At 72.9% G+C, this 57,671-nt stretch carries 45 protein-coding genes (2 of these 45 cut by a window edge); 20 read left to right on the top strand and 25 right to left on the bottom strand.

The genetic code is table 11. From position 1 onward, the window contains the following. Positions 1-232 carry the end of an ATP-binding protein gene (locus A6A25_RS16195; protein WP_073890673.1) on the top strand. The gene continues 908 nt to the left of window position 1, outside the view, so only the last 232 of its 1,140 coding nucleotides appear in the window; its start codon lies beyond the left edge, outside the window; it ends in the stop codon at positions 230-232. Positions 233-293: 61 nt separating this feature from the next. Here A6A25_RS16195 and A6A25_RS16200 read toward each other — a convergent pair whose 3' ends face one another. The 4 genes from A6A25_RS16200 to A6A25_RS16215 all read right to left on the bottom strand — a co-directional run bounded on the left by A6A25_RS16200 (position 294) and on the right by A6A25_RS16215 (position 15,054). Beyond that, a complete protein-coding gene (locus tag A6A25_RS16200) occupies positions 294-710 on the bottom strand; it encodes a DUF6326 family protein (RefSeq protein WP_241828742.1) in 417 nt (138 codons plus the stop codon). A gap of 432 nt (positions 711-1,142) precedes the next feature. Then, on the bottom strand, positions 1,143-2,123 hold the full coding sequence (locus A6A25_RS16205) for a 3-oxoacyl-ACP synthase (protein ID WP_073890676.1): 981 nt from the start codon (positions 2,121-2,123) through the stop codon (positions 1,143-1,145). Then, the gene (locus A6A25_RS16210; protein WP_241828743.1) at positions 2,120-7,501 is read right to left on the bottom strand and encodes a condensation domain-containing protein; all 5,382 of its coding nucleotides are present in this window, start codon (positions 7,499-7,501) and stop codon (positions 2,120-2,122) included. Before A6A25_RS16210 ends, A6A25_RS16205 begins: the two co-directional genes overlap by 4 nt. Further along, the gene (locus A6A25_RS16215; RefSeq protein WP_241828744.1) at positions 7,498-15,054 is read right to left on the bottom strand and encodes a non-ribosomal peptide synthetase; all 7,557 of its coding nucleotides are present in this window, start codon (positions 15,052-15,054) and stop codon (positions 7,498-7,500) included. The genes A6A25_RS16210 and A6A25_RS16215 overlap by 4 nt, the downstream gene beginning before the upstream one ends. A gap of 251 nt (positions 15,055-15,305) precedes the next feature. Here A6A25_RS16215 and A6A25_RS16220 point away from each other — a divergent pair, with 251 nt between their 5' ends. Genes A6A25_RS16220 through A6A25_RS16235 form a run of 4 tightly spaced genes read left to right on the top strand, consistent with a single transcriptional unit; the run spans position 15,306 to position 18,528 of the window. Continuing rightward, entirely contained in the window at positions 15,306-15,581 is a 276-nt protein-coding gene (locus tag A6A25_RS16220) for an acyl carrier protein (protein ID WP_241828745.1), read from the top strand. Positions 15,582-15,584: 3 nt separating this feature from the next. Further along, positions 15,585-16,661 (top strand): acyl-CoA dehydrogenase family protein, encoded by a 1,077-nt coding sequence (locus A6A25_RS16225; protein WP_073890679.1) that lies wholly within the window; start codon positions 15,585-15,587, stop codon positions 16,659-16,661. Beyond that, the gene (locus A6A25_RS16230) at positions 16,658-17,689 is read left to right on the top strand and encodes an HAD-IIIC family phosphatase (RefSeq protein ID WP_073890682.1); all 1,032 of its coding nucleotides are present in this window, start codon (positions 16,658-16,660) and stop codon (positions 17,687-17,689) included. The genes A6A25_RS16225 and A6A25_RS16230 overlap by 4 nt, the downstream gene beginning before the upstream one ends. Next, positions 17,686-18,528, top strand: coding sequence for a 3-hydroxyacyl-CoA dehydrogenase family protein (locus A6A25_RS16235; protein ID WP_073890685.1), 843 nt, complete (start codon positions 17,686-17,688; stop codon positions 18,526-18,528). The genes A6A25_RS16230 and A6A25_RS16235 overlap by 4 nt, the downstream gene beginning before the upstream one ends. 119 nt (positions 18,529-18,647) lie before the next feature. Here the strand turns inward: A6A25_RS16235 and A6A25_RS16240 are convergent, their stop codons facing one another. From A6A25_RS16240 to A6A25_RS16280, 9 genes are all read right to left on the bottom strand, one after another. Beyond that, positions 18,648-19,643, bottom strand: coding sequence for an aldo/keto reductase (locus tag A6A25_RS16240; protein WP_073890688.1), 996 nt, complete (start codon positions 19,641-19,643; stop codon positions 18,648-18,650). Positions 19,644-19,680: 37 nt separating this feature from the next. Then, on the bottom strand, positions 19,681-20,670 hold the full coding sequence (locus A6A25_RS16245; RefSeq protein ID WP_073890691.1) for a lysylphosphatidylglycerol synthase domain-containing protein: 990 nt from the start codon (positions 20,668-20,670) through the stop codon (positions 19,681-19,683). Beyond that, positions 20,667-21,671: a glycosyltransferase gene (locus A6A25_RS16250; protein ID WP_073890694.1), complete on the bottom strand. Its 1,005-nt coding sequence runs from the start codon at positions 21,669-21,671 to the stop codon at positions 20,667-20,669. The genes A6A25_RS16245 and A6A25_RS16250 overlap by 4 nt, the downstream gene beginning before the upstream one ends. 12 nt (positions 21,672-21,683) lie before the next feature. Beyond that, entirely contained in the window at positions 21,684-22,661 is a 978-nt protein-coding gene (locus A6A25_RS16255) for a UbiA prenyltransferase family protein (RefSeq protein WP_083668389.1), read from the bottom strand. After that, positions 22,658-23,794: a glycosyltransferase family 4 protein gene (locus A6A25_RS16260; RefSeq protein WP_073890697.1), complete on the bottom strand. Its 1,137-nt coding sequence runs from the start codon at positions 23,792-23,794 to the stop codon at positions 22,658-22,660. Before A6A25_RS16260 ends, A6A25_RS16255 begins: the two co-directional genes overlap by 4 nt. A 73-nt stretch (positions 23,795-23,867) precedes the next feature. Then, on the bottom strand, positions 23,868-25,094 hold the full coding sequence (locus tag A6A25_RS16265) for an endonuclease/exonuclease/phosphatase family protein (RefSeq protein WP_073890700.1): 1,227 nt from the start codon (positions 25,092-25,094) through the stop codon (positions 23,868-23,870). 60 nt (positions 25,095-25,154) lie between these two features. Continuing rightward, positions 25,155-26,237, bottom strand: coding sequence for an NAD-dependent epimerase/dehydratase family protein (locus A6A25_RS16270; RefSeq protein ID WP_198932726.1), 1,083 nt, complete (start codon positions 26,235-26,237; stop codon positions 25,155-25,157). Next, the gene (locus A6A25_RS16275) at positions 26,234-27,664 is read right to left on the bottom strand and encodes an aspartate aminotransferase family protein (protein ID WP_073890703.1); all 1,431 of its coding nucleotides are present in this window, start codon (positions 27,662-27,664) and stop codon (positions 26,234-26,236) included. Before A6A25_RS16275 ends, A6A25_RS16270 begins: the two co-directional genes overlap by 4 nt. A 268-nt stretch (positions 27,665-27,932) precedes the next feature. After that, entirely contained in the window at positions 27,933-28,973 is a 1,041-nt protein-coding gene (locus tag A6A25_RS16280; protein WP_083668390.1) for a hypothetical protein, read from the bottom strand. Between the two features lie 166 nt (positions 28,974-29,139). Here A6A25_RS16280 and A6A25_RS16285 point away from each other — a divergent pair, with 166 nt between their 5' ends. Further along, a complete protein-coding gene (locus A6A25_RS16285) occupies positions 29,140-29,322 on the top strand; it encodes a hypothetical protein (protein WP_073890706.1) in 183 nt (60 codons plus the stop codon). 261 nt (positions 29,323-29,583) lie between these two features. Here the strand turns inward: A6A25_RS16285 and A6A25_RS16290 are convergent, their stop codons facing one another. Further along, the gene (locus tag A6A25_RS16290; RefSeq protein WP_198932727.1) at positions 29,584-30,633 is read right to left on the bottom strand and encodes an aspartate-semialdehyde dehydrogenase; all 1,050 of its coding nucleotides are present in this window, start codon (positions 30,631-30,633) and stop codon (positions 29,584-29,586) included. A 339-nt stretch (positions 30,634-30,972) separates the two neighbouring features. Here A6A25_RS16290 and A6A25_RS16295 point away from each other — a divergent pair, with 339 nt between their 5' ends. Together A6A25_RS16295 and A6A25_RS16300 are read left to right on the top strand one after the other, a co-directional pair. Then, positions 30,973-31,233, top strand: a complete 261-nt coding sequence (locus A6A25_RS16295; RefSeq protein ID WP_073890712.1) for a hypothetical protein — start codon at positions 30,973-30,975, stop codon at positions 31,231-31,233. 123 nt (positions 31,234-31,356) lie between these two features. Further along, a complete protein-coding gene (locus A6A25_RS16300) occupies positions 31,357-32,193 on the top strand; it encodes an arylamine N-acetyltransferase family protein (protein WP_073890715.1) in 837 nt (278 codons plus the stop codon). Between the two features lie 63 nt (positions 32,194-32,256). On the opposite strand, the gene A6A25_RS44045 is transcribed toward A6A25_RS16300, so the two are convergent. Both A6A25_RS44045 and A6A25_RS43035 read right to left on the bottom strand, forming a co-directional pair. After that, positions 32,257-32,412: a hypothetical protein gene (locus tag A6A25_RS44045; RefSeq protein WP_158073745.1), complete on the bottom strand. Its 156-nt coding sequence runs from the start codon at positions 32,410-32,412 to the stop codon at positions 32,257-32,259. 264 nt (positions 32,413-32,676) lie between these two features. Next, positions 32,677-33,345: a YbaB/EbfC family nucleoid-associated protein gene (locus A6A25_RS43035; protein ID WP_073890718.1), complete on the bottom strand. Its 669-nt coding sequence runs from the start codon at positions 33,343-33,345 to the stop codon at positions 32,677-32,679. A 400-nt stretch (positions 33,346-33,745) separates the two neighbouring features. On the opposite strand from A6A25_RS43035, the gene A6A25_RS16310 reads away from it, so the two are divergent. Continuing rightward, positions 33,746-34,810, top strand: a complete 1,065-nt coding sequence (locus A6A25_RS16310) for a hypothetical protein (RefSeq protein ID WP_073890721.1) — start codon at positions 33,746-33,748, stop codon at positions 34,808-34,810. 47 nt (positions 34,811-34,857) lie between these two features. After that, entirely contained in the window at positions 34,858-35,130 is a 273-nt protein-coding gene (locus tag A6A25_RS43040; RefSeq protein WP_143193198.1) for a hypothetical protein, read from the top strand. Between the two features lie 18 nt (positions 35,131-35,148). On the opposite strand, the gene A6A25_RS16315 is transcribed toward A6A25_RS43040, so the two are convergent. Then, complete coding sequence (locus tag A6A25_RS16315) at positions 35,149-35,958, bottom strand: hypothetical protein (protein ID WP_073890724.1); 810 nt, start codon at positions 35,956-35,958, stop codon at positions 35,149-35,151. Positions 35,959-36,106: 148 nt separating this feature from the next. On the opposite strand from A6A25_RS16315, the gene A6A25_RS16320 reads away from it, so the two are divergent. Then, entirely contained in the window at positions 36,107-37,132 is a 1,026-nt protein-coding gene (locus A6A25_RS16320) for a glycoside hydrolase family 43 protein (RefSeq protein ID WP_073890727.1), read from the top strand. A 309-nt stretch (positions 37,133-37,441) separates the two neighbouring features. On the opposite strand, the gene A6A25_RS16325 is transcribed toward A6A25_RS16320, so the two are convergent. Then, entirely contained in the window at positions 37,442-38,992 is a 1,551-nt protein-coding gene (locus A6A25_RS16325) for a S8 family peptidase (RefSeq protein WP_073890730.1), read from the bottom strand. Positions 38,993-39,385: 393 nt separating this feature from the next. On the opposite strand from A6A25_RS16325, the gene A6A25_RS16330 reads away from it, so the two are divergent. Next, a complete protein-coding gene (locus A6A25_RS16330; RefSeq protein ID WP_073890733.1) occupies positions 39,386-42,106 on the top strand; it encodes a hypothetical protein in 2,721 nt (906 codons plus the stop codon). A 602-nt stretch (positions 42,107-42,708) separates the two neighbouring features. Here the strand turns inward: A6A25_RS16330 and A6A25_RS16335 are convergent. Continuing rightward, positions 42,709-43,977, bottom strand: coding sequence for a S1 family peptidase (locus A6A25_RS16335; RefSeq protein WP_143193199.1), 1,269 nt, complete (start codon positions 43,975-43,977; stop codon positions 42,709-42,711). A 78-nt stretch (positions 43,978-44,055) separates the two neighbouring features. Further along, on the bottom strand, positions 44,056-44,808 hold the full coding sequence (locus tag A6A25_RS16340) for a hypothetical protein (protein ID WP_073890740.1): 753 nt from the start codon (positions 44,806-44,808) through the stop codon (positions 44,056-44,058). Between the two features lie 124 nt (positions 44,809-44,932). On the opposite strand from A6A25_RS16340, the gene A6A25_RS16345 reads away from it, so the two are divergent. Further along, a complete protein-coding gene (locus A6A25_RS16345; protein WP_083668393.1) occupies positions 44,933-48,139 on the top strand; it encodes a BTAD domain-containing putative transcriptional regulator in 3,207 nt (1,068 codons plus the stop codon). A 55-nt stretch (positions 48,140-48,194) separates the two neighbouring features. On the opposite strand, the gene A6A25_RS16350 is transcribed toward A6A25_RS16345, so the two are convergent. Continuing rightward, positions 48,195-49,025, bottom strand: a complete 831-nt coding sequence (locus A6A25_RS16350; RefSeq protein WP_143193200.1) for a hypothetical protein — start codon at positions 49,023-49,025, stop codon at positions 48,195-48,197. Between the two features lie 245 nt (positions 49,026-49,270). Here A6A25_RS16350 and A6A25_RS46325 point away from each other — a divergent pair, with 245 nt between their 5' ends. The 6 genes from A6A25_RS46325 (at position 49,271) to A6A25_RS16375 (ending at position 53,822) form a co-directional block, all read left to right on the top strand. Next, positions 49,271-49,399 carry a hypothetical protein gene (locus A6A25_RS46325; protein WP_274534317.1) on the top strand — a complete coding sequence of 43 codons (129 nt, stop codon included), beginning with the start codon at positions 49,271-49,273 and terminating at the stop codon, positions 49,397-49,399. A gap of 46 nt (positions 49,400-49,445) precedes the next feature. Beyond that, on the top strand, positions 49,446-49,970 hold the full coding sequence (locus A6A25_RS16355; RefSeq protein ID WP_073890746.1) for a hypothetical protein: 525 nt from the start codon (positions 49,446-49,448) through the stop codon (positions 49,968-49,970). 367 nt (positions 49,971-50,337) lie between these two features. Then, positions 50,338-50,988, top strand: coding sequence for an ABC transporter permease (locus A6A25_RS16360; protein WP_073890926.1), 651 nt, complete (start codon positions 50,338-50,340; stop codon positions 50,986-50,988). Continuing rightward, the gene (locus tag A6A25_RS16365) at positions 50,978-52,090 is read left to right on the top strand and encodes an ABC transporter ATP-binding protein (RefSeq protein WP_073890748.1); all 1,113 of its coding nucleotides are present in this window, start codon (positions 50,978-50,980) and stop codon (positions 52,088-52,090) included. The genes A6A25_RS16360 and A6A25_RS16365 overlap by 11 nt, the downstream gene beginning before the upstream one ends. Beyond that, entirely contained in the window at positions 52,087-52,842 is a 756-nt protein-coding gene (locus A6A25_RS16370) for an ABC transporter permease (RefSeq protein WP_073890751.1), read from the top strand. Before A6A25_RS16365 ends, A6A25_RS16370 begins: the two co-directional genes overlap by 4 nt. Next, positions 52,839-53,822, top strand: a complete 984-nt coding sequence (locus A6A25_RS16375; protein WP_073890760.1) for a glycine betaine ABC transporter substrate-binding protein — start codon at positions 52,839-52,841, stop codon at positions 53,820-53,822. Before A6A25_RS16370 ends, A6A25_RS16375 begins: the two co-directional genes overlap by 4 nt. A 225-nt stretch (positions 53,823-54,047) precedes the next feature. On the opposite strand, the gene ehuA is transcribed toward A6A25_RS16375, so the two are convergent. From ehuA to ehuB, 4 genes are read right to left on the bottom strand one after another with little or no spacing between them, the layout of a single operon-like run. Further along, a complete protein-coding gene (ehuA, locus tag A6A25_RS16380; RefSeq protein WP_198932732.1) occupies positions 54,048-54,812 on the bottom strand; it encodes an ectoine/hydroxyectoine ABC transporter ATP-binding protein EhuA in 765 nt (254 codons plus the stop codon). An 8-nt stretch (positions 54,813-54,820) separates the two neighbouring features. Then, on the bottom strand, positions 54,821-55,480 hold the full coding sequence (ehuD, locus tag A6A25_RS16385) for an ectoine/hydroxyectoine ABC transporter permease subunit EhuD (protein WP_073890765.1): 660 nt from the start codon (positions 55,478-55,480) through the stop codon (positions 54,821-54,823). Continuing rightward, positions 55,477-56,175, bottom strand: a complete 699-nt coding sequence (gene ehuC / locus A6A25_RS16390; RefSeq protein ID WP_073890773.1) for an ectoine/hydroxyectoine ABC transporter permease subunit EhuC — start codon at positions 56,173-56,175, stop codon at positions 55,477-55,479. Before ehuC ends, ehuD begins: the two co-directional genes overlap by 4 nt. Before the next feature lie 15 nt (positions 56,176-56,190). Next, on the bottom strand, positions 56,191-57,075 hold the full coding sequence (gene ehuB, locus A6A25_RS16395) for an ectoine/hydroxyectoine ABC transporter substrate-binding protein EhuB (protein ID WP_241828746.1): 885 nt from the start codon (positions 57,073-57,075) through the stop codon (positions 56,191-56,193). A 270-nt stretch (positions 57,076-57,345) separates the two neighbouring features. On the opposite strand from ehuB, the gene ectA reads away from it, so the two are divergent. Continuing rightward, positions 57,346-57,671, top strand: the 5' portion of a protein-coding gene (gene ectA / locus A6A25_RS16400; RefSeq protein WP_073890775.1) for a diaminobutyrate acetyltransferase. The gene runs 211 nt beyond the window's last position; 326 of the gene's 537 nt are visible here — the first part of the coding sequence; it begins with the start codon at positions 57,346-57,348; its stop codon lies beyond the right edge, outside the window.

The following is a 57,671-nucleotide window of genomic DNA, read 5'->3' on the forward strand; positions in this document are numbered from 1 at the left end:
GGTGCTCACCCCCGCCCCGGACGGCATGACCGTCAAGCCCTTCGTGCCTACGACGACACGCGGACCGTCGGTGTTCACCGACGCGTACCGGGTGGTCGTCGCGGTGCCCGCCGATCGCGGGGCTGCCGCGGCGGCCTGGTTGCGGACCCTGGACGGCCTGCTGGTCGACCACGGGGCCGCGGTCGACCAACTCGACCGGGGACTGCGTGCCCTGCCCCGCGACCGTCGGTGAAGTCTCCGACCCGAGCACCCGACATGCTTGGGTTCACCCTTGCTACTGGGCGCGAGCGGTTTCACGGTCGGGGCTGGTGGCCGTGGTCGCCGTGGTCGCCGACGGTGCGGGGCCAGGTCCAGGCGTACCGCAGGATGAGGGCGAGGATGATCGCTTCCAGCGCGATGCCAAGGCCGTAGTAGTACGTCCAGGACTCGCCCACCGCGTTGAATGCGGCGAAGGGGACCTGTACCGAGGCCACGATGAGGTTCGTGATGCGGTTCGCCCGCGCGGGCAGCGTCATCGACAGCACGACCATGAGGATCGGGATCGCCATGAGCGCGAGGAAGACGGTCAACAACGCCTGGCTGATGTCGAACTCCCAGACGACGCCGACCAGGATGCCATCGACGACGCCGGGCTTGAAGAAGGCGAGAATGTCCACGTAGGCGTACAGGAACATGAAGCTCGTCCACGCTGCGGCGAGCTTGGCTCTCACCGGGATCCGCTGGTCATCCAGTGTGGCGGCGGGTTGACGCGTTCTCATCACGGGCTCCGTCATTGTGGTGAGGATCGGTAGGTCCACGATCGCTGAGCCCGACGGCGGACACCTCGGCGTCGAGGCCGGACCCGCCTCGGCCGTCGGGAGGAGCGGCGTCTCGTTCTTTCGACCGATCCCCAACGCCTCGGCGGGTGCCGGCGGACCGCGGCATGGCCGGCTGGACAGGTCCGACGAACCGAACCGGTGACACGACCGAGATCTCGGCGGTGCCGCGCGACTGGGGGACCGCTCCGGGTGCGTCGCCCTCGTGCTCAGCGTCGCCGCCCCACCCGGTGAACGACCACTCGTGGACGTTCTGGTGGGACTGACGTCCCGCGGTTCCCGACCATCTGCGGTGGGCCGGCCGCCGACCGACACGATCACCGGTCGTCACAGCAGGTGCGTGCCGGTGTCCGTGCCGCCGACCTCCACCAGGACCGCGCTCCACGCCGCCGTCGGGCTGGTGTCCAGCAGCACCACCCGGCTGCCGGGTGGCACGTCGGCGGTGTGCAGGTTGTGGAACGTGTCGTTCGGCCCCAGGTGGCCGTAGCGGGCGAGGTTGGCGCCGCACGACGGTGCCAACGGGTGGTCGAGGATGTCGGCGTAGTTGCGGTGCGAGGGCACGGACAGGTTCTGCGCCACGTAGCACGTCACGTCGCCGGGTCTCAGCGAGTTGCGCTCCAGGAGGCGGGCGGTGAGGTCGCGCAGGCGGTTGCGGGTCTCCACCGCGAGGCGGAACGAGTAGGTGGCCGGGTCGGCGCACTCCTCCCGCCACTCGCTGAACGGGCGGTCGCGGTAGGGGACGCGGAAGAGGTCCGCGTAGTCACCGTTGGTCTCCAGGAGCACGTCGCGGACGCGGGTGTCACCGGTCCTGGTCAGCACCAGCGCCCCGCCGCTGTCGCCGTTGATCGTCACGGGGTGGCGGTAGCGGCGCGAGGTGGCGGGTTTGCTGCCGTGCGCCACGAGCACGGTCCGCACCTCGGGGTCGCGCAGCAGGCCCGCGGCGGTGAGCAGGGCCGGGGTGAGCGACGTGCAGCCGAGCCCACCGACGGAGAACGCCATCGCGCGCCGCGCGCCGAGGGCGGCCTGCAGGCGGGTGGCGTCGGAGCTGATCAGCGTTTCGGGCGCCCGGGGCTCCACGGTGATCACCACGTCGACCTCGGCCTCGGACACCGATGCGGACGCCAGCGCACGGCGGGCGGCCACGACGGCCAGGTCCGTCGCACTGGACGACTCGGCCACCGCCACGCTCTCGATGCCCAGCGCCGGCCACACCGCCCGTTCGGCGTCCGCCAGGTCCGCCCACTCCGGCAACTCCGCGACCGGCACGGGCTCGCCCAGGCACCAGCCCGAGCCCGCGAGCGCGATCACGCCAGCTCGCCGTAGGCGGTGGCGATCGCCTCGGCCAGTTCCTCCACTTCGGACTGTCCGAAATCGACCAGGCTGTTGACGGCCAGCCGCATCTGCCCGTCCCGCTCGGCCAACGCGATGATCAACGGGAACCACGAGGTCATGGCGCGCTTGAGGTTCACCGACAGGTCCCATCGCGTCCGCAGCAGGCCGATACCCGAGTCGAAGGCCGCCAGATCGCCCGGCACGTGCGCCAGGAGCACGCGCGGCTCGGGCAGGGCGCGCAGTCGACCGACCTCCGGCCCGTGCGGCGACAGGTGCCGCAGCACGCCGTAGCCCACGCCGTCGTGCGGTGCGGACCGGGCACGGTCGACCGCCGTGGCCAACGTGTCCCGCGCGCTCGCGGCCACGGGCAGTGCCACCGGGTGCAGGCTGGTGAACCACCCGATCGACGGTCCCCGCCCGGCGTGCCGGTACACGTTCGGCGTCGCCTCACCCTCCACCATCAGGTAGGCGCCCTCCGCGTCACGCCAGCGGGCCAGGCCGGTGGCGGCCGCGCACAACGCCACCTCCCGCCCGGACGCGTCCGGTGTGGACACCGGCGGCAGCGAGCGCTGCGCCAGGCCGACCCCACCCGGCCCGGTCAGCGTGCCGTACGACGCGCCCTCGCGCAGGACCGCCGTCCAGTACCCCAACTCTCCCGAGACCTCGTCGGACGCCGCCATGTCGTGCAGCCGCCACGCCCACTCCCGCCACCCGGCCGCCGCCGGGCGGGGCGTCGCGGCACGTCCGGCCGCCGCGTCGGCGAGCAGCGCGTCGAGGTCGTCCATCAGCACGACCGTGGACATGTTGTCGAACACGAAGTGGTGCACCAGGAGCACCAGCAGGCCGCCGCGCCGGTGGCCGCGCTCGTAGTAGCGGGCGCGGGCGAGCGGCCCGCGTTCCAGGTCGAGCTCGTCCTTCAACGCCCGGCAGTCGGCCTCGACCACCTCGCGCTCGTCGCCCGGTGGGAGGAAGACGACGTCGAACGGCACCTCGGCGTCCGGCCGGCACTCCGCCCGCGTCCCGACGGCGTTGCGCCGGAACCGGTAGCGCAGTGGTTCGTGCCGCACGACCAGGTGTCGCACGGCGGTGCGGACGACGTCGGCGGTGATGTCGGCGGAAGTCAGTTCCAGCACGTGCACCTCCACGAAGTCGCCACGCCGGTCGGGCAGGTGCTCCAGGAAGCTGCGCATGATCGGGGTCAGCGGGATCGGCCGCTCGTCGACCCGCTCGACGTCGGGCGCCGGCTCGACCACCGGGGCGTCGGCCCGGCCCGCCGCGGTGGGTGCGGCGGCGGGAGTGCCGTCGACCACGGCCGCCGCCGCCAACCCGCCCAAGGTCTGGTGCTGCAACAACTGCTGCGGCGTGATGTGCACGCCCGCCTTGGCCGCCCGCGCCGCCACCCGCACGCCCAGCACGGAGTCGCCGCCCAGCGCGAAGAAGTTGTCGTCCGCCGAGACGTCGGTCACGCCGAGCAGGTCGGCGCAGATCGCGCCGAGCACCTCCACGGCCTTGGTCGGAGCACTGCTCGTCACACGCACCTCCACATCACCGTGCCCGGTTCCCCCGGCCAGGTCGTCCAGCCGCACGTCCGGGTCCGCCACGACCCGCGCGACCACGGCGGGCAGCCACGACGCCAGCCGATCGGCGGTCCGGCGGTCGTACAGCGCGGTGGCGAACTCCACGTAGCCGCTCATGGCGCCGGTGCCCTGGTCCACGACGCCGAAGGTCAGGTCGAACTTCGCGGTGCCGGGCGCGATGCCGGCGATGGCGCCGTCCAGGTAGCGCGAGCACGGCAGGCCGGCCAGTTCGGCGGTCGCCTGCGGCACGTTCTGGTAGGTGTAGACGACGTCGAACAGCGGGTGCCGCGCCGGGTCGCGTCGGCCGAGCACGTCGGCGACGATCTTCTCCAGCGGCACCTCCTCGTGGTCGAGCACGTCCGCCACGGTGCGGGCGCAACGCTGCACGAGGTCGCTGAACCGCATGTCGCCGCGCACGGGCGTGCGGAACGGCAGGACGTTGTTGAAGTAGCCGATCAGGTCGTGGGAGGCCGGGTCGACCCGGCCGGACGTGGCCACGCCCACCACCACGTCGGTGAGCCGTCCCCAGCGGTGCAGCAGGGCGTCGACCACGGCCAGCATGGTGACGAACGTGGTGACCCCCAGCCGCCTGCTCAGCGCCCGCACCGCGCCGGCGTCCCGCTCACCGACCTCGAACTCCACCATGTCGCCCGCGAACGAGCGCGTGGCGGGCCGCGGCCGGTCCAGCGGCAGTTCGGGCGACCGCAGCCCGGCCAGCTCCGACCGCCAGAACCGCAGGTCGGCTTCCAGCGCGCCGTCGGCGAACCGGCGGCGCTGCTGCTCGGCGAAATCGGCGTACTGCGCGGTCAGCACGGGCAGGTCGGGCTCCCGTCCGTACTGCGCGGCCAGGTACAGCTCGGTGAAGTCGCGGAAGAACACCGTGGGAGACCAGCCGTCGAAGACGATGTGGTGGTAGCTCCACATCAGCACGTGGTCCTCTTCGGCCAGGCGCACCAGCGTGGTGCGCACCAGGGGCCCGGTGGCGAGGTCGAACGGCCGCTGGGCCTCCTCGTCCACCAGCCGCCGTGCCTCGCGGTGGCGTTCGGCTTCGGGCAGCCCGCTCAGGTCGATCTCCACGACCTCGGGTTCCTCCTCGCGCACGTACGCCCGCGGCACGCCGTCGTCGTCGGCCGCGATGCGGGTGCGCAGCACTTCGTGCCTGGCCGGCAGGCCGCGCACGGCCGCGACGACCGCGTCGCGGTCCAGCGGGCCGGTCAGCCGCAGGTCGTGTGGGATGTTGTAGAGCGCGGTGCCGGGCTCCAGGTGGTCGAGGTACCACAGCTGCTCCTGGCCGAACGACACCGGCAGCGCACCACCGCGCGGCACCAGCGCCATCGACGCGGGGCCGGCCCCGCCCGTCCGGCCCGCGTCACGCAGTTCGGCCACCCTGGCGGCGAACCCGCGCACGGTCGGGTATGCGTAGAGGTCGGCGAAGGTGAGCCGGATGTCGAAGTCCCGCTCCAGCGTGCGCAGCACGCTGATCCCCGCGAGGGACGTGCCGCCGAGGGCGAAGTAGTCCGAGTCCGGGGTGAGCCCTTCCGCGCCCAGCACGTCCTGCCACACCCGGGCCACCCGGTCCTCGGGGGCGGCGTCGGTGGTCGGGCGCACGGGTTCGGCCGCCGGCCGGGTGACCTGGACCGGGCCGAGGGGACGGCACCAGCAGCGCACCGGCTCGAACGGGTAGGTCGGCGCCTCGATGCGCGGGATGGCGGCGTCGGCGTAGTGCGCGTCCCAGTCGATCCGCGCGCCGAGCCGGTACAGGGCACCGAGCTGGCGCAGCACGCCCCGCCGCCCCGGCACGGAGAACAGCTCAACGCACGGCAGGTCCGGGCGCAGCCCGCGGATCTCGCGGACGAGCACGCCGTTGCCGCCCAGGTCCACCAGCACCGCTTGATCGGCGGCGAACCGCTCGACCACCTGCCCGAGCCGGGCGCGGTCCAGGTCGGCGGTCAGCCCCAGCTCCGCGGCGGCGGTGACGGCGTCCGGCACGGACAGCTTACCCCGGGCCACCAGCACCGCGAGGTTGCCCGCGCCGGAGCCGACCAGGTGCGCGTCCCGCACGCCGAGCGCCCGGGCCAGGTCGAGCAACGCGGTCTGCGCCACCACCAGCCGGGCCGCGGGCGCCTCGGGCAGCGTCACGTCGGCCAGCGCGGGGAACGACGTCGCCAGCCGCGCCCACGTGGCGTCGTCGGGCGCGGCGTCACCGGGCAGCAGCACCACGACCGGCCGGTCGTCGGGCGCGGCGGCGTCCGGCGGCACGGCCGATCGCAGCGCCTTGACCAGCTCCTCCTCGCTCTCCACCGCGAACGCGCCGCGGAACGGGTGGTCGTCGCGGCCCCGGTTCATCGCATGCGCCACGGTCCGCAGGCCGTGCCCCGTGCGTTCGACGAAGTCGGCGAGCCGGTCGCAGTAGGTCTGGAACGCGGCCGCGGATTTCGCCGACACGGTCACCAGCTCCGCGCCGGACCCCGGCTCCGGCACCGCCCGCGCGGGCGGCTGCTCCAGCACCGCGTGCACGTTCGTGCCGGTCATGCCCAGCGCGGTCACACCGGCCCGCCGCGGCACGCCGTCGCGTTCGGGCCACTGCCGGTGCCCGGGGTTGACGTGCACCGGTCCGGACAGGTCGAGCATCGGGTTGGGCGAGGTGAAGTTGGCGGTCGGGTACAGCTCGCCGCGCCCCACCGACAGCAGCGCCTTGAGCAGCCCGACCATGCCCGCGGCGCCGTCGAGGTGGCCGACGTTGCCCTTGACCGAGCCGATCGCGGCGCCCGGCGCGGGCACACCGGCCTCGGTGAACGCCTCGCGCAGCGCGTCCACCTCGATCACGTCGCCCAGGGGCGTGGCCGAGCCGTGGCACTCGACGTAGGCGATGGTGGCCGGGTCGACGTCGGCGTCACGCCAGGCCTGGTGCAGCACCTCGGTCTGCGCGGCCCGGCTGGGCGCACTGAGCCCGACCGCCCGCCTGCCGTTGTGGTTGACCGCGATGCCCTTGACCACGGCCCGGATCGGGTCGCCCGCCGCGACGGCGGCCCGCAGCCTGCGCAGCAGCACGACCGCCCCGCCCTCGCCCGCCAGGGCGCCGGTGGACTTCTCGTCGAACGGCCGGCACCGGCCGTCGGTGGACTCCACGCCCCGGACCGGGTTGTGGCTCTGCTCGGCGAGCAGCACCGGCCGCAGGCTCACACCGCCTGCCAGTGCCAGCTCCGCGGTGCCGTGGCGCAGCGCGTCGACCGCGCCGGCCAACGCGGTGAGGCTGCTGCTGCACGCCGTGTCGACCACGTACGCCGGTCCGATGAGGTCCAGGTGGTAGGAGACGCGCGCGGCGGTGGACGCCGACAGCGCGCCGAGCGTCTGGTGCGGGTCATCGCCCTGGTAGAGGGATTCGTACTCGGACTGCGAGTGCCCGAGCACGACGGCGGTGCGCGACCCGCGCAGCGAACCCGGCGCCAGGCAGGCGTTCTCGATCGCCTCGTGCGCGAGCTGGAGCAGCACCCGCTGGTGCGGGTCCATCATCTCGGCCTCGCGGCGGGAGATGCCGAAGAACCGGTGGTCGAACAGGTCGATCCGGTCCAGGTAGGCCATGGGCACGTACTCGGTGCCCGCGGTGCCGCCGGTGTGCCGCACGCGGGTCGGCGACGGCTGCCCGACCAGGTCGGCGCCCTCGGCCAGCAGCCGGTGCAGGTCGTCCAGCCCGGCCGGGCTGTCGAGGCCGGGCAGCAGGGCCGCGACCCCGATGATGGCGATGTCCTCGTCCCGCACGGCTGCCTCCGTCGTCACAGCTGGTAGTCCCTGGGGTGGGGGTCCTCGACCGCGGCGCCGCCGAGCGCCGCGGCCAACGCGCCCACCGTCGGGTGGTCGAACAGGGCCCGGGGTGCCACGACCCGCCCGAACACCGGCCGGAGCCGGGCGGCGACCCGGATGGCGAGCAGGGAATCGCCGCCGAGCGCGAAGAAGTCGTCACCGCGGCCGACGCGGTCCGCCCCGAGCACGTCGGCCCAGGCCCGGGCGACCGCGCGCTCGTCCGGCGTCGCCGGCGGCACGAACCGCGCCGCACCGGCGGGGAGCCTGTCCTGGTGCGCGGCGGGCGGTGTGGCGCGGTCGGACAGGACCAGGGAGGCGGCGTTGCCCGCCAGGTCCGCCAGCAGGCCCGTGAACTCGTCGAGCAGGGCGGCGGCGGTGGCCGCGTCGAACAGGTCCGGGTCGTAGCCCAACTGGGCGGTCAGCGGTTCGGCGTCGTGCACGACGAGGTGCAGCGGGTAGTTCGTGTTCTCCACCGCTTGGACGTCGACCGCCGCGATGTCGTGGTCCAGCGGGTAGTTCTCGACCACCACCACGCTGTCGAACAGCGCTGTCCCGGCCGGCAGCCCGGCCCACCTCCGCACGTCGGTCAGCGCGGCGTGGTCGGCCGGTCGGCCCTCGGCCTGCAACCGGGCCAGCCAGCCGGGCACGTCGTCGGTCTCCACCCGCACCCGCACCGGCACGGTGTTGACCAGCATCCCGACCACGGTGTCCGCACCGGGCAGGTCCGGGGTCCGCCCGGAGACCACCAGGCCGAAGCACACGTCACGCGTGCCGCCGTGCCGGGCCAGCAGCAGCGCCCACGCGCCCTGCACCACCGTGCCGAGCGTGAGCCGGTTGCGCCGCGCGAACCCCCGCACGCCGGCGGGCAGCTCGGCCACGTGGACGGCAGAGGAGCACGACAGGTGCGCGCGGTCCGGCGGCCGGTCGTAGGGCAACGCGGTCGGCCCGCGGAACCCCTCGAACAGCGCCCGCCAGCGCTCCTTCCCCGGGTCCCGGCGCAGCACCCGCGCCACGTGGTCGCGGAACGGCCGTCGCGACCGTGGCCCGCCAAGCACCTCCGACAGCACCAGGAACGCGCTCCAGCCGTCCAGCAGCAGGTGGTGGAACGTCCACAGCAGACGGATCTCGCGGTCGCCGGTGCGGACGAGGGCCAGGCGGGTCAACGTGTCCGCCGCCAGGTCGAACCCGGCCGCCCGGTCCTCGGCCAGCAGCCGCCGCCACCGCTCGTCGTCGGCCGCGCCGCGCCAGTCGTGGTGGGTGATCGGCACGTCGACCGACCGCCGCACCACCTGCACCGGCTCGTGCACCCCCACCCACACCACGGACGTGCGCAGCGCCGGGTTCGCGTCGACCACCCGCCGCCACGCCCGGGCCAAGCCGTCCGGGTCGGCGTCGGTGAGGGTCAGGTGCAGCTGCTCCACGTAGGCGTCGGGCCGGGAGAGGCTGTGGAACAGCATCCCGCTCTGCGCGGGCGTGAGCGGGTAGACGTCCTCGATCGACCGCCCGTCACCGGCGATCAGGTCCAGCTCGTCGGGCGCCAGCCGGGCCAGCGGGAAGTCCGACGGCGTGACGCCGCCCGCACCCGGTCCGGCGCAGTGCGCGGCGATCTCCCGCAACGCGGCCAGCACGTCCTCGGCGATCCGCTCGACCTCCGGCGTCGGGTGGGCGTCCGGCGCGTGCAGCCACTCGACCTCCAGCTCACCACCGGCCGTGACGGAGGCCGTGACGTCCAGGCGTGGCGTGGTCGTCGGCGGCTTGGCCAACCGGATGCCGCCCCGCACGCGGGCGAACGCGGCGTCGTAGCGCCCGAGGTAGTTGACCCGCGCCAGCGGCCGGTGGTCGGCCGGGTGCGTGGTCGTCAGCCACCGCAGGACACCGTGGCTCAGCGCGTGCCGGTGCGCGGTGCGCAGTCGCTCCTTCACCGCCTTGACCACCGTGCCCCAGTCCGAGTCGGGCAGCTCGGCGGTGAACGGGAACAGGGTGGTGAACCAACCGACCGTGCGGGACAGGTCGACCCCGTCGAACAGGTCCTCCCGCCCGTGGCCCTCCAGCTCCAGCGGCACCCGCGCCTGCCCGCTCCACCGGGCCAGCACCCGGCCCACCGCGGCGACCAGCACGTCCTCGGCGCCGGCGCGGTAGGCGGTGGACGCGTCGCGCAGCAACGCGGCCGTCTCCTCCGCGGACAGCCGCACGGTGACGGCGTGCTCGGGCAGCTCGGCCTCGGCCCGCCGCGCCGTCGCGGCGACCGCGCGTTCCCAGTACTCCAGGTGGTCGGTGAACTTCTCGGCCCCGGCGTGCAACCGCCGCGCCCACTCCCGGAACGACGTGGTCCGCGGCCCGAGGTCGACGGGGCGGCCGGCGGCGGCCTGGTCGTAGCCGGTGGCCAGGTCTTCCAGCAGGATCCGCCACGACACCCCGTCCACGACGAGGTGGTGCGCCAGCAGCACCAACCGCGACGCGTCGGGCGACAGGACGGCCCGGAACAGCGGTCCGGTGGCCAGCGGGGCCCGCCACTCGTCCGGCGGGAGCGGCCCGGTGGTGAAGACCTCGCCGCACTCGGCCGGCACGTGCTGCCGCCACTGCCCGTCGACCCGCTCGAACCGGGCGCGCAGCAGGTCGTGCCGGACCGGCAGCGCTTCGACCGCGGTCCGCAGCGCGGCCACGTCCACGTCGGGGTCCAGCTCCACCTCGACCCACTGCGCGAAGTGCTCCGGAGTGGGCGAGGTCGCCAGGAACCAGTGCTGGACCGGGGTCAACGGCACCGGGCCGGTCGCGGGCTCCCGTTCGGCGGACAGGGGCCGGGCGGCTGTGGCGTGTGCCGCGACCCCGCTGAGCGTCTGGTGCAGGAACACGTCCCGGGGCGTCACCGACACCCCGAGCTCACGGGCCCGCGACACCACCTGGATGCTGAGGATGGAGTCGCCGCCGAGGGCGAAGAAGTTGTCGTCCGCGCCGACCCGTTCCACGCCCAGCACTTCCGCCCAGACGCGCGCCAGCACCTCCTCGTGCGGCCCGCTCGGCGGCACGTGGGCGCGTCCGGTCCGGGCGCGCGGCGGCGGCAGGGCCTTGCGGTCGACCTTGCCGTTGACCATGAGCGGCAGCGCGGTGAGCGGCACGATCACGGCGGGCACCAGATGGGCGGGCACCCGGTCGGCCAGGAACCGGCGCAGCTCGTCGGCGCCGGGGCCCCCGACGACGTAGGCGACGAGCTGCTTGTGGCCGGGCACGTGCTCGTGCGGCACGACGACCACCTCGGTCACGCCGGGGTGGCGGCGCAGCGCCGCTTCCACCTCGCCCGGTTCCACCCGGAACCCGCGGATCTTGACCTGGTCGTCGGTGCGGCCCAGGAACTCCAGCAGCCCGTCGGCGGTCCAGCGCACCAGGTCGCCGGTGCGGTAGAGCCGGTCCCCGTGCCCGAACGGGTCGGCGACGAACCGGCGCGCGGTCAGCCCGGGGTGGCCGAGGTAGCCGCGAGCCAGGCCGGTGCCGCCGATGTGCAGCTCACCGGGCACGCCGACCGGCACCGGGTCCAGGTTCTCGTCCAGCACGTAGCACCGCGTGCCCGTGACCGGCCGCCCGATCGGCAGGGACGCGGCGCCGAGGTCGACCGGGCGCACCGCGTGCGCCGCCGCGAACGTGGTGCCCTCGGTGGGGCCGTAGCCGTCCACGATCCGCAGGCCCGGCACGTGCCGCAGCACCGCGGCGCAGTGGCCCGGCGAGATCACGTCACCACCGCTGCCCAGGTGGCGCAGCCCGGCGAACGCGGTCGGGTCGGCGGCGGCGACCTCGTGGAACAGGCCTGCGGTCAACCACAGCACGGTGACGCCGTGCGCGGCGGTGAACGCGCGCAGGTCGTCCGGCGACAGCAGCGTCCCGGAGGACACCACCAGCCGGGCGCCGGACAGCAGCGTCGCCCAGATCTCGAACGTGGAGGCGTCGAACGACAGCGTGGAGCACTGCGCCACCACGTCGTGCGGGCCGATCGGGAACGGGTCGCCCTCGGCGAGCCGGGCCACCGAGCGGTGCTCGACCAGCACGCCCTTGGGACGACCGGTGGATCCGGAGGTGAACATCACGTACGCGGCGTTGCGCGGCCGGACCACGACCGGCGGCGCGTGGTCGGGCTGCCGGTCGTCCGGCGCCGGGTCCACGACGTCGATCCCGGCGGGCAGCCGTTCCCGCGCGTCGGCGGGCGCGAGCACCAGGCGTGCGCCGGAGTCGGCGATCATGTCGGCGAGCCGACCGGCCGGGTAGCCGGGGTCCAGCGGCACGAACGCGGCGCCGGCCTTGAGGATGCCCAGCAGCGCGACGGTGGCGGGCAGGCCGCGCGACGCGCACAGGCCGACGCGGTCTTCCGGCCGCACGCCCCGGGCCAGCAGGCCGTGGGCGAGCCGGTTGGCCGCCGCGTCCAGCTCCCGGTAGGTCAGCGAGGTGCCGTCGCAGGTCACCGCGACGGCGTCGGGGCGTCGGGCGACGTGGTCGGCGAACCGGCCGGTGATCGTGCGATCCGGGCTCGGCGCACCGGAGGTCCAGTCGTGCAGGACTTGCCGCCGTTCGCCGGGGGTGAGCAGGCGCAGCCGGGACAGTGGTCGGTGCGGGTCGGCGGTGAGGTCGTCGAGCAGCACCAGAAAGCGGTCGACCAGCCGGGTGATGGTGGTGTCGTCGAACAGGTCGGTGCTGTACTCCACGACCAGGTGCAGGCCGTGGTCGTCGCGGGTGAACTCCAAGGTCAGGTCGAACACGGCGGCTTGGCGCGGCGGGTCGAACTCCACCACGTGCAGGCCGGCCAGCTCGGGCGGCGCGGCCGGCGCGTTCTGCAGCGCCACCACCACGTTCACCAGCGGTGAGCGGCCGGCGTCACGTTCGGGTTGCAGCAGTTCGACCAGGCGGTGGAACGGGACCTCGTCGTGGTCGAGCGCGTCGCGGACGGTGTCGTTCACGCGCCGCAGGAAGTCCACGAAGGACAGTTCGGGGTCGACGTGCGACCGGATCACCACGGTGTTGACGAAGAACCCGACCAGACCGGCCAGGTCGGGGTGGTCGCGGCCGGAGGTCACCGTGCCGACGGCGATGTCGCGCTGACCGCTCACCCGCGCCAGGAACGCCTGCGTGCCCGCCATGAGCGCGGTGAACAGCGTCGCGCCGTGGGCGCGGCCCAGCTCGACCAGGCCCGCGGCGACGTCGGGCGGCACCGTGCGGCGGTGGGTCGAGCCGGCCGCGGTGCGCACCGCCGGACGCGGCCGGTCCGCGGGCAGGTCCAGCACCGCCATCCCGGCCAGCCGCCGTTCCCAGTGCACGAGGTGCGCGTCCAGCACGGCCCCGGTGAGGCCGGCACGTTGCCGGCGCGCGAAGTCGGTGTAGCGCAGGGGCAGCGGCGCGAGGTCGGCTTCCTGCCCGCGCACGGCGGCCGAGTAGCACAGGCCCAGCTCGTGCGCGAGCACGCCCATCGACCAGCCGTCGGTGACGATGTGGTGCAGGCACAGCACGAGCAGGTGCTCGCCGTCCTCGTCCGCCGCCAGCACGGCCGCGCGCAGCAGCGGTCCGGTCCGCAGGTCGAACGGCCGGGCCACGAAGTCGGCCAGCCCGGCCTGTGCCCCCGTCTCCACCTGCACCTCGTAGGGCGGTCCCACCACCTGGGTGCCGCGGCCGTCGACGGTGTGGAAGGTGGTGCGCAACTGCTCGTGCCGGGCGACGAGCCGGGTCAGGGCGGCGCCCAAGGCGTCCAGGTCCGGCTCACCGCGCAGCCGGAACCCCGCCGTGGTGGTGTACTCGGTGCCGCCGGGCGCGAACTCGTCCAGGAACCACAGGCGTTCCTGGGCGTACGACAGGGGCGCCGAGGTCTCCGGCGACGTGGTCCCGCCACCTGGTCGGTGGTGGTCGTCGGACGACAGCGCCGCGGCCAGCGCCTCGACCGTCCGCAACGCGAACACCTGGCGCGCGGGCAGGTTCCGGTCCAGCGCGGCGACGACCCGCATCGCCAGGATCGAGTCACCGCCCAGCGCCACGAAGTCGTCGTGCGCGCCGACCCGCTCGACGCCGAGCACGTCGCGCCACACAGCGGCGACCCGTTCCTCGGCGGGGGTCCGCGGTGGCGTCACGGGGCCGGTGGACCGGGCCCGGGGCAGGTTGCGCCGGTCGAGCTTGCCGTTGGCGGTCAGCGGGAGCGCGGCGAGCGGCACCACCAGCGACGGCACCGCCTGGGCGGGCAGGAGGCGGGCGACGTACGACCGCAACGCGTCCGGCGTCCCGTCGGCCACGACGTAGGCGACGAGCCGGTCGTCCCGCAGGACCACGGCCGCGGCGGACACGTCGGGCCGCCGCAGCAGCGTCGCCTCGACCTCGCCCGGGTCGACCCGGGCGCCGCGCACCTTCACGTGCCCGCCGACGCGGCCCAGGTGGTCGAGCAGGCCGTCCGGCCGGCGGCGCACCAGGTCGCCGGTGCGGTACATGCGGCTGCCGGGCGGGCCGTGCGGGTCGGCGACGAACGACGCGGCGGTCAGGCCCGGCCGGTCGAGGTAGCCGCGGGCCACGCCGGGACCGGCCAGGTACAGCTCGCCCTCGTCGGCCGGCCGCAGGTCGGCGTCCAGCACGTGCGCGCGGGCGCCCGCGATCGGGCGGCCCAGCACCGCGTGGTCGACCTCGGTCACCGGGCACAGCAGGCTCTCCACCGCGACCTCGGTGGTGCCGTAGGCGTTGTGCGCGGCGACACCCGCCGCGACCAGGCTCGCGCACAGGTCAGGGTCGACCGGTTCTCCCCCCGTGACCACGACCCGCGGTCGGTGCTCGCCGTCGAGCAGGCCGGCGCGCAGGAGTTCGCGCAGCCGTGACGGCGTCTCGTCCAGCACGTCGATCCCGGCGGCCACCACGTGGTCGACCAGCGCCCCCGGGTCGGCGAGCGTGTCCTCGGCGATCACGTGCAGCTCGTGCCCGGCCAGCATCCACAGCAGCGGCAGCCACATCGCGTCGAAGCCGAGCCCCGCGGTGTGGGCGACCTTGAGCCGTGACGCCGAGGCGAACAGGCCGCGGCGGTGGTGGTCGTGCAGCGCGATCAGACCGCGGTGGGTGGCGAGTACGCCGTTCGGGCGACCGGTGGAGCCGGACGTGTGCAGGACGTAGGCGAGGTGGTCGGGCGTGAGCCGGGGCGGGGGCGTGCTGCTCGGCGGGTGGTCGTCGTCGATGAGGGCGGTCGGGATGTCGGGCAGCCGGTGCGCGAGCCGCCCTCGGGTGAGCACGAGTGCCGGTCGGGCGTCGGCGACCAGTTCGGCCAGGCGCGCGTCGGGCAGGTCGACGGCCAGCGGCACGACCGCGCCGCCGGCCCGCAGGACCGCGAGCAGCGCCACCACCGCGTCCACGCCGCGTTCGAGGAGCAGTCCGACCGGCTCCTCCACCCGCACACCACGGGCGAGCAGTCCGCCGGCCACCAGGTCGACCCTGGCGGCCAGTTGCCGGAAGGTCAGCCGCTGCCCGCCGCACACCACCGCGATCAGGTCCGGCTCGACGGCGGCACGGGCCGCGAAGAGGTCTGGCACGCTTCCCACCGACAAGTGATCGACATCCATGCGCAATTCCGCCAGTCGACTCCGGATATCGTCATCGAACGCAACAACGGGAGCACCGACGTTTCCAGCGCTATCCGACAGGGGCAACCGCCGATCGGTGGAATACCATTCGGTAAGCCGAACCACGCCTCGGAGCGGGTCGTATCCCGAATGTCGAAACGGTGGTCGCCACGGCTGCCGGACCGTGTTACGTTGCCTTGGACTTCACCGGAGGAGGTCATGTGGCCAGCGACTTCGGCGTGGACGACGACCTCGGCCCGATCGTCGAGCGGATACGTGCGTTCTTCGTCTCGGCACTGCCGGAAAGTCAGTTGGAACCAGATCAAGACTATTTCGCGCTCGGTCTGGTGAACTCACTGCTCGCCCTCGAACTGGTGACCTACGTGGAAAAGAGCTTCGCCATCCAGGTGGACGTCGAAGATCTCGACCTGGACCACTTCCGGACCATGAACCGAATAGCCGCGTTCGTCCGCGGCAAACTCGCGGCGGCCCGGTGATCCGTGGACCACGTGGCTTTCGCCGAGTCGGTGCGCGCGGACGCGGCCGAGTGGGACCGGGCGGGCGGTGTGCCCGCCGAGGTCGTGCGGGCGGTGGCGGAGGCCGGGTTCCTGGCCGCCGACGTGCCCGTGCGGTACGGGGGCCAGGGCTGGTCGCCGACCGAGGTGGGACGGCTGTGCGCGGACTTCGGTGGCGTGTGCAGCGCGCTGCGCGGCCTGGTCACCGTGCAGGGCATGGTGGCCGCCGCGGTGCTGCGCTGGGGTGACGCCGGGCAACGCGACCGCTGGCTGCCCGCGTTGACCTCCGGTGAGGTGCTGGCCGGGTTCGCGGCCACCGAGGCGAGCGCGGGCAGCGACCTGGCCGCGGTGAGCACGGTGCTCGACGCCGGCCGGGTGCGCGGGCAGAAGCTGTGGGTGACCTTCGGTGCGGTGGCGGACGTGCTCTTGGTGCTGGCCACGCAAAACGGCCGGCCGGTGGTGGTGCTCGTGGACGCCCGGCAGCCGGGGGTGTCGGCGCAACCGGTGACCGGGCAGTTGGGGATGCGCGCGGCGCGTATCGCGCACGTGCGCTTCGACGACGTGCCGGTGGCGGAAGTGCTGGCGCCACCCGGTTTCGGCCTGTCGCACGTGGTCGGCACGGCGCTGGACCACGGGCGGTTCACCGTGGCATGGGGATGCGCGGGCCTGGCCCGTGCCTGCCTGGACCTCACGGTCGCCCACGTCGCGGCCAGGACGCAGGGCGGCACGGCGCTGTCCACGCACCAGTCCGTGCGCGCGGTGCTGGGTCGGTGCCTGGTGGAGACGCGGGCCGCCTGGCAGCTCTGCGCGCACGCCACGGCGCTGCGCGAGAGCGGCGCCGCGGAGGCGTTGGTGGAGACCGTGCTGGCCAAGTACGGCGCGGCACGGGCCGCTTCGGTGGTCGCCGAGCACGCCGTGCGGCTGCACGGCGCGGCGGGGATCGCGCCGGACAGCGCGGTGGGCCGGTTCCACCGGGACGCGGCGGTCATGCGGATCATCGAAGGCGCCGACGAGGTGGCCGAGCAGCACCTGGGCGGCTATGCGTTGCGGGGTGGGTCGTGACGGTGGTGAAGGTCCTGGTCTGGGACTTGGACGACACGTTGTGGGACGGCGTGGTGCTCGAAGGCGACCGTCCCGTGCCACGACCGGAGGCGGTGGCGGCGCTCAAGGCGTTGGACGAGCGGGGAATCCTGCACGCGGTGGCCAGCCGCGGTGACCGCGACGTGGCGTTGGCGCACCTCGCCGAGCACGGCCTGGACCGGATGTTCTGCGCGCTGGAGGTCGGCTGGGGTCCGAAGTCCGAGGCGGTGCGGCGGATCGCGCACGGGCTCAACCTCGGGCTGGACACCATCGCGTTCACCGACAACGACGCGGTGGAACGGGCGGAGGTCGCCGCGGCGCTGCCGCAGGTGCGCTGCTACCCGGCCGAGCAGGTGGGCGCGTTGGCGTCGCTGCCGGAGTTCCACCCTGGCACGGTGACGGCCGAGTCACGTCGGCGGCGCGAGTCCTACCTGACCGAACGGGACCGCGCGGAGGCGGAGCAGCGGTTCGACGGGTCGGCGGCGGAGTTCTTGGCCTCGCTCGACCTGGAGCTGACCGTCGTGCCCGCCACCGACGCCGACCTCGATCGCGCGCGGGAGCTGACCGTGCGCACGCACCAGCTCAACACCACGGGGATCACCTACGACGTGGACGAGCTGCGGGCGTTGTGCGCCTCACCGGAGCACGAAGTGCTCGTCGCACGGCTGCGGGACCGGTTCGGCGACTACGGCACGATCGGGCTCGCGGTCGTGGCGCACGTCGGGGGCGACTCGGTGCTGGAACTGCTGCTCATGTCGTGCCGGGTGATGTCGCGCGGTGTGGGTTCGGTGCTGCTGGGCGACATCGTGCGCGACGCGGTGGAGCGGGGACGGCGGCCGGTGGCGCGCTTCCTGCGCACGCCGGTCAACCAGGTGATGCTGGTGACGCTGCGGTTCGCCGGGTTCGAGGTGGTGGAGCGGGACGGCGACCGGATGCTGCTGGCGCGGACGTCGCCCGAGCCGTTGCCCGTTCCCGCGCACGTGCGGCTGGTCGACGGGAGGCGGCGGTGAAGGTCGGTGTGGTGGGCGCCGGGGTGATGGGCACCGGTGTGGCGCAGTGCTTCGCCGCGGCCGGGCACGAGGTGGTCGTGGTCGACCCGGACCCGGCGGCACTGGCCGCCGGACCGGGCCGGGTGCGCGACGGCCTGCGGCTCCAGGTGCTGTTCGGACCGGCGCCGGGCGATCCGGCCGGGGTGCCGGACAGGGTGGGCTGGACCGCCGACCTCGACGCGCTCGCCGGGAGCGGGTTCGTCGTGGAGTGCGGCCCGGAGCGGATCGCGGTGAAGGAGGAGCTGTTCGCGGCGCTGGACCGCCTGTGCGGGCCGGACACCGTGCTGGCGTCGTGCACGTCGGCGATCCCGGTCGGTGTGCTGGCGGCCGCCACGACCCGACCGGACCGCGTGCTGGCCACCCACTTCATGAACCCGGCGCCGCTGAAGGAGTCCGTCGAGGTCGTGCGCGGCCCGAAGACCTCGGACGCGGCGATGGCGCGCACGGCCGAGGTGCTGTCGTCGCTGGGCAAGAAGGCGATCGTGGTGGCGGACGCGCCGGGGTTCGTGACCAACCGGGTGCTGATGCTGGCCATCAACGAGGCGGTGAAGGTGGTGGCGGAGGGCACCGCCCCCGCGGCCACCGTGGACGAGGTCTTCGTATCCTGCTTCGCCCACCAGATGGGTCCCCTGCGCACCGCCGACCTCATCGGCCTGGACACCATCCGGGACACCCTGCTGGTGCTGCGCGAGCTGTTGGACGACCCGGTCTACACCCCGTGCCCGCTGCTGACGGAAATGGTCGAGTCCGGTCGGCTGGGCAAGAAGTCGGGCCGGGGTTTTCACGCCTGGCGGCTCTGATCAGGTCAGGGGTGCTCGCTGCGTGCTTCGAGCGAGGCCGCGGCGTCCAGGACGTCGTCCGCCGGGCCGTCGGGTGGTGCTGCGGGCACCAGCCCGACGGCATCCCGGTGGTGGTCGGTTCACACGGTCGTGGCGGCGACGCGCAGCGGCGCCTGCGCGTCGAGGGCTGCACGGGCATCGGCCGGGAGGTCGAATTCGAGGCCGTCCAGTGCCTCGTCGAGCTGCGCCACGCTGCTCACGCCCAGCACCGGCACCACCGGGGTCTCGTCACCCGCCATCCAGGCCAGCACGAGCTGGTTGGCGGTGATGCCGAGCCGCTCGGCCTGCTCGCGCAGGGTCGCGAGGCGGCGCTCGTTCTCCTCACCGAGGTACTCCCGCGCCAACGGCTTGTCGGGCCGGGTCAGGGCACCCTGCAACAGCGGCGAGTAGCCCTGCACGACGATGCCGTGCTCGCGCGCGTGCGCCAGCATCTCCAGGTCGAGCGGACGCTGCGGGCGGATGTCGGCCGCCGGGTCCGACCACAGGTAGGAGTGCCGGACCTGGATCACCCGCGGTGCGGCGATCGCGTCGTCCGCGGCCAGGTCGGTGGCCTCGCGCAGCCGGTCGGGCGCCGAGTTGCTCGCACCGACCACGCCGACGCGGCCGTCCCGGACCAGCTCGGACAGTGCCTGGGCGGTCTCGGACAGCGGGGTCTTCGGGTCGTCGGCGTGGGTGAGGTAGACGTCGACGCGGTCCGTGCCGAGCCGTTCCGCGCTCAGCTCGAACTGCCGGTGGATGACGGCCGGGGCGAGCCCTTCGGCGGACTCCGGGAACGGCCCGTCGAGCGGGTCGGGCAGGCAGCCGACCTTCGTGGTCAGCAGCACCTCGTCGCGCGAACCCGTGTCCGAGAGCCAGCGGCCGATGACCCGCTCGGACTCCTCGCCGGTGCCGCCGGGTACCCAGAACGCGTAGCAGTTGGCGGTGTCGATCAACCGACCGCCGCGCTCGACGAAGCGGTCCAGGATGGCGCGCGAGGTGGCCTCGTCCACGGTCGTGCCGAAGTACATGGTGCCGAGCGCGACCCTGGTCTCGCGCAGCCGGGTCAGTACCTTCTCGCCGTAGGCGCTGGTGAGCATGTGCATCCTTTCCGGTTACTGGAATCGAGCGGTCCGGTCACGCCGGGTCGAGGTTACGGGCGCGGCGGGTGGTGAGGCTGCCGTAGCCGAAGGCGAGCACGTCCGCGGCGGCGAGCACGAGCCGGCTGGCCGCCGCCGCGGCCACCGCTTCCGGCGCCGGCAGCAGGGAGGCCAGCGAGACGGCGAGCAGCGCCTCGCGCACCCCGATGCCGTCCGGCACCACCACGACCAGGCTGGCCACCGACGTCGCCAGCGCGAAACCACCCACGCACGGCAGCAGCGCGGCCACCGGATCCGCGCCCAGGGCGACGACCAGCAGCCACAGGTGCAGCCCGGTCACCACCCACGACACCGCGCAGAGCCACACCGCGCGGCGCAGCACGTCCGCCGGGACCACGGCCAGCCGCCGGGCCAGCGCGGGCACCGATCGCAGCAGGCGCACCGCGGCCGCCAGCAGCCACGGCATCACCAGCAGCCCCACCAGGGCCGGCACGGCCGCGGCCAGCGCCGTGGCGCCGCCGTGGGCGTAGCGCAGCAGCGTGGGCAACCCCAGCGCACCGCCGGTGGCCAACGAGACAGCGGCGTACAGCCCGAAGGCCGCGGTGAAGTGGAAGACCGTGATTCCCCTGGCCGCCGCCAGCCGGGCCTGCAGGACGATCGACCACATCACGCCCGGCACGTACTTGCCCAGGCTGCCGGCCGCGAACAGCTGCACGGCCGCCACCCGGCCCAACGGCCGGGACAGCGCCTGCACCGGTTCCCGCCAGGACAGCGCGGTGATCCACAGCCCGACCACCGCCACGGCGAGCGCCGGCAGCAGCCACGGGCCGAGGCGCTCCAGCGCGGCACCCGCGGCCTCGCGGTCGGCGGCCAGGGAACGCACCAGGAACGCCGCGCACAGCAGCACGACCAGCGCGGTGGTGGCCCGGCGCACCCACGGGCGGCGGAAGAACGCGCCGAGGGCCGACACGGCGGCCAGGGCTCGCGGTCGTGGGGGATCGGCGGTCAGGCCGGTTGTGCCGTTCACGCCCCACCCCCGTTCGCGTAGAGCCGCCGGAACGTCGGTGAGCACGCCCAACGGGCGGCGCCGAGCAGGGCGGCGAAGCCGGTGGCGGCGTTCATCAGCAGGTGCAGACCCGCCATCACCGGGAACTGCCGCAGCCCGGCCGAGGCACGCAGGAAGCGCAGCAACCGCCGTTCCTCCACGACGAACAGCGCCGCCCCGACCACCGCCGTCACCGCGCCCGCCACCGGCCACGGCGCCGCCCCGGCCAGACCGGCCAGGACCAGGCCGGTGCCGGCGACCGCGCGCGGCCGGTAGGCGGTGTCGGTGAGCTTGGGCCTGGCCCGCCGCCGGTCGGCGAACAGCGCCACCAGCGGCACCGACCGGCGGTACTGCTTGCCCAGCAGCACCCGCAGCCGGTCGTCGTCGTCATGGCGACCCAGGATGGTCGCGTCGATCAACACGGTCGACATCGCCGCCAGCCGCGCCCCGTACTCCACGTCCTCGGTGGCCCTCAGACTGGTGTCCAGCGGCCCGGCCAGCTCGAAGGTCTCCCGGCGCATCGCGCCGAGCGAGAAGTTGCACACCCGTGCCTCACCGGCGTTGCGCACCCGCCAGAAGTGGCCGTGCAGCACCTTGTACCGCTCCACCGCGCCGTCGTCGATCAGTGGTTCCTTGTCGTAGATGCCGCCGACGAAGCCGATCCGGGGATCGGCCGCGATCAGCCGGACGGCCCGTTCCACCGCCTCCGGCGCGAGGGCGATGTCGGAGTCGAGGAAGAACAGGATCTCGCCGGTGCTGTGCCGCACCCCGGTGTTGCGGGCCGCCGAGACCCCGGCGTTGGCGGTGCGCACCAGCGTGCAGGGGAACTCCGCGGCGATGCGGGGCGAGTCGTCGGTGCTGCCGTCGTCCACGACCACGACCTCGATCTTCGGGTAGGTCTGGTCGAACACGGCCCGCAGGCACTGGCGCAGCGTCCGCGCGTAGTTGTAGTTGGGGATGATGACCGAGACGGTCGGTGACATGGCGGCACCACCTCAGAACAGTCGGCCGGCGGCCAGGCCCAGCAGCCACAGCGCGGCGGTGATCAGCAGCGGCCGGTCCCGCAGCAGGTCCCGTCCCGGTTCGCCACCGCCGCGGCCCACCGTGACCAGCTGGAGGTAGCGGGCCAGCGCGTACACCGCGAAGGGCAGGGTCAGCACGGCGAGCGCGGCACTCTCGTGACGGACGGATTCCAGCAGCCACAGCAGGTAGCTGATCAGCGTGGACGCGACCAGCACGGCCATCAGCTGGTCCAGCAGCGGCACGGAGTAGCCCGCCAGCGCGGGACGGGTTGCCGTGGCCTCACCGGCCCGCGTGACCGCCACCAGCTCGTGCCGGCGCTTGCCCAGCGACAGCAGCAGGCAGACGCAGTAGACGCAGACGATCAACGTCGGGCTGAGCGGCGCGTCCACGGCCAGGCAGCCGGCCACCGCGCGCAGCACGAACCCCAGGGCCACCGAGCTGATGTCCACCAACGCGTGGTGCTTGAGCGCCAGGCAGTACAGCAGGTTCAGCACGAGGTAGGCGGCCACGGCCAGGCGCGCCGCCGGTGGCAGGACCAGGGCTGCCGCGCCGAGCACGGCCAGGCACCCGGAGCCCAGCAGCAGCGCTCCGACCGGTCCGATCCGGCCGCTGGCGATGGGCCGGTGCCGCTTGGTGGCGTGCAGCCGGTCCCGGCCCCGGTCCAGCCAGTCGTTGAGCACGTAGACCGTGCTCGACGCGGCGATGAACGCCACCAGCGCGACCGTCAGCAGCCACGGGTGCCGGGTGATCGCCGCCGGGTCGACGGCGAGCGGCGCGATCAGCACGAAGACGTTCTTGACCCACTGGCGTGGCCGCAGGAGCGCGAGCCCGGCCCGCAGCCGCGACCGGGGGGCGTCGGTGACGGCGATGACCGGCTCGTCCCGCCGCGGCCGGTGCTCCTGACCACCGATGCGGTAGGGCGTGAGCAGGGGCGGGGGTGTGGTGGTCATGACCGGGCTCCCAGCAGGACGGCGCGGTACGCCTCTTCGTGGGCGTCGAGGAACGCCTCGCCGCCGAACAGCTTCGTGGCCGCCTCCTGCCCGGCCTGCCGGTCCTCGGCCGGCAGCGCCGCCATCTCCAGCAGCGACTCCCGCAGCGCCGCCGGGTCGCGGGGCGGCACCAGGCGACCGAAACCGGTCACCTCGACCGGGTAGCGGGAGCCGGGCAGGTTGGTGGTGACCGACGGCTTGCCCGCCATCATCGCCTCGACCTGCACGATGCCGAAGGACTCGGAGATCGAGGGCAGGGCGAAGACGTCGATCGAGGCGTAGAAGTCGCGGACCTGCTCGCCGCGCAGCAGCCCGGTGAAGCGGATGCGCGGATCGCCACCGGCCTCTTCGCGCAGCTGCGCGATGTTGCTGCCGCCGGCGACGGTGGTGTGGTCGCCCGCGATCAGCAGTCGGGCGGCGGGGTCGTCGATGCCGCGGAACGCGCGGATCAGGTATTCGATGCCCTTGTCGACGGTGATGCGGCCCATGAAGCCGATGTGCAGGCCGTCGCCGTCGCGCATCCGCGGGCTGCCGCCGTTGCGGTCCACGCACGGCGACGGGATGGGGCGCAGCGCTCGGCGCTGGATCACCGGCCAGATCCGGGAACCGCGCGCCTGGTCCTCGCTGTTGGTGATGACCAGGTCGGCACGGCGGATCGCGGCGGCGCAGGAGGCGTCGACCACGCGCATCCCGAACCGGTTGATCGGGCTGTCCGGCAGGAACGTGTCGATGTGGTAGGTGACCACCAGTGGTGTCCCGCGCCGCAGCCCGGCGACGAACGCGGCCTCCGGATTGGGCAGGTGCATGTGGAGCAGGTCGGAGCGGGCGGCCAGGCGGGACGCGAGCAGCGGCAGGTGGGGTGCGAGGAAGCCGCGGCTGACGCGGGCCAGGACGGGCGCCCGGAACACGTGGACGCCGTTGATCACCTCGTGGGTCGGCAGGGAGCGGTGGTGCCGGGCGCAGGCCACGGCGACCTTCCAGCCGCGCGCGGCGAGGCCTTCAGCGGTGAGCCGGGCCGCCTCGGTGAGCCCGGAGACGTAAGGCGCGTAGTAGTCCAACATCACCGTGACGTCGAACCTGTCGGGTAGCCGCATGGGGAGGTCCCTCTCTCGGTACGTCGGGTGTGTGCACGGGTGGATGGGCGTTCGGGTTGGGTGCGGTGGTCCGTCAGCCGCCGTGGGGTGCCTGCTCGGCGCCGGGGACGACGACGGTGAACTCCTGGGCGGCGTGGTCGGAGAAGCCCGCGCTGTCGGTGAACCGGTACCGCGGCACGGACAGCCCGCCGGTGGTGAACAGCCAGTCCAGCCGCCACACGCGGGGCACGGCGTAGTCGGCGAGGGGCCAGGAGAAGGAGGGCAGCGGGCCCTCGCCGGGTGAGTGCGCCGTGGTGTCACCGATCCGGATCAGGCTGCCCAGCCACGGCGAGTTGAAGTCCCCGGCCACGACGACGGGGTTCGGGTTGGCCGCGACGTCCGACCGCAGCTCGTCCAGCTCGCGGGTCCACCAGTCGTGCTGGCCGGCCAGGAAGGTCCAGAACCGGCTCGACAGCGGGTTGTCGCCGACCCGGAACGGCACGGGCAGGTGGACGTTGTAGACCGACAGGACCCGGTCGGGGCCGACCCGCAGGTCGGTGCGCTGCGCCTTGGCGCCCTGCCAGTACCAGCCGTTGTCGGTCGCAGGCGTGGGACGGGAGTGGACGGCCACCACCGGAAGCCGGGAGAGCGTGATCAGTTCCCCCTCGACCACGACCTCGTAGCCGGGGAACTCCTCGCGCAGCCGTGCCAGCCGGTCGATGTGGATCGGGCCCTCGCCCTCCCAGTGCAGGTATTCCTGCAGGAGGTAGACGTCGGCGTCCTTGCCGCGCAGGTACGCGTAGAAGGCCGTCGGATCGTCGTCCATCTCCCAGTAGTCGGTGTTCCACGAGACGACCGACACCTCGGCGTCACCCGGCCCGGCGGGTGCCGCGGCGCCCCGCCAGCCGGGGCCGACGCCGGCCAGGTACCCGCCTGCCACCAGCAGCACCACGAGCAGGGGTGCGAGCCACCGGCGGACCGGGCGCGCCAGTGGCACGACGAGCAGGAGCAGGGCGGGCACCGCGGGGAACACCACCGGCGGCACGGCCTCGACCAGGAACCACACCCACCAGCGGCCGGTCAGCACCACGTGCAGGACCAGGAACGCGGACCAGACAGCGGCGGCCGCCACGACCAACCTGGTGCCCATGCACCAACGCCGCCCTCCCGCCGCCTCGGCGGTCGTCGCGGTGCCGTCGGCGTTCCCGGTCCCGTCCGACCGGCCTCGTTCACCGACGACCTCCGGTCCCGCGCGCTCATCGGTTTCCGGTTCCCCGGTCGGTGACGGCCGTCCGAACACGGCCGGGTTGGTCGTGGGCATGCCTGTATCGCCTCCTTCGGCGGAGTGGTGAGGGCCGTCGAGCCCGCGAGGGTCGGACGATCAGAAGAAGACCTTGGCCAGCTTCAGCGCACCCTGCCGCCAGGGTTCCTGGCTGGTCCGGCCGGTGCCGCGACCGGCGGCCGGCGCACCCGCCGTCCTGGCCCGCGCCTCGCGCCACCACGCGTAGGTCTGCAGGATCGCGTCCTGGTTGGACAGCTTCGGGACGAAGCCGAGCCGCTCGCGGATCTTGTCCACGCTGACGTAGGAGTCGGCGAGCAGCTTGAACAGCAACCGGCCGTAGACGGGTGACATGCCGGTGCGCTCCAGCGCGCGCAGCACCGCCACCGCCGGACGGCCCGGGATGGACTTGACGCGCTTGCCGTGCCCGGCCGCGTCCAGCACGACCTGGAAGTCCTCGCGCAGCGTGCCGAACTCGGCGGCGCCCACGTTGAACGTGTCGTTGACCTGTTCGGCGGGCGCCACCAGCACGGTGCGCACCGCTTCCACCAGGTCCGACAGCGCCAGCATCTGGATGCGCACGTCACCGCGGCCCAGGACCGGGAAGTTGCGGCCCTCCTCGGCCCACTGGTAGAGCATGTCGAACAGGCCCATCCGGCCCGGTCCGAGGAACGTCTTGGGCCGCAGCACCGGCAGCAGCATCCCCGCGGCCCGGTGCCGTTCCGCGATCACCTCGGCTTCGGCCTTGCTGCGGCTGTAGGTGTCCACCGGCTCCCGCGGGTGGTCCTCGGGGGTGGGCACCAGCTTCGGCAGGCCGTAGACGGCGGTGGACGACACGTGCAGCACCCGCGGTACCCGCGCGGCGTGGGCGGCCTCCAGCACCGTGCCGGTGCCCTCCACGACGATCGAGCGGATGTCGGCCGCCGGGTAGCTGGGCAGCGCGGACGCGCAGTGCACCAGGGCGTCCGCGCCGGCCACCGCCTCGGCCACGGCCCGCGGGTCGCGGATGTCGCCCGTGAACGGCATGAGACCCGGGGCCGGCTCGATCGGCCTGAGGTCGAAGGCGCGCACCTCCACGCCCTCCGCGCGCAGCCGGCTCACCAGGTGCGAGCCCAGGACACCGGCCGCACCGGTGACCGCGATCCGGGCGGGCAGCGCCGCCGTGCCGTCGTCGTGCCCGTTCACCACAGCGAGCTCACCCGCTCCCGCACGAAGCGCCGCACCAGCCGGCCCATGCCCTGCTCCAACGTGGCCTCGAAGGCGTCGAGGAAACGCTCGCACTCCTCGGCGCCCGCCACCAACGGCGGCGCGACGACCAGGGGGCTGCGTCCGTTGAGCGTGTTGTAGGTGTAGATGTCGTGCTCGCGGTAGAGGGCGTCGATCACCGCCGCGGTGATGATCTTCGTGCGGATCAGGGGGTCCTTCGCCGGTCCGCCGACCGGCAGCTTGCCCACCAGGTCGAGCACCTTCGGCCCGCCGGAGAGGAACACCCCGTGCAGCGCACCGGCGCCCGCCACCTCCGTGATGAGGTCGGGGTAGGTCTTGTGGATGCGCTCCAGGCCGGGCCGCAGCACCTCCTCGATCGCCCGCGCCCGGGCCGGGAAGTCCTCGTCCACGGCGACCGCGACCGCCTCCAGTGCGGTCGCCGCCTCCTCGCCGAAGCCGTAGTAGGTGGTCGAGGTGGACTGCATCATCGCGTCGGTCATGTTGTCGTAGGCGCGCGCGAAGATCGGGTCCCGCGCCACGTACGCCGAGATGGACGACTTGCCGCCGCCGAACGACTTCGACGTCGTCACCACGTCGGGGACGAGGCCCTCGTAGCGGGTGAAGTAGAACAGGCTCCCGGTCTTGCCCCACCCGGTGTAGATCTCGTCGAAGATCAGCACGATGTCCTCGGCCGTGCACAGCTCCCGCAGCCCCCGCAGGAACTCCTCCGAGCACCAGCGGATGGTGGAGGCGCTGAACGGCTCGATCAGCAGCGCGTACACGTCGCTGCGCCCGTTGGCGTCACGCGCCTCGGCCAGCGCCTGCCGCACCGAGTCCAGGTCGCCGTAGGCGAAGGTGCGGATGCCCGGGATCGTCGGGAAGGCGAAGTGGTTCTGCGTGCTGCCGGTCAGGCCGCCGGAACCGAGCAGCTTGCCGTGGAAGCTGATGTCGGAGCGCAGGATCGTGTTGCGCCGCCCCTGGTGGTACTTGTAGGCGAGCTTGACCGCGCCTTCCACCGCCTCCGCGCCGGAGTTGGGCAGGAACGACCGGTTCAGGTCACCCGGCAGCAGCTGGGCCAGGTTGTGGCCCAGTGCGGCGAGGTAGGGGGAGAAGTAGGTCTTGTGCACCTCCATCCGCTGCTGCTCCTGGAAGCGACGGCGGGCGGCGAGGATGCGGGGGTGGTTGTGGCCGTGGTTGAGCACCCCGACGCCGCCGGTGAAGTCCAGGATGCGACGCCCGTCCTTGGTCCACACGTACGCGCCCTCGGCGCGGTCGACCAGCTCCCGGCCGAAGCCGAAGGAGGTCATCAGCCGGACCTGGCTCTTGTTGATGTACCGGCGGTAGAGGTCGTGGACGGCGTCGACGCCCAGGCGCTCGGCCTCGTCCAGGCCGATCAGGTCTGCCATCGGTTCTCTCCTCGGGGACGGATGGGCACCTGCGCCCGGTGAGGGCAGCAGGGCACCGTGTGGGACCGCTCCCAGTAGCCGGGACGCTCACCGGCTCGGCGATCTCGCGACACAAGCTCGCACGGGCGTGCCGGCATTTCGAGGGGCGGCGGACGTCAGCAGGTGGTCCGGCCGGAAGTGGACAGCGCGCGACCAGGCTGTCGAAGGGGTGCGTGAACCGCTCGGACATTCGCTTTTCCGCGGCGGTCCGGCGGTGGATGACGACGGATCAGGGACCGGACGGCGTGTCGTCCCGGTTGGCCGCCGCCTCCCGGCGACCCACCAGCAGCCCGGCCTGGAACCGGCTGCTGGCACCGAGCTCGTCCATCAAGGTCGAGATGTAACGGCGGCAGGTGCGCGTGGCCATGCCCAGCCGGCGCGCGATCACCTCGTCCTTGAGGCCCATGCCCATCAACCGCAGGATCGAGGCGCGCAGCTCGGAGCCGACCTGTTGGCTGTCCTCGACCGGGTCCGCCTCGGGGAAGGGCTGGCCGACCTGCCAGGCGGCCTCGAAGGAGCGGCACAGGTAGGCCACGAGCGTCGGGTCGGTGACCACCGCCGCACCCGGTGCCTCCTGCCCGCGGCGTTCCTTGGGCACGAACGCGATGCGCCGGTCGTAGATGATCAGCCGCTCGGTCAGCTCCTCCGCGGTGCGCACCTCGCCACCTGCGTCGTTGACCCGCTTCGCGTAGGCCCGGGTGGCCATGCTGGCCCGGGCCGTGTGCTGGTAGAGCGTCCGGATCCGCACGCCGCGGCGCAGCAGCTCCTGGGTGTGGATGAGGTCTTCCTGGAGCAGGTGGGCCGCGCGGCCACCGCCGGGCTGCAACGCCATCCGCTCCTGCGTGCAGCGGTGCCGGGCGAGGTCGAGCTCGCGTTGCACGTCCGCCGCGCTGTCCAGCACGCGGATCGGGACGTTCTGCTGCGGGTGGCGCTCGGTCGAGCGGTACACGCCGGACAGCGAGCGCAGCTGGCGGTGTATCCGGGAGACCTGGCGGCGCTGCCTGGAGATCGACACCTCCAGCCGGGACACGAGTTCGGCCTCGACGATCTCCGGGTCCAAGGGCACCGCCGGGTGGCCCACCGCCGGCTCGCTGAGCAGGCACAACTCCTGGAGCCGCTCGCGGGCCTTGGTCACCATCGCCGGTTCCGCGCCGAGCTCGGCCGCGATCTGTTCATCGACGAAGACACCGGCCCGCACACCGGCCCGGTAGGCGTCCATCGCGAGATCGTCCAGCAACGACTGCTCGTCCGACCACGGCTGCTCGTCCAAACGGCTCGGTCTCCTGACGCGACACGGCGGATCACGCGGTTTCCACTTGTTGCCACTCCAGCATAGGCCACCGGTGATCACTCGGACTCGCGCGAAATCGCTGCCAGGCTTGGACGTGTGCCGGGTATCCCGGCACCGCGGGACATCCGGTATCACTGGAGATGAGATGACACACCTGGGGTATCTGCCGTTCGGTCGGTTCGCTGGTCTCATCCTCGCCACCGCAATCGTTGCCCTGGCACCGGTTCTGGCTCTCGGCACCGCGGCGGCCGGCGCCGGTCCGTTGACCGTGCTGGGCGACGACAGGTGGGACAGCAGCGTCCTGGACCTCGACCTGGTCCTGCGCTGAGGGGGCGGGTCCCACCCGCAGAGCCTTCGCCTTTCCGCACCCGTCGCTGCTCGTACCCTGGTACGAGAGCGGCGGGTGCGGGCCGTTCGGGGGAGTGTCGAGCAGCCGGAAGGCGGTGTTCGGATCACCCCTTCCCGAGGGTGCGGTTCACCGAAGTCCGATCCGCCGATGTGCTTGCGCGCGGGGCGGCCGCGAGTCCTGTCGGTCGAGTCGTTTGTGGATGGTCGGTCGACCGACCGCTCGTGGTCGAGCCTCGGCGGACTACCGAACCCGGCCGGTCCGCGCCCTGCCGACGGCGAGCGCCAGCCGGGCGATGTGCAGCGCGTTGAACGCCCCCGTCGCACGGAGGCTGTCGAACGTGAGCCACAGCCACACGGCGCGCGGGTCGTGCGGCGTGACCCGGACCCGACCGACGTGCACCACGTCGGGGTCGACCGCGGTCAACGGCGTCGGCCCGGCGGCCTGCGGCGGTTCGGTGTCGTGCACCCGCACCCGCGGCACGGACGCGAGCAGCGACACCAGCTCCGCTCGCCGCACGGGGACCTCCGCCTCCACGAGCACCGCGGCGGAGTGGCCGCTGACCACCGGCACGTGGACGCAGGTGGCCGTGACGTTCAACCGCGGCCGGCCCAGCAACCGCCGGGTCTCGCCGACCAGCCGCTGTTCCTCCGTGGTGAAGTGGTCGTGCAGCAGCCCGCCGACCGCCGGCACCACGTTGAAGGCCAGCGGGGAGGACGTGCGGTGGGCGGGCAACTCGGCGTCCGGGTCCCGCAGTGCCAGCTCCGAGCCCTCCAGCAGCTCCTCGACGCCCTGCCAGCCCAGGCACGTGGCGGCTTGGAGGGTGCTCAACACCACTTGGCGCAGGCCATAGGACTCCTGCACGCGGTGCAGCAGCCGCACCAGCGCGGTCGCCATGGGAGTGGGACTGGCGATCAGGCCGTCGACGAGGTCGCGGTCGAGCAGGTGGCCGTTGACCTCCGGCACGATCAGCGGGATGTGCGGGTCGCGGTGGAAAGCTCCGCTGAGGTCGATCACCAGCGCGCCCGCCGCGCCCGCCGCGCGCCCCCAGCGGCGGCTGACGTCCTCGTCGGCGCAGAGGAAGACCAGGTCCCCGCCGGTGACCCCGACCTGACCCGCCGTGGCGTGGCGCACCTCGTGCGGCTCATCCCCGACCACGACCCGGCGACCGGCCGAGCGGGACGAGGCGCACAGCACCAGGTCCCGGTGGCCGAGAGGGCTCTGGCCGAGCAGCTCCAGCAGGGCGGAGCCGAGGGCACCGGTGGCGCCGACCACCACCAGACGAGGGGACAAGGACTCAGCGGAACGCACCATGGGCTCTCTTCTCGATCCGAGTGACTCCCGGTGCGAACGTGCCCCAGCCGGGACCACTCCCCGTGACTGACGATCATGTAACCGCCACCGAGCCGCCCGGGAAAGCCGTCCTCGTTGTCCATTACCGGTCCGACCAGCACCTGACACCGCACCGGCGCGCCCGACCGGACCGACCGCGGAGGCCGAGCCGCGCGGTCCAGCCGATCGTCGCGTCCATCTACAGGACAGTTGCGACCGGATGGCTCGGACAGCCGGAATTCCAGGCACGGTCGAATAGCCGTGGTCCCACGGACGGTGTCGACAGCCCGCCGGACCGCAATGCCAACCCCGTTGTTCCGGCTACTCGGACTCGACGCGTCCCATCGGCGGAAACGCGACCCGCGGGCCGACGCGTTGCGCGAGCACGAGGCGGCCCGTGAGGTGATGGCGACGGTGGACGCGGTCACGCCCGGCGCGGGCACGTTCCCGAACGTCGACCTGGCGCCGGCGGCGCTCGTGCACGCGATCGAGGAGTACCGCGAGCCCGGACTGAGGTTCCGCCCGGTCGACGTCTGCACCGGCCCGCTCCCACAGCGTTGACCGGGTCCGATGTCCTGCCGGAAGCGGCGTGCCGTAGTGAGCGCTCGTCACGATCCCGCGGATCTGGCTATGGTCGATAGCAGACGGTAGTCACTCGGTCGCTGAGCGAAGTAAGGACGTGGGATGCGCACCGAAGACCAGTGGGAGTCTGACCGGCTCGACGTCGACAAGTACCTCTACCGGCTCGGTATCACCGGGCCGCTCACCCCGACAGCGGACACCTTGCGTCGGTTGCACCGCGCCCAGGTGCTGACCATCCCGTTCGAGAACCTGGACGTGGTGCTCGGGCGCGGCGTCGACCTCGACCTGGACGCGCTGCAGGCGAAGTTGCTCGAGAACCGGCGCGGCGGCTACTGCTACGAGCAGAACCTGCTGTTCGCCACCCTGCTGGAACGGCTCGGCTACCGCGTCACGCGGCTGTTCGCCCGGCCGGACCTGGAATACCCCAAGCCGTTGCCGCGCACCCACGTGGCGTTGCGCGTGGAGCTGGACGACGGCTCGGCCTACCTCGCCGACGTCGGCTTCGGCGACAGCGGCCCGCTGGACCCGGTGCCGTTGGTCGACGGCGTCGTGTCCGAGCAGGCCGGCTGGACCTACCGGCTGTCCGAGCACCGCGACCGCGCGCAGCCGTGGTGCCTGTCCCTGCGGCGCGGCGACGGCTGGTTCCCGGTCTACCGGTTCGCGCTGGAGGCCCACCACCGCATCGACTACGTGGTGGCCAACCACTTCATCTCGACCCATGAGCGCTCGCCGTTCGTGGGCCGGGTGTTCCTGGAGCGGATCGCCGAGCACTGGCGGCTCAACCTGAACGACCGCGCGTTGACCCTGCGCCACGCCGACGGCCGCCGCGAGGAGTCCCGGGTCGAGGACGACCGGTTCGGCGACGTGCTGGCCGACCGGTTCGGCGTCGTGCTGACCGGCGCGGAGCTGAAGACGGTGCTCGCCTCGCTGCCGGACTGACGCGGCACCACGACTCGACCAGCCTGCCCGGGGGGCACCGCCGCCTCCTCGGGCGGAACCGCGTCAGGACCCGGAGCGCGATCGTCCCTCGTGCTCCGCGATCGCGGCGGCCAGGTCGTCCAGCGGGCCGCGGCCCTCCTCGACCTCGGCCGAGCCCACCTCGTAGAGGCCGCGAGCGGCGGCCAACGCCACCGCGCCGATGTCGTCCACTGTGGACACGTCGATGGTCTGCCCGCCGTGCCGCGTCTCGCTCCCAGGGAGAAGCCGCTGTGGTGCGGGTCGTCGTCGACGATGGAAATCTGGAGGTGGGCGCCTGCTTCCCCGGGCCGTCATTCCGATCGGCTCGTGAGGTCGGAGTCCTTCGGCTGCCCGTGTCGAGCACCAACGGCTACGCGCCATCACAGCAACGCGAGCGCCTTCTTCGCGAGAGAGCGCAGCGTCCTCCACTCGGGTGCATCGCGCACGGAGCGCTCGGACCACACGTCACCGTTGCTCATCGCGGACAGCTGCACCTCGACCGCCGCCAGAGCTTCCTCGGCTTGTTCGGACACGAGGTCGTTCCGCCGCAATTCCGCCAGCACGCGGAACGAGTCGTCGAACTGGAGCGCGAGCTCTGCCGCAGGCATCGACCGTGATGGTGACCAACCCGTCATCGGAATCCGCCGTGCCTCGCGTCTCCAGCATCACCGCGCGCTGCGCCTCGACGTCACGGCGTTCAGCCTCGTAGTCGATGCCGGTGTCGAGGACCGGCCGTGAATCCGACGGCACGGTGACACGTTCACGTGCGGTTGCGACGAGCTCGTCCAGTTCTCGCAGCACGGGACCGAGGACCAGATCGGCACCGGTCGGCTCCGCGTCCTCGGGCAGGAGCACCCTGGCGGCGTCGAACGCCGCACGACAGGCGCGGTCCGCGGCGGCGCGACTGGCCTCCAGGACGTCCTCGGACAGCCGGCGGGCGTCCTGAACGCGATAGACGCGCGGGTCTATGCGCAGTTCGCGCAGTTCGCCGAACGGACCTGCGACGGCGACGACCGTGCGGTTGGCCGATTCGGCGGTCATGCGCACCGCAGCGACATCCCGGTACACCGCGGCCACTTGATCGAGGTGGATCAGGGGCATGCGGCACAGCATGCGGTCCACCGCGGCGACCACGAGCGAGCGTGGCACCTTCCGGTCACGCCCGCCTGTACGTGCGAGCACCGTCGGTGGTCACCACGCCGCCGCGGGCGGTCTTCGATCGCGACGAACGTGGTCCGGCGGGTGGCCGACGCGGTGATGTCCCGGACCGCCTGGCCCTGGCCGGACATCAGCATCACGATCGCCCGCCGCAGCCGCACCGGATCCTTACGCGGTCCTGGCTCACCAGGCATGAAGTCTTGACCGGAGGTGCCACCCGCGCCGTCAGAAGCAACGGACAGCTGCGCCACCGGCTGCGGCTCACGACCTCGCCGAGACCGCCTGGTCCCTGTACACCGAACGGGACCGCGCGGAAGCGGTGATCAGAGTTTTCGGCTGAGCGGAACCGAACACCGGCCGATCACGTCGACCCGGTGTGAAACGGGTCTGGTTGTCGTCGGGCGCCGGGCGCGCCTGGACCGTGGTCGTGGTGGCGTCCGCCTTGACGGGGTGGCACGGCTGGGGTGTCACGGTGACGCCGGAACGGCCGTTCTTCTGGATCATGGCCATCGCGGACCTCGTGGTCGCGGCGGTCGCGGCCCGGTTGGCGGTGCGGTGGCCCGGCTACGCGATGTTCGGGGACGACGCGGTGGTGCTGGGGCGTGAGCGGGTCCGGTACGACTCGATCACCGCGGTGCGCACCGGTCACGTGTCGGTCAAGGGGTTCTGGTTGGCGTTCTGGCTGCCGCTGTCCCTGCTGGGCGGGGTGGTCGTCGCCCTCCGCCGGGCCGATGCCTTCGATCGGCAGGTGGTGGAACTCGACACGCCGGACGACCGGCTCCGGATGCGGTGGAAGGACGTCGACTCGCACGGCGCGTTCCTGGACGCCGTCCGGACGGCCCGACCCGACCTGGCGCCGACGTCCGGCCTCGACGGGCCGGACTATGCGCGCGACTTCACACCCAAGCTGTCCGTGGGTGGCGGGCTCCTCGCGGTGGGGCTCGTGGTGTGGCTGTTCTTCGCCGGCCTGCTCGGCATCCAGCTGCTCGACAGGTCCACTGTGGACGGTCCATACTCGGTCGACGCCACCTCCTACGCGATCCGTTCGGTGACCGAGCGGCTGACCGGGAACCCGGACACGCGCAACCCCGACCTGCCAGGTGTTCCGGTCGACCTGTCGGTCGAGCCGTGCGCGCGCACCAACGAAACCCTGCTCGGCCGCTCCCCCGACGTGGTCGACCTGCGCCTGCGGCTGCTCAGCCGCGACGTGCCGGAACCCGTGGCCGAAGCCCTGGAGGACGAGCTGCGCAAACACGCCGGCATGGCGCCCGGCGACTACCGGGACCGGCTCGACATCGCCGACTCGGCTGTCCGGATCAACATTCCCGAGGTGACTACGTTGTACATCGACATCAGGACCGGCTGCGTGGACGACGGGGGCGAGGTCCGGCTGCGCGAGGATCTCCGCGCCTTGGCCGCCGCTCTCGGCGTGGAGCGCTGAGGGCGGTCGGGCAGGAAGGCGAGCGCGTCACGCAAGGTCATCAGGTCTTGAGGAGCCGGCCACCGGCCGATTCTGCCAGACCGACATCCCGATCCCAGGCAGTAGCAGGGCTCGACCACCGGTTCCTCGGCCTGCTCGCCGGGACCGACAAGGTGTTCTTCGGCTTGGACGTGCTGCGCGGCCTGGTCGACGGCATCGACAACCACCGCCGCGAGCACGACACCGACAAGCCCCTCCGCACCTTGGGTCCGGCGCTACTGGGCGGATCTGCGGTGCGGGTTGTCGGGCTGACGCGGGGTAGGCGGTGGCACGTCAGGTAGAGCGGCAACCGCGCCGGGTCAGGCCAGCCGGATGCGGAAGATCGCGACCCGCGCGTCGTGGCCGTCCACGTACATCCGCACCGTCTTGGTGTTGAGCAGCTGGAGCTGCACCTGGGGGGTGTCGTTGCCGGGCATCCAGCCGATCCGGTCGATGCCGTCGGTGAACGCGCTCCGCTCGACCTGCCAGCCGGTGGCCGTGCCGTAGTCGCGGCGGTTGGTGTCGGCGGTCCAGATGACCGGGCGGCCCTGCTGGTGGTGGGCGAGCACGCGCTCCTTGTGCTTGCTCTTGTGCAGGTCCCACTCGTCCTGCAGGCCGGGCCTGCGGTCGCCGTTGTAGGCGTTGGCGATGTAGTGGGTGTTGACCAGCGCGAAGCGCAGGGCGGTGTGGGTCTCGTGGCCGATCACGACCTCGTTGATCCAGCGCGGCGGGCTGACCTGCTCGATCCCACCGTGCACGAAGGTGGCCCGCGAGTTGATCACCTGCCACGGCCTCGGCACCGAGATCGGCACCCGGTAGGACTGGTCGTCCCACAGGAAGGCGTTCTGGTAGAAGTCGCCGAAGTGCTTGGTGATCATCGGGCGTTCACCGGTGTCGCCCTCGACGATCTCCTGCCAGCCGACCAGCGGTCGGGTCCCGGGGTCGGCGTCGCGCACCGCGCGGATCGCGTTCTCACGCGCGCCGAGGTTGTCGCGCCCGATGTTGGCGGTCACCACGGGCAGGCGGATCCAGTCGGTGGCGGCTGAGGCGGTACCGGTGCCGACGGCGGCGCCCAGGACGGCACCACCACCGAGCACGAGGGCCTTGCGCCTGCTGAAAGTGCCGGACATCCGCCCGCCTTCCGTGATGGGATCGGCCGGCAGAACATAACCCGCGATCGTCCGGGAGTGGAACCGGGAACCCGAATTCGCAGTCCGACCACCTGCCAGGAGCACCAGGAAGACGACCTGTCGACCTGGCAGGATCAGGAGGACGTCCATGCGCTGGAAACCCAAGGCCGGTGCGGTACTGCTCGCGGCCGTGAGCGCGGCAGTGCTCGCCGCGGCCCCCGCGACGGCGGCCGGACCAGCACCCGTCTACGCGCCGGAGGCTTCCATCGCCGACCCCGGCGTGGTGCGGGTCAACGGTGAGTTCTACGTGTTCAGCACCGGAGGGAACGGCCGGGTCAGCCGCGGTGACACGGCGAACGGCCCGTGGCGGCACGTCGGCCCGGCGCTCGACCTGTCCAGGCCGCCGTCCTGGGTGGACGTCGGGCAGGCGATCTGGGCACCGGACGCGTGGCACACCTCGGCGGGCTGGGTGCTGTACTACTCGGCGGCCGCGAGGGGGTTCGGCGGGCAGCGGTGCATCGGTGCCGCCACGGCGACCCAGCCGGGTGGTCCGTACACACCGGTCGGTGACAACCCGCTGGTCTGCCCGGGCGGCAGGCACGGTGGTGAGGACACCGTGCCCGGCCGCCCGGTCGCGGGTGCCGGCGTGATCGACCCCTCGCCGTTCGTGGACGCCGAGGGGCGGCGCTTCCTGCTCTACAAGACCCAGCAGACGCCGTCGTCGTTGCGCATGCTGCGGCTCGGTGACGGGGGGCGGCACTGGGTGGGCAACCCCAGCGGTGAGCTCGTGCAGCGCGACGGCATCATCGAGAACCCGGTCATGGTGCAGCGCGGGTCGGAGTACGTCCTGTTCGCCTCCCGGTACGGCTACAACAACTGCAGCTACGCGACCGTCTGGCTGCGGTCGCGCGACAAGTGGAACTTCGCGGGCGCGACCGAGCACCCGCTGACGTCCACCGCGGGCACCAGGATCTGCGGGCCGGGCGGCGCGGACGTCACCCCGGCCCTGGACGGCGGGTGGCGGATCTTCCTGCACGGCTGGGTGTGCGGCGCGGGAACGAACCCGTGCACCACGGCGCAGATCGAGAACGGCGCCGCGCACCGGCGGGCGCTCTACGCGGCGATCCTGCACTGGGGCAGCGGCGCCACGCCCTCGGTCGGCGCGTTCTTCTGATCCCGGCTTCCCCTACCCGTGCGGCGGTGGCGGGTAGGGGAGGGGGCGTTCTCGTAGTCGATGAGGGACTTCTGGGCGAGGTGGGAGTGGCGTCGTCGGGTGTTGTAGCGGTGCGCCCAGCCGAACACGGCCAGCCGCGCTTGCCCCGATCGCTTCGAGGTCTCGGGCTTTGCGCGCCCTGTACCTGCGTGGATGGAGTTCTCGACAGGTACGACGGGCAACACGGGCGCACAGCGGTCGCGCACGGCCGGTCGGGACGTCACCGCGCCCCCCGGCGCCGGGCCCGCGCCGGCGCCGGGGGGGTTCGGGTCAGAACGAGTAGCCGAGGACGCCCTCGACGGTGTAGCCCTCGCAGTTGGCGGCGGACGAGTCGAAGTGGTTGCCGTTGCTCGCGACGCGGCAGCGGTAGATCGGGTGGTTGGCGCCGGAGGCCGGGGCGTCCAGCAGGTAGCCGATCACCCCGACGACCGCGGTGCCCTCGCAGTTGGCGGCCGGCGAGGTCATGTAGTCCCAGCCGTTGACCAGGCACTGGTAGATCGGGTGGGTGCCGGCGCCGGCGGCGGTGTTGACCGTGCCGATCGGGCCCTCCAGGGTGTGGCCGGCGGGCGCGGACGTGGCGCTGGCGTGGTCGTTGCCCCTGCGGTAGCGGTTGAGGGTGGCCTTGGCCGGGGGTTGGGTGCCGCCGTTCTCGACGTGGAGCAGGCGGTTCGGCGAGCCCGTGCCCGGGTTCTGGATCACGTTCGGCGTGGCCGAGTTGGTGATCGCCGCGTCGACCTGAGCCGGGGTGGCGCCCGGGTTGGCCGACAGGTGCAGGGCCGCGACGCCGGCGACGTGCGGCGCGGCCATCGACGTGCCGCTGATCGTGTTGGTCGCGGTGTCACCGGTGGACCAGGCGCTGGTGATGCCGACGCCGGGGGCGTACAGGTCGGTGCAGGCGCCCCAGTTGGAGAAGGTGGCGCGGGCGTCGTTGCGGTCCGAGGCGTTGACGGTGAGCGCCGTCGGGACGCGGGCCGGGGAGAAGCCGCACGCGTCGGCGTTGGAGTTGCCCGAGGCCACCGCGTAGGTGATGCCCGAGGCGATGGAGTTGGCGACCGCGGTGTCCAGCGCGGCCTGCGCGCCGCCGCCGAGGCTCATGTTGGCCACCGCAGGCCCGGTGCGGTTGGCGGTCACCCAGTCGACGCCCGCGATGACGCCGGCCGTGGTGCCGGAGCCGGCGCAGTTGAGGACCTTGACCGCCACCAGCCGGACGCCCTTGGCCACGCCGTGGGCCGCGCCGCCGACGGTGCCCGCGACGTGCGTGCCGTGGCCGTTGCAGTCGGAGTTGTTGCCGTCGCCGCTGGTGTTGGTGCCCCAGACGGCCCGGCCCCCGAAGTCCTGGTGGGTGGTGCGGATGCCGGTGTCGATGATGTAGGCGGTGACGTTCCCGGCGGTGTTGGGGTAGGTGTAGGAGTTGTCCAGCGGCAGGTTCCGCTGGTCGACGCGGTCCAGGCCCCAGGAGGGCGTGGGACTCTGCGTGGCGGTGGCGGTGACCTCGACGTCCTGCTGCACGAACGCGACGCGGGGGTCGCCCGCGATCTTCGCGGCCTGCTCGGGCGTCGCGGTGACGGCGAAGCCGTTGAGCGCGTGGCGCCACACGTCGTCGATCCGGCCGCCGTGCGCGTCGACCACCGACGTGGCGGCGACGCCGTCGTTCAGCACGACGACGTAGCTGTTCGGGACGGCCTCGGCCCCGGCGACGGTGAGGACGTCACCGGTCGCCGGGGCGGCCGCGGCGGTCGGGGTGAAGGCGGTCACGGCCGCGATGACGAGGGTTCCGGTGGCTAACGCCGCCGCGGAGGTCTTGCTGGGACGTGATCTCAACGCTGCCCTCCTGAGGCATCGGGGAGTGGATCACGGACCGGCCCGACGGTACGGAGGAACCTCGCCCGAGCGCACCGGTCGGGCGCGTGGATCGGCTGAACAGCACGCGAATTGGCCTGAGCAGCCGCACCGACCGCCATCCTGCGGTCGCAGGGCCACGCCGACCTCGCGCCCGTCTTCCGCAGAAACCGTATGTCTTCGGCGTCACGGCGCACCCGGTTCACCGACGGTGACCGTTGTGGGGCGGACGTTCGGAGGTCCGCACCGTCCGCTGGTCCGGTCCGCTGGCAGCGCTGGGCCAGCACGGTGACATCGAGGGCCGGATCGGCGACGTCGGTGGCACTCTGGCCCGTTGTCCGGCCGGTGGCGCCTGGACGCCGCCCGGGAGGACGTATGCGACGGCTGCTCGCGATCCTGTTCGCACTGGCCCTGGTTCCGCTGACGCCGATCCCGCCAACCGCGTCGGCCCAGCCGTGGTCCGGGCCGGCGTCGACGATCGCCAACCACAACGGCCGCAAGGTCATCCAGCTCTGCGACCAGGGCGGGCCGTGCCGCACCACGACCCCGTTCTTCATGGCGCTGAACTCGCAGAGCGTCCCGGTCGGCAACGGCGACTGGTCGTACTTCGACTACCAGGCGCGGCTCGCGGCGGCCAACACGGCCGCGTCGGACATGAACGTCGCGCCCATGCTCCAGGTGCACCTGATGAGCACCAGCGACGCGTTCATCGACCAGTTGGCGGGCAAGCTCAACGCCCTCAACCCCAGGCCGTACCTGATGGTCCGGATGTACCTCCAGGACGCGCCCGCCTTCGGCCGTGAAGCCGTCAAGATGAAGGACCTCCAGGGCAACGTGCGCGACGACACCAACGGGGCGGGACACCCGTGGTCGCTCAACGAGGCGTGGCTCGCCTACCAGGAGGAGCAGATCTCCCGCGTGCTGACGCGCATGGACACCCGTTACCCCGGGCGGGTGATGGGGGTGCTCATCGCCTACGCCAATGGTGGCGAGTGGTTCTACCGGCCGTACGGCTACGACGACTCCGCCGGGAAGATGTTGGACTGGGGTGACCCGAGGTTGTGCGGGCCCGTGCCCGGCGCGGCCCCGAGGTGCGGCATGTTCCCGTGGACCAACGACTCCGGCTCCCAGCCCGGCGCGATCGGCCGCCACCACTTCTACCTGGGTGACTACTCGGCCGGCGCCGAAGCGGGCTTCTGTACGTGGCCCGGGCTGCCCGCGAGCCTGGTCCCCCAGTGCCGGTCGGCCACCCCGACCGAGCGCAACAACGCCGTGCCGGGCCAGGTCCCCCCGGTCTCCGGCGCGGCCCGCGGCACGATCCTGGACCCGGCGGACCCCAACTCGTTGCGCGCGGCCAAGGACAACCAGTACCACTCGTCGCGCACGGTGTCCGCGATCACCCGCCTGCTCGCCAAGGCCGAGCAGGTCACCGGCAACCGCGTCCTGACCGCGGCGTTCTACGGCTACCAGTACGGGCTGGGCACCGAACTGCCCGTCAGCGGGCACAACGACCTCGCGACCCTGGTCAACAGCCCGAGCGTGGACATCATCAGCGGTCCCTACTCCTACCGGGAGAGCCGCCTGCTCGGCCACGGGTTCGTGCAGCAGGGCATCACCGACACGATGAGGCTGTCCGACAAGCTGTGGATGGACGAGGACGACACCCGCACGTTCCTCGCCTGCGAGGTGAGTTGCCAACCGGTCCCGTTCCAGACCGTCACGAACCTGTGGGACAGCATCCGGGTGTTGCGCCGCAACCTGATCGCGGCGGGTATCGGCGGTCGGGCCGTGCACCTGCTCGACCTGCAGGGGGTCGGCTGGTTCGGCCGTCCCGACCGGCCGGGTGACTCGGAGGCCCTGTGGGCCAACCTCCAGTCGGTGTTCCGGGCCGTCGACAAGATCCGGCACGGCGGCGCGAACGCCTATCGACCGCAGGTGGCGGTGTTCGTGGACGACGTGTCGCCCAACTACCAGGCCGCGCTCACGCCGGCCGGGGAGAACTCGTACGGGTTCGCGAGCGACCAGTTGCCGAACCTCGTGGAGGACCTGACCCGGCTTGGCACGCCGGTCCGGCACTACCTGCTCAGCGACCTGGCGAAGGGCAACCTCGACCTCAGCGCGATCAAGCTCGCGGTGCTGCCCAACGCCTACGTCGTGTCGTCCGCCGTGCGTTCGGCGATCAACACGAAGCTGAAGACGCCCGGCCGCACCGTGCTGACGTTCTATGCAGGCGGGTACGTGCAGGACGACCAGGCCGCCTCGATCGCGTCGATGACCGCGCTCACCGGCATCACCGTCGCCAAGGGCTCGGGCACGCCCGCGCTGACCCAGGACTACTCGTTCGTCGGCCAGACCGGCGGTCCCGGCTACCCGCTGACCCCGTGGTTCACCGTCACCGACCCGGCCGCGACGACGCTGGCCACCTACCAGGCGGGTGGGGTGTCCCTGGCGCGCAAGACGATCCCGGTCAGCGGCGGCAGCTACACCTCCGTCTACGCCGCCGCGCCCAAGCTGCCGCTCGCCGCGCTGCGCCGGATCAGCGAGGACGCGGGCGTGCACCACTTCGCGCCGGTCGGCGACTCGGTGGAGGCCGAGGGCAACATGGTGGCCGTGCACGCGGGCACGACCGGCTCGAAGAGCGTCCGCCTGCCCGCCTCCATGCCGCGCGTGTACGAGACCGCGTTGTACCCCAATGACGTCGAGATGTGCCGCAACTGCACGCAATTGGCCAACCAGGCCTTCAACGAGGGAGACACCCGCGTGTTCCGCTGGACCTCCCCGCCGCGGGGCAACTTCGAGCTGCTCACGGGCACGGCGGTCGAGGGGTGGGCGGCCGACGTCGACCTGCCCGCGACCTCGTCGGCGGTCGCCGTGTACCGGGGCGGCCCGGCGGGTGTCGGCACCTACCTGGGCGAGTTCCCGACCAGCACCGACCGACCGGACGTCAACGCCTACTTCGGCATCACCGGCGTGCACGGCTTCCGCTTCACCGTGCCGAACTGCGCGCCGGGCACCCCGGTGCACCTCTACGCCGTGGACCCGGAAGGCGCGGCCGGTGATGGCAACACCTACCTCGGTGGCCGCCTCTGCACCTGACGGACGTCGGCGGCCGTTGTAGGCGCGGGCCACGTCCGCGCAGCCGTGTCGCGTTTCGCCGGGACGTTTCACGTTCGCCGAAGGGCGTGCGGTCGCGCGACCGCATCGCCGGTCGGGCGCGCCCCGAAACGGTGGCGCACCACCACCGCCCCCGACCCCGCCGCGACCGTATCGCCGGACCTGATCCGACGCGACTTGACCTGCGCCCCAAGGATGTCGACACCCGGTGGTGCGGCGACATCACCTACATCCACACCTGGGAGGCCCGGCTCTACCTCCGAGAAAGCACCGGCCGCGTACATGCACAGGAAGGGCGACAGACCACCGCCCTCGGGTGACATGTCGGCGCGGTCCAAGCCGTTTCTGCTCCCACATCGGGCGCGGCGGTGCCCGCCGTCAGCACGACCAGCACGCCCGCGACCGCCGCCGTGCGCCACCTCGTGTCCACCCGACGACCTCCCGTCACCCGGCCGGCACCGAGTCCGGCGGTGCGCGGCCCGAGGGGCAGAGGGCGCGGCGGCGGCCGTGAGGGCCTGTAATCACCGCCGAACGCGCTGTCCCCGGCTCGACAGGAGCGGGGACAGCGCGTTCGAGGCTCGAGGTCAAGCAACGGTCGACAGGGACAGGCCGTAGAACGACAGCGCGTCGCCCACCAGGGAGAAGTACGAGACGTTCTCCTTGTTGACGTGGCTGAGGCAGCGGAACTTCTTGGGGTTGTTCACGTCGGGCACCAGTTGGGCGATGCTGGACATGCCTTCCGCGTACATGCGTGAGCTCGCGTCCCAGGTGAAGTTGGCGCCGCCGGAGTCACCCTCCTCGGCGCAGGCGTTGTGCCGGACCAGTCCGCTCACCTTGACCGCAGCGGTGTTCTTGTTGTCGTCGTGGTCCACGAGCACGGCCACGGCCTTGGCCTTGATGAGGCCGCAGGTGACCCCGGTGGTCACGCCCGACTTGCACACCGCCGTGCCCACCGGCGAGTACCGGGACCCGCTGATGCTGTAGTACTTGGTCGGGTCGCCGGCCTTGTAGGCGTGGACCCGCGGTCCCTGCTGCCAGGCGGCGGTGTTGGTCACCTTGACCGCGGCCAGGTCCTTGCCGGGGAAGGTGGAGTGCGCGACCGGGCCGATGGCCGTCCCGCCCGCCGAGGTCTGGGTGTTGACCGGGCCGCAGTGGCCGGCGGTCAGGAAGTAGCGGGTGGTGCCCTTCGAGGCGTTGAAGCCCACCGAACAGCGGTTGGTGCCGCTGAAGTACCCGTGACCACCGCGCAGCTCGGCGCTCGTGGTGGGCGCGGATTCGGTTTCCACCACGCGCACCGCGTCGCCATGGCGCGCGACGGCGTCACGCACCGCCGGGCCGAGCGCCTGCCCGCTCACGACGGTGACGACCACCGCGTTGCTCTTCGGTTCGGTGTGCCAGGACGCGACACCGGTGAAGGCGTCCGGTTCGGCGTCCGCCCGCCGGTCCAGTTCGGTCTTCACCGACTCCACCTCGCGCAGGGTGCGGGTGACCAGCCGCGCCTCCGCACCGGCGGCCCGCACCTGCTCGGCGTCCTCGGCGGTGGTCACGGCGACCACGAGGCGGGCGGTGGCCTCGTCCAGCCACGAGCCGCCGTGGTCGTCGCCCAGCCGGGGCACCAGTTCGGCGTCGAGCCGCACGGCCTCGTCCTGGGCGGCGAACCGGGCGAGCGCCTGCTCCTCGGTCAGGCCGAGGTCGCGGGTCACCGCCTCCAGCAACGCCGCGTCGGCCGCGTCGTCGGTGACGTCCGGCGCGGCCACCGCCTGCGGCGCGGTGAGCACGGCGACGGCCAGCGCCACCCCGGCGACGGCCAGCGCCACCCCGGCGACGGTCCTGCGGATGCTTGTCCTGTGCATGTCCCCTCCTGAGGTCCGGCGGCGCGACCACCGCGCCCCCACGACGGTGTGGCGTTCAGCTCGGGTGAACGGTGTTCCTCATCGGAGCCGCCAGGCGACCGGCGGGTGCGGTCCCGGGTGGTAGCCGCTGAACGTGCCGGTGTTGACCGAGGTGTCGAGGTGGTGGCCCAGGTCGGGGAACTCCTGGGTGAGCCGGGTGATGACCGCGCGCAGCGAGCGGGTGGTGTTGACCCGGGCCCGTTCGGCGGGCGAGCAGACCGGGCGCGCCCGGCCGCCCAGGCCGAAGGCCCGCGCGAGTTCGGCGGTGAGCGCGTCGATCTCGGACCTGGCCCGCTCGACGCGTTCCGGGTCGTGGCACGCCTCGGCGTCCTCCACCTCCTCGCGCAGGTCGCCCAGGCGGCGGCGGTAGGCGTTCTTGGCGGTCTCGTCCAGCAGCGGTCCGGTGCCGTCGAGCCCGCCCGCGGTCAGCTCCGGGTCGTCGTGGTCCGCGGACGGCGCGCCCGGGTCGGCCGCGGCGGACAGCTGGAGCGCGTGCAGGTCCACCCCGGGCGAGGACAGCAACGCGTGCAGGTAGCACAGGCCCTTGCAGTGGCGCAGCCGCAGCACCGATCCCGCCCACTCCAGCGACCAGTGGTCGCCTTCGCGGGACAGGGACGCGACGGGCGTGGTGGTCGCGCCGGTGAAGCGCAGGCGCAGCGACACCGTGTCGCCGTCGGCGGTCAGGTCGAGGACCCGCCAGTCGGCGGCGGTCAGCGCGCGGCTCACCTCGTGCAGGGCGCCGGTCACCGCGGCCAGCGGCGGGGCGGATTCCGGGGAATGGGCGATGGTCATGGCGTCGAGCCTGGTGGGAGGCTTTCGAGCGGCCTTAAGGTCGGATTAGGCGGGCGCTGGTCCGATCGGGTGCACCGGCCCGGGAGGTCCTACCGTGCGGCGGTCGAGCGGCGATGGACGAGGTGTGACGACGTCCGCGCTGCCCGACACCCTGACCCGCCCCCGGCTGGACCACCTGCTCGCCGCGGCCCGCTCGACCAGGCTCACCACGGTCGTCGCGCCCGCCGGCTACGGCAAGACCACGTTCCTGGCCGGCTGGGCCGACCGCGCCGCCGTCGTCTGGCACACGGTCACCGAGCGGGACCGCTTCGTCCAGCCGCTGCTGGCCGGGCTCACCGCCGACCTGCGCGCGGCGCTGCCGGCGCTGGACTTCGCGCCACCGGACGTGCTGGCCGACGACGAGGCCACGGGCAGCGCCGGCCGGACCAACCGGGCGCACGCGATGGCCGCCGCGCTGTTCGACGCGGTGACGGCCGCCGCGACCGGCGACCCGGTGTTCCTGGTGCTGGACGACCTGCACGTCCTGCACCGCGACGACCCCGCCGCCGAGCTGCTGGCGGCGCTGTGCCTGCAAGCGCCGCCCGCGCTGCGCGTGGTGCTCGCCGGGCGCGAGCCGACGCCGTTCCCCGTGCGGCGGCTGCGCGCACGCGGCGAACTGCTGGAGGTGACCGCGGCGCAGCTCGCGTTCACCGAGGCGGAGACCGCGCGGCTGTTGCCCGGGGTGGACCGCGCCCGGGTCGCGGAGGTTCACCGGACGACCGGTGGCTGGCCGGTGGCGGTGCGCATGGCCGCCGACGCGCTGCGCCGCGACCCGGACAGCCCGGTGGAGCTGCCGCGCAACCGGACCCTGTACGACTGCCTGGCCCACGAGGTGTTCGACCGGGAGCCGCCACGGGTGCGCGCGCTGCTCGCGGCGGCGGCCCTGTTCGACCGCTTCGACGCCGAGCTGATGACCGCGCTGGGCTTCGCCGACGCCGCCGCGGTGCTGGCGGACCTGGTGGCGCGCGGCCTGTTCGTGGAGCGGTTGCCGGCGGCGGCGGGCCGGCTGGGGCTCATCCCGCTGGCGCGGGCGTTCCTGGAGAGCCGCTTCCCGGTCGAGCGCGCCGAGCGGGACCGGCTGAGCCGCGCGGCGGCGGAGTGGTTCGCCGAGCACGGGCAGCTGCCCGAGGCGCTGGCCGTGCTGACCGCGACCGCCGACCACCGGGGCGTCGCGCTGCTGCTGGCGAACCGGGGCGACGAGCTGGTGCAGCAGGGCGGCGCGGACAGCGTCATCGCGGCGGTGGACCGCATCCCGCCCGCCGACCGCGACCCGACGACCTGGCAGCTCGCCGGGGTGGCGCACCAGGTGCGCGGCGAGTGGGCGATGGCGTTGGCCTGCCTGCGCGCCGCGGCCCCCGACGGCAGGATGAGCCCCGCGCTCGCCGCGCGCGTCGCCGCCATGCACTACTTCAGCGGCGCTCCGGACAAGGCGCTGGCGGCGTGCCGGGAGTGCGAGCCGACCGGCGACGACCCGGCGGCGGAGTCCCTCGTGCACAGCCTCGCGGCGAGCGCGCACTGGGCGCACGGCGACGTGGCGGCGAGCAAGGCCGGGATCGCCGCGGCCACGGACCTGGCCGAGCGCTGCGGCGACGACGCGGCGCTGTCCGCCGCGCACACCGTGCTCGCCATGATCGCCGACGCCGAGGGCGACCGGGTGGCGGTGGCCGACCACACCGGGCGGGCGCTGGCCCACGCGCGGCTCGCGGGCGACGTGCTGGCCGAGATCCGGGTGCGGGTCAACCGGTCGGCGCACTTCGTGCACGAGGCGTGCCACCGGGAGGCCTTGGCGGAGCTGGAGGTTGCGCTGCGGTTGGCCGATCTCACCGGGTTCGCCGGCTACCGGGCGTTGGGCCTGAACAACCGGGGCGCGGCCTGGCTGGGCCTGGGGCAGCTGGACGAGGCCGCGGCCGACCTGCACGCGGCCCGCGCCGTCTACACCAGGACCGGGTCGCGGCTGGCGAGCCTGGCGCTGGAGTCGCTGGGCGAGGTGTACCGGCTGCGCGGCGACCGCGCCCTGGCCCGGACCGCGTTCACCGAGGCGGTGCGGCTGGCCGAGGAGAACGGCGCGGTGCCGCAGGTGGTGCCCGCGCTGGCGGGCCTGGCGCGGTTGCTCGCCGACGAGGAACCCGCCACGGCCCGGGACCTGGTGGACCGCGCGCTGGCGTGCGGCACCGGCCTGGGCCACCCGGCGGCGCTGCTGGCCGCCGCCCGGCTCGCGCTGGCCGACGGCCGCGACGACGAGGCGGCGGCGTTCGCGGACCGGGCGCGGTCGGAAGCGGGTCGCCGGGGTGACCGGGCCGTGGTGGCGGAGTCGCTGGAGCTGTCCGGGCGCGCGGAGCCCGACCGCGAACGGGCGCTGGCCCTGCTGGACCAGGCGGCTGCGGCGTGGCAGGAGATCGGCAACCCGCTGGGCGGCATCGCCGTGTCGATCGCGCGGGCGCGGGTGCTCGGCGGGACCGACGGGCTGGCGTTGGTGGTGGTGGCGGAGCAGGTGGCCACCCGGGCGGGAGCGCGTGGCCTGGCGGCCGAGGCCGCGGCGGTCGCGCGGGCGTGCAGCGCGCGGGACCGGCCGGTGGTGTCGATCCGCACGCTCGGCGGGTTCCAGGTGCTGCGCGGGGGCACGCCGCTGCCGGCGACCGCCTGGCAGTCGCGCAAGGCACGGGACCTGGTGAAGATCCTGGTCTCCCGGGCCGGCCGCCCCGCGACCCGGGAGGCGCTGATGGCGTTGCTGTGGCCGGGTGAGCCTGCCGCGCGGGTGGCCAACCGGTTCTCGGTCGCCCTGTCCACCGCGCGCCTGGTGCTCGACCCCGAGCGCGGCGACGGGCACGGCATCGTCGCCGACGCCGACCAGGTGCGGCTGGACCCGGCCGTCGTGGACGTGGACGTCCTGCGCTTCCTCGCCGACGCCAAGGCGGCGCTGACCGGCGCACGGCCGGCGGTGGCGCTGCTGTCCGCCGCCGAAGCCGCCTACGCGGGCGACTTCCTGGAAGAGGACCCGTACGCCGACTGGGCGGCGGAACTGCGCGAGAACGCGCGCCTCACCTACCTCCAGGTGGCTTCCGCCCTGGCCGCGCACGCCGCCGCCACCGGGGACCACGTCGCCGCCAGCCGCTACTGCCTGCGCATCCTGGAACGCGACTGCTACGACGAGACCGCGCACCTGACGGTGATCCGCTGCCTGACCGCGACCGGCAGCCACGGCGAGGCGCGGCGGCGGTACCGCACCTATGTGCAGCGGATGCGGGAGATCGACGTGGAACCGAGCCCGTTCCCGGGGGTCGCCGCCGCCTGAGCCGCACGACCCGCCGGTGAAGTCGTGCGGGTCGCGCGGCTCGGGTGCGCGGACGTCACGGCTGCGAGCAGATGGCGTACGCCTCCATCGACCACGGGCTAGCGCCCTTGGCACCGATCGCGGTCATGCTCCCGTTGTCCCAGTCGGGCTTGAGGCCGACCAGACTGGCCACCACGTCGGGCGCGTTGCCCTTCACCGTCCCGCCGCCGCCCAGCAGCGGCCACCCCGCGGTGCACTGGGCCGTGGCCTCCGGCGACCAATTCGGATCGATGGCGCTGGTCTCCCGCTCGGTCTTGCCGATCAACGTGCTGTCGCACACCGCCCACGCCTGCACCGACCACTGGCCGTCGACCGGCCCGGACCCCTTGGCGGTCGCGGTGGACAGGTCCTCCGACGGGACGAGGCCGAACAGCGTCGCCTGCCCGGAGGAGTCGACGACCTCGCCGAACACCCCCGTCAACGCGCCGACGTCCGCACAACTGGCCGAGACGGCTTTGAAGTCCACCTGCTGGGCCGCGAAGCCGGGTGCCGAGCGGACGAGCACCGGGCGACCCTCCCCGCACACGACGTACGCGGTGATGCTCCACGGCGTGACGGCGTCGACCGCCCGAGCCCCGACCACCGCGTACGACAGGTCGGCCCCGGGCCGCACGCGGGTGATGACCGCCGCGCCCGCCGGGGCGCCGTTGATCCAGCCACCGGCCGAGTACAGCTTCGTGCCCGTGGGGCACGGCAGCACCACTTCCTTGTCCCCGAGACCGGCCACCCCGGTCCGCTCGACCGTGACCCGCCCGGGAACCCCGGCCGCCCCCGCGACCGGCGCCACCGCCACCGAGACCCCCAGCGCGAGGCCCAGCACCATCCCCGACATCGATGTCTTCCGCATCGAACCCCCTCGTGTCCTCGCCGGGTCATGGCGACGCGGCGTTGCGGACCCGAGTCTCCGGAGGCGGATTTCGGTGATCTTAAAGTCGCGTTGTGCCACGGCCTCGCCTTGCTGCTGGTAGGCGACGCCCGCGGTGGTGGAGGCGACGAGCAGGAGCGCGACGAGGCCGGTGGTCGTCGCGGTGCGACGCCGTGCGCCGCGCCGGCGGGCCCGCGCGGACGCCGTCAAGGCCCGGGTCGAGGCCGATGAGCTCGGCCTCGACCCCGCGTGCGGCGGACTTGGTCGTGACGGCGTCGAGCGCGGCGACGGCCGAGCTGTCCCGGACGTGCGCGTCGGACAGGTCGACGACAACCATCCCGGATCGGGTGGACTGATCGTGCGCAAGCTCTCCACGCGCCCGGACCGGGCTACGGTCGGCGGGTGTCGGATCCCAGGGATCGCCCGCCGCTGCGACTGGCGGAGCTGCTGCGTGACCGCGACGTCGACTGGGTGCTCAGCGGCTCGACGGTGCTCACGCTCTACGGCGCCGACCTGCGGCCCAACGACCTGGACGTGGTGCCCGACCTCGCCCCGGACAACCTCGACCGCCTGGCCGGACTGCTCGCTGAGCTGGGCGCGGTGCCCGCGTTCTTCCCCGATTGGGAGCCGGGCCTGACGTTGGAGCAGTGCCGCGCCTGGACTCCGAGACCGGCCACTCCGGCCAACCTCGACCACCTGTTCGTCACCCGGTTGGGGATGCTCGACGTGCCGCCGGAGATCACCGGCACCTACACGCGGCTGCGCGCCGGGGCGACGGAGTTCGAGTTGGCGGGCGTGCCGGTGTGGGTGTGCGATCCCCGCGAGGTGCTCGACCGCATCCCCGACCCACCCCGCCGCAAGGACCATGAGCGTGCCGCCGCGTACGCCGCCGTGCGGGCGCGCCTGGGATCGGCGGGAGGCGGCTGAGGAGGGAGGCCGGAGGGCCTTAGCCGGGTAGGGGACCGGACGGGTTGCCGTGGCAGGCAGGGAACGCCGCCGATGCGGTCCTCGTGCCCGTGGGTCGGCACGGCCCCGATCCGACACAGCCGTTCGTACAGCTCCCTGTAGGTGTTCTGGATCATCTCCTGCGGACTGATCACTGCGGTCACGTTCGGTGAATCGTCAGATGTTCGTCAGCTGCGAGGTCGTGGTGGTGCGCGATGATGGGGAGCGTCATGTCTTCTGTTGAGCGGCTCGTGAAGCCGCATCCCGATGGATCGCTCCCACATCCGCGCACGGTGGTTGCCGGTGGTGCTGGGAACCGGTGCGGTCGAAGCGGATCCGGGACGGTGCGGTGAGTTTCCCGGAGTTCGTGGCCGACCGGTGGCACCGCTTGGTGGTCGAGGCCCTGCTGCACGTCAGCGCCGTCGTCCAGTGCGCGTTGCTGGCCGCGTTGATCGGTGTGGCGATCGGGGTGGCGGTGTACCGCAGCCCGCTCGGGTCGGCCGCCGCGACGGCGTTGACGAGCGCCGTCCTGACCATCCCGTCGTTCGCGCTGCTCGGTTTGCTGATCCCGGTGTTGGGGCTGGGCGTCGAGCCGACGGTGGTGGCGCTCGTGCTGTACGGGTTGCTGCCGATCGTGCGCAACACCATCGTGGGCCTCGGCGGCGTCGACCGGGCGGTCCGTGACGCGGCACGCGGGATCGGGATGAGTCGGCTGGGCGTGCTGACCAGGGTCGAGCTGCGGCTGGCCTGGCCCGCCATCCTCGCCGGCACGCGCGTGGCGACGCAGATGCTGATGGGCATCGCCGCGATCGCCGCCTACGCCCGCGGTCCCGGTCTCGGCGTGGAGATCTTCGCGGGCCTGACCAGGGCGGGCAGCGCGAATGCGACCAACCAGGCGATCGCCGGCACGCTCGGCATCGTCGTCCTCGCGCTGGTCCTGGACGGGATCTTCGCGCTGATCGGCCGGTACACCGTCTCCAGGGGGATCCGTGGCCAGTGACATCGAGCTCGTCGAGGTGACCAAGCGCTACCCCGGCGTGCCGGCGCCCGCCGTGGAGTCGGTCAGCCTCACCATCCCCGCCGGCGAGACCGTGGTGTTCGTCGGGCCGTCCGGGTGCGGCAAGACCACCACGATGCGGATGATCAACCGGTTGATCGAGCCGACCTCGGGCCTGATCACGATCGACGGGCGGGACACGGCGTCGCTGGACCCGGACGAGCTGCGCCGCGGCATCGGGTACGCCATCCAGCAGGCCGGGCTGTTCCCGCACATGACCGTCGCCCAGAACGTCGGCGCGGTGCCCGGCCTGCTGGGCTGGGGCCGGGCCAGGACCGCCGAGCGCGTGGACGAGATGCTCGACCTGGTCGGGCTGGACCCGGCCGACTTCCGCGACCGCTACCCGCGCCAGCTCTCCGGGGGCCAGCAGCAGCGCGTCGGCGTCGCCCGCGCGCTCGCGGCGGACCCGCCCGTGCTGCTGATGGACGAGCCGTTCGGCGCGGTCGACCCGATCACCCGCGGCAACCTCCAGGACGAGCTGATGCGGTTGCAGGGCGAGCTCCGCAAGACAATCGTGTTCGTCACGCACGACTTCGACGAGGCGGTCAAGCTCGGCGACCGGATCGCGGTGCTCGGGCCCCGGTCGAGGGTGCTCCAGTACGACACCCCCGAGGCGATCCTGGCCAACCCGGCCGACGACACGGTCGCCGGGTTCGTCGGCGCGGGCGCATCGCTCAAGCAGCTGAGGCTGCGCCGGGTCCGCGAGATCGAGCTCGGCCGAGCGGTGACGGCCTCCGTGCACGACGAGCCCGCCGAGATCGGCCGCAGGCTGACCGAGGTCGACCGCGAGTACGGGCTGCTGCTCGACGCCCGCAACCGGCCGGTGAGCTGGGTGCGCGCGGCCGACCCGCGGCACCCGCGGCCGGTCGGGGACTCCGTGACGCTCCAGTCGACGCTCCAGGACGCCCTGGAGGCCATCCTCACCGAAGGCGGGATGGCGGTCGTCACCGGTCCGCGCGGCGAGTACGTCGGCGTGGTCGAGATGGACGCCGTCATCGGCACCGTGCAAAAGCTGCGCGACGACCACGCGGAGGTGGGTGCGTGACCACCGCGACCGCCTCCCGGCAGAGAGCCGAACGGCTCCGCCTGCTGGCCCAGCCCGTCGCCGTCGCCGTGCTCGTCGGCGGCGTGCTGATCTGGGCTTTCACCCGCGACCTCGACTCGATCGAGAAGCAGAGCCTCACCCCCTCGGCCCTCGTGGACGCGACCTGGGACCACCTGGTGATCAGCCTGGTGGTCACCGCGCTCGTCCTGGCAGTGGCGGTGCCTCTGGGGATCGTGCTCACCCGGCGGTGGGCGCGCCGGGCGGCGCCGCTGTTCCTCGGCCTCGCCACGATCGGCCAAGCCTCACCCGCGATCGGCATCCTGGTGCTGTTCTTCCTGGTCTCCGGCATGGAAGGACTGTGGGCGGCGGTGCTGCCCATCGCCTTCTACACGCTGCTGCCGGTGCTGCGGAACACGATGGTCGGGCTGCAAGGTGTCGATCCCGCCCTGGTCGACGCGGGCCGCGGCATCGGCATGTCCGCGGGCGCGGTGCTGCGCCGCATCGAGCTGCCGCTGGCCGTGCCGCTGATCCTGGCGGGGCTGCGCACCGCGCTGGTGCACGCCGTCGGCGTCGCCACGCTGGCGGTGTTCGTCAACGGCGGCGGGCTCGGCCTGCTCATCGACACCGGCTACAAGCTCGCCCGGGTTCCCGTCCTGGTCACCGGCGCGGTGCTGGCCGTCGGCTTGGCGTTGCTCGTGGACTGGCTCGGCGCGGTCGCCGAGGCCTACCTCGGACCGAAAGGGCTGCGATGACCGCGCGACGGCGAACCCGACTCGCCGCGCTGCTGGCGGCGTGCGCCCTGGCGTCCGGCTGCGGGCTGGAGTCCTCGTTCGCCCTGCCGTTCGAGGTGGAACCGGGATCGATCCGTCCCGTGCCCGGATTGGCCGGGGTGGGCATCGCGGTGGGCTCCAAGGACTTCACCGAGAACCAGGTCCTGGGCTACATCGCCGAGGTCGCGCTCGACGCGGCCGGGGCCGAGGTGCGGGACATGACCAACATCCACGGCTCCAACAGCGCCCGCCAGGCGTTGATCAGCGGCGACGTCGACCTCTCCTGGGACTACACCGGAACAGGGTGGATCAGCTATCTCGGCAACACCGATCCCATCCCCGAGGAGAAGGCGCAGTACGAAGCCGTCCGGGACGCCGACCTCGCCCGCAACGGCCTGCGCTGGCTGGACTACTCGGCGGTCAACAACACCTACGCCTTCGCCGTCACCGAGTCCTACGCCCGCACGCACGACCTGCGCACCACCTCCGACATGGTCGAGCTGATCCGGCGCGACCCGGCCCAGGGCGTGTTCTGCCTGGAGACCGAGTTCGCCAGCCGCAACGACGGGTTCCCCGGCGTCGCCGCCACCTACGGCTTCGACCCGGCGGCGACGCAGGTGAAGACGTTCGGCACGGGCACGATCTACACCGCCACCTCGAACGGCCTGTGCAACTTCGGCGAAGTTTTCACCACCGACGGCCGCATCACCGCGCTGGACCTGGTGGTGCTGGAGGACGACAAGAAGTTCTTCCCCCAGTACAACGCCGCCGTCGTGCTGCGCCAGCGGTTCCACGAGGCACACCCGGAGGTGGCGGAGGTGCTGGCGCCCGTCGTCGCCGCGCTGGACAACGACACCATCCGCGCGCTCAACGCCGAAGTCGACGTCGACGGCCGCGACCCGGCGGCGGTCGCCCGCGACTGGATGGCCCGCGAGGGCTTCGTCACGCTACCCGCCGGCTGACCACGGGCTCTCCGGCGAACAGTCGCCGTTCCGGCGACGAAGCGACCGGCGCGGCGCGTGCGGCGGCCTCGGCGTCGACCAGGTCGGGCTTGCCCTGCCGGCGGCGGGCCTAGCGACCCGGACGGTGATCCCGACCAGCGCCACACCCTCGGTGCGCAGGTGACGGGTCAGGCCGGCGCCACAGGCGTCGGCCTTCCACTGACGGCGACCTCGCGATCGGCGGCCTCAGGACTCGTCGAGCACCGAGCGCAGGAATCGCCGGGTGCGCTCGTGCTCGGGTGCGTCGAACAGTTGGTCCGGTGGCGCGGATTCGATGATCCGGCCCTCGTTGAACATCAGCACGCGGTCGGAGACGTCGCGGGCGAACTTCATCGCGTGGGTCACGCACAGCATGGTCACGTCGAACGTTCGTGCGACGTCGCGCAGCACGTCGAGGACTTCGGCGGCCAGTTCGGGGTCGAGTGCGGAGGTCACCTCGTCCAGCAGCAGCACGTCCGGCCGCATGGCCAGGGCGCGGGCGATCGCGACCCGTTGCTGTTGCCCGCCCGACAGCTGCGACGGGTAGGCGTCGAGCTTGCCGGCCAGACCGACCATGTCCAGCAGTCGCCGTGCGCGTTCATCGGCTTCCTCCGGTGACAGGCCCAGCACGTGGACCGGTGCTTCGGTGACGTTGCGCAGCACCCGCATGTTGGGGAACAAGTTGTACTGCTGGAACACCATCGTGGTGTGCCGCCGCATCGCCCGCAGGTGCCGTTCTCCCGCGGGCACCAGGGTGTCGCCGCGCCGCTCGTGGAACAGCGGCTCACCGGCCACGGTGATGGTGCCGCTGTCGGGGCGGGTGAGCGTCATCAGCATGCGCAGGATCGTCGTCTTGCCCGACCCGCTCGGCCCGATCAGGGTGACCCGTTCTCCCGCGCGGATGCCGAAGGACAGGTCGTCGAGCACGACGGCGTCCCCGAAGCGCTTGCCGACCCGGTCGAACGTGATCAAGTCCGTCGTCATGCGATGTCCCTCCGGTGCCGACGTTCCAGCAGCCGCACCGGCCACGCGATGACCAGAGCGGTGATCAGGTACAGCACCCCGGCCACGGTGATCAGCTCCAGGTACTGGAAGTTCTGCGAGCCGACCGCTTTGACCACGCTGAGCACCTCGGCGATGGTGATGACGGTGAGCTGCGGGGTGTCCTTGAACAACGCGATGGCGTAGTTGCCCAACGCGGGCACCACCCTCGGCACGGCCTGCGGCAGCACGACCCTGGTCCACGTGCGGCCACGGGACAGGCTGAGCGCCTTGGCCGCTTCCCACTGGCCGGCGGGCACCCCGTCGATGCCCGCGCGGTAGACCTCCGAGGTGTAGGTCGCGTAGTGCACGCCGAGGCCGATCGCGCCGGTCGCCATCGCGGACAGCTCGACACCGACCGTGGGCAGCACGAAGAAGAGGAAGAACAGCTGCACGAGCAGCGGCGTGGAGCGCACGAACTCGACGAAGAACGCGACGGGCACCCGGACCAGGCGCCGAGGGCTGCGGCGCAGCAGGGCGAACACCAGTCCGAGCACCAGTGCGATCAGGTAGCCGAACGCCGCAGAATGAAGCGCGGTCACCAGGCCTCGCAGCAGGGACGGCACCGCATCCCACGCGGCCTGCCAGTCGAACGTCATCGTGCCCCCTCGGCGGCCAGGGGGCCGACCCGCGGCCCGGTGCGGGTGGTGGCGCGGCCGACCGACGCCGCGGCACGTCGTTCGACGAGCTTGACCAGCCGCGTCAGCACCAGCGCGATGACGCCGTAGCCGAGCAACAGGCCCGCGAACACCGCGGCGGTGTCACCGGTGGCGGCGCGCACGATCTGTCCCTGGAACGTCAGGTCCTGGAGGTACACCAGCGACACCAACGCGGTCGCCTTCAGCAGCTCGACCAGCAGGTTGCCGAACGGCGGCACCATCGCCACGAGCGCCTGCGGCAGCACCACCAGCCGCAGCCGTTGCCAGGGCGTGAAGTTCAACGCCGTGGCCGCCTCCAGCTGGGCGGTCGGTACGGACAGCACCGCGCCGCGCACGACTTCCGCCCCGTACGCGCCGATGTTGAGCGACAGGGCCAGCACCCCGGCGAACAGCGGCTCCAACTGCAGACCCAGGCCGGGCAGGGCGAACACGAGCCAGAACAGCACGACGAGTGCGGGCAGCCCGCGGAACCCCTCGGTGTAGACCAGGGCGACACCGCGTACCACGCGGCGTGCGGACAACCGGCCCAACCCGGCGGCGAACGCGAACACCGACCCGAGCGCCGCGCCGAGCACGGTGAGCTCCAGGGTGACGAGCAGCCCGTCGAGCAGACGCAGCCACAGACCTGCGGACATGGGTGACCCTTCCCCTCACGCCGCGCCGGTCCGGCAGAGCCGGTCCGCGGTGAGGTCGGTCATCTCGGACTCGGTGAACCCGAACGGCCGGACGATCTCCAGCAGCTCGCCGCTGCGCTTGAGCGCGTGCAACTCGGCGTTGAACGCGTCGCGCAGGCGACGCTGATCCGGGCGGAAGCCGAACCCTCCCGCGCCGTACTGCTCCACGCCGTCGAGCACCGGCACGAACGGCTCGGTGAGCGCCACGGCCGCGTCCGGCCGGCGCCGCATCGCGTCGCGCAGTGAGATGGCGGTGAGCAGGAAACCGTCCGCACGCCCGGCCAGCAGCCCGTCGATCCCGCCTGCCTGGGTGGCGAAGGTCACCGTCCGGTCGCGGGGCACCCCATACCCCGCGGCGACGTCGACCTCGAAGCTGCCCAGCAGCACGCCGAGCCGTGCCGCGCCGTCCTGGACGAAGTCCTCCAGCGTGGTGAACCTCCCGATGTCCTCACGGCGCACGAGCAGCGCCTCGGGCGCGTTGTAGTCGGGGTCGGAGAACAGGATCTGCTCGCACCGGGGCGGTGTGATGAACATCCCCGCCGCGATGACGTCGAACAGGCCGGCGCGCAGGCCGGGGATCAGGGCGCCGAAGTCCGACAGCGCGGGTACGAAGCCGTCGACGCCCAACCTGCGGAAGACCGCCTTCGCGACCTCGGGTGCTTCTCCGGTCAGTTCACCGCGGCTGTCGACGTAGCCGTAGGGCGCCTCGTTGGCGAACCCCACCCGCACCTCTCCGGTGGCGCGGAGGCGTTCCAGCAGGTTGCCGCCGTTGCGCTGGGCGGCCAGGTCGACGGTGCTGCACCCGGCTGCCGCGGCGAGCCCGGCGCCCAGGCCGGCCGCCAGGAACAGGCGGCGGGACACGTGTGGAGTAGACACGAAGCGGGATTCCCAACTTCGACGACAGGACGGCCCGCCGCGCCGGGATCGGCCGGTCGGACGTGGCGACCCTAGAGACGCCTTCCGCGGGTCGTCAACACCCGGTGGGGTCGCCGTGTCGGAAAGCGCCGTGCAGCAAGGAGAATTCCGCTTCAGCGGATTGCACTATCCCAAGTGGACGATCAACCTTGCGGTTTCATGACAGCCGTCGCGGTGCGAGATCCTCGGCCCCGTCGGCTGTTACGTTCCAGTGGCATGTTCACCGAACGGATTGGGGGACCGGTCCCGGCCGCGCCGTTCTCGGTCGGGAGACCGCGGATCGCCGACGGGTCGGCGCTCTGGCGGCTCGCGGGCGGGACCGGGACGCTCGACGTCAACTCCTCCTACGCCTACCTGCTGTGGGCCAGGGACTTCGCGGCCACCTCGGCGGTCGCGCGACTCGACGGCGAGGTGATCGGCTTCGTCACCGGGTACACCCGGCCCGACGCGCCGGACACCCTGTTCGTCTGGCAGGTCGGCGTGGCCATGCGGCACCGTGGTCGCGGTGTCGCACGCGCGATGCTGGACGCGCTGGTCGGCGG

The organism is Saccharothrix sp. CB00851 (assembly GCF_001905065.1).
Taxonomy (GTDB): domain Bacteria; phylum Actinomycetota; class Actinomycetes; order Mycobacteriales; family Pseudonocardiaceae; genus Actinosynnema.

What these genes read in the sequence shown, in the direction of transcription:
- A6A25_RS46325 (WP_274534317.1), top strand. Translation starts at nt 49,271, where the DNA reads ATGAGCTCGGCCTCGACCCCGCGTGCGGCGGACTTGGTCGTGACGGCG.
- A6A25_RS16265 (WP_073890700.1), bottom strand. Translation starts at nt 25,094, where the DNA reads ATGCCCACGACCAACCCGGCCGTGTTCGGACGGCCGTCACCGACCGGG.
- A6A25_RS16240 (WP_073890688.1), bottom strand. Translation starts at nt 19,643, where the DNA reads ATGCTCACCAGCGCCTACGGCGAGAAGGTACTGACCCGGCTGCGCGAG.
- A6A25_RS16335 (WP_143193199.1), bottom strand. Translation starts at nt 43,977, where the DNA reads ATGCACAGGACAAGCATCCGCAGGACCGTCGCCGGGGTGGCGCTGGCC.
- ehuC (WP_073890773.1), bottom strand. Translation starts at nt 56,175, where the DNA reads ATGTCCGCAGGTCTGTGGCTGCGTCTGCTCGACGGGCTGCTCGTCACC.
- A6A25_RS16315 (WP_073890724.1), bottom strand. Translation starts at nt 35,958, where the DNA reads ATGTCCGGCACTTTCAGCAGGCGCAAGGCCCTCGTGCTCGGTGGTGGT.
- A6A25_RS16300 (WP_073890715.1), top strand. Translation starts at nt 31,357, where the DNA reads ATGCGCACCGAAGACCAGTGGGAGTCTGACCGGCTCGACGTCGACAAG.
- A6A25_RS16330 (WP_073890733.1), top strand. Translation starts at nt 39,386, where the DNA reads ATGCGACGGCTGCTCGCGATCCTGTTCGCACTGGCCCTGGTTCCGCTG.
- A6A25_RS16295 (WP_073890712.1), top strand. Translation starts at nt 30,973, where the DNA reads ATGCCAACCCCGTTGTTCCGGCTACTCGGACTCGACGCGTCCCATCGG.
- A6A25_RS16255 (WP_083668389.1), bottom strand. Translation starts at nt 22,661, where the DNA reads ATGACCACCACACCCCCGCCCCTGCTCACGCCCTACCGCATCGGTGGT.
- A6A25_RS16340 (WP_073890740.1), bottom strand. Translation starts at nt 44,808, where the DNA reads ATGACCATCGCCCATTCCCCGGAATCCGCCCCGCCGCTGGCCGCGGTG.
- A6A25_RS16275 (WP_073890703.1), bottom strand. Translation starts at nt 27,664, where the DNA reads ATGGCAGACCTGATCGGCCTGGACGAGGCCGAGCGCCTGGGCGTCGAC.
- A6A25_RS16320 (WP_073890727.1), top strand. Translation starts at nt 36,107, where the DNA reads ATGCGCTGGAAACCCAAGGCCGGTGCGGTACTGCTCGCGGCCGTGAGC.
- A6A25_RS16375 (WP_073890760.1), top strand. Translation starts at nt 52,839, where the DNA reads ATGACCGCGCGACGGCGAACCCGACTCGCCGCGCTGCTGGCGGCGTGC.
- ehuD (WP_073890765.1), bottom strand. Translation starts at nt 55,480, where the DNA reads ATGACGTTCGACTGGCAGGCCGCGTGGGATGCGGTGCCGTCCCTGCTG.
- A6A25_RS16285 (WP_073890706.1), top strand. Translation starts at nt 29,140, where the DNA reads ATGACACACCTGGGGTATCTGCCGTTCGGTCGGTTCGCTGGTCTCATC.
- A6A25_RS16250 (WP_073890694.1), bottom strand. Translation starts at nt 21,671, where the DNA reads ATGTCACCGACCGTCTCGGTCATCATCCCCAACTACAACTACGCGCGG.
- A6A25_RS16350 (WP_143193200.1), bottom strand. Translation starts at nt 49,025, where the DNA reads ATGCGGAAGACATCGATGTCGGGGATGGTGCTGGGCCTCGCGCTGGGG.
- A6A25_RS16260 (WP_073890697.1), bottom strand. Translation starts at nt 23,794, where the DNA reads ATGCGGCTACCCGACAGGTTCGACGTCACGGTGATGTTGGACTACTAC.